Here is a 57,671-nt window from a genome sequence, read left to right as displayed (position 1 = left end):
AGCGGTGCAGTAAACCTACGGGCAGGCTCATTTGCCGCCAGTATGCAAGCCATAGCCATGCAGGAGCTGAAGGCCGACAGCCAACTGATTGCATTGGCAGCGGGCATTCAGCAGGGCATTGCCACAGAAGCAACAGCCATTGCCGCCAGCAGCGACTGGACAAAAAAATACCGTTCGTTGCAAACCATCAGCGATCAGTTTTTTGATATGCTCCGCACCGTACAATACAAAGGCGGCAAAGTGTATCAGCAGCATTGCCCCATGGCTTTCGACAATGCCGGTGCCAACTGGCTGAGCCAGCAACCCGCCATTCGCAACCCCTATTTTGGCGACGACATGCTGGACTGTGGTGAAAACCGCGACTCTGTAAATTTTGTACAGTAAACAGCAGCGGGCTTTTTGCTGTTATGTACCCACACCATGAAAAATAAGCTTTACTGGCTGGCCAATTGCCAGCTTTGCACATACCGATTCTTACTGATTACCTTCTTTGTAAGCCTCAGCGTTTTTGGAAAGGCGCAGCGCATTACCATTAGTGGATTTGTGAAAGACTCGCTGACGGGCGAAAGCCTGCAGGGGGCCAATATTTACCTGAAAGGAGCCAGCCGTGGCGTATCGAGCAACGCATATGGCTTTTATTCGCTGACCATTACCGCCGGGGCTACCGAGCTACAAGCTTCATTTGTAGGCTACGAACCCAAAAGCTTTCCCATCAACAGCAGCAAAGATGTGCAGCAAGACATTTTACTGGTGCCTGCCTCGTATGCCAATACTCAGGTAACGGTGGTGGGCCGAAAAAAAGAGAACAACGTGCAAACAGCCCAAATGGGTAAAGTTGATTTGAGTATTGAACGCATTAAACAAATCCCCGCTTTTTTGGGTGAGGTAGATGTGCTGAAAGCCTTGCAACTACTGCCCGGCGTTCGCAATGCCGGCGAAGGCAATGCCGGATTCTATGTACGTGGTGGTGGTGCCGATCAAAACCTGATTGTGCTGGATGATGCTGTAGTGTACAACACCGGTCACCTGTTTGGTTTCTTTTCCATTTTTAATGGTGATGCCATCAAAAACGTAAGTCTTATAAAAGGAGGCATGCCGGCGCAATATGGTGGCAGGCTGAGCAGCGTGGTAGATGTAACTATGAAGGATGGCAACAACCGGGAGTATGAATTTGAAGGTGGCGTGGGCAATATTGCTTCCCGCTTTTCTGCACAAGGCCCTATAGAAAAAGGTAAGTCATCTTTTATTGTAGCAGGCAGACGGACTTATATTGATGCATTGGTAAAACCATTCATCAGCAAGGATGCCAACCTGTATGGCAGCGGTTATTATTTCTACGACCTTAATACCAAAATGAACTTTCGGCTGGGGGCAAAAGACCGTTTGTATTTGAGTGGTTATTTCGGCAGAGATGTATTTACATTCCGCAATAAGGAGAGGGCTTTCAATACCGATATTCCCTGGGGAAACAGTACGGCTACCGTTCGTTGGAACCACATTTTCAGCAAAAAGATTTTTGCCAACACTACACTGGTGTACAACGATTACAAATTCAAATTTGATGCCCTGCAAAATGATTTCCGTATTACACTAAGCAGCGGCATACAAGACCTGAATGCAAAAATTGATTTCGATTATTATCCATTGCCCGAACACAAAGTGAAGTTTGGCGCACAATACACGTACCATACTTTTTTACCCAACCAGGTAAGTGGCAGCCAAGGGGCTACCGTGTTCAACCCCGATAATACAGGCAAAAAATTTGCCCGTGAATATGCCTTTTACATACAAGACGACTGGGAAGTAACCAGCAAGCTGAAACTCGGTGCCGGCATGCGTTTGAGCGGCTTCAATCAGGTTGGCCCGTACTTTTTGTATAATAAAGATGCGCAGGGCAACCCACTTGACAGTACCTTTTTTGGCAAAGGAAAAACAGTGAAAAACTATGGTGGATTAGAGCCTCGTTTTACGCTGCGTTATACCACGGGTGCCAATAGCAGCATTAAAGCAGCGGTAACCCGCAACCTGCAATACATACACCTGGCTACAAACAGCGGCACTACCCTGCCAACCGATTTGTGGGTGCCCAGCACCTACCGTGTTCGGCCGCAAGACGGCTGGCAATATGCTGCGGGCTATTTCCAGAATTTCAAGAACAACATGTTTGAAACTTCGATAGAAGTATATTATAAAAACATGTTGAATCAAATTGAATACAAGGAAGGATTTACCCCATCACTCAACGACCCGGAAGAAGATTTTACATTTGGTAAAGGATGGAGCTACGGCGTAGAATTGTTTGTGAACAAAACCCGCGGCCGTCTTACCGGTTGGGTGGGCTACACCCTTAGCTGGACATGGCGGCAATTTGATAGCCTGAATGCAGGTATAAAATATCCGGCAAAATATGACCGCCGCCACGATATGAGTGTGGTGCTCAACTACAACCTCAACCCCAAATGGAAAATTGGCGGCGTGTTTGTGTATGGCACCGGCAATGCGGCCACTTTTCCCGAAAGGTTTTATGTAGTGGGCGGTATTCTCACACAAGAATTCAGTCGCATCAATGCATACAGGTTACCTTCTTACCATCGGGCCGATGTGAGTGCTACGTATACGCCCAAACCCAACAGCCAGAAGAAGTTTAAGAGCAACTGGGTCTTCAGCATTTACAATTTGTACAGCAGGCTCAACCCCTACTTTATTTACTTCGATCAGGAAGGCGACCCGCAGCAAGGTACTCAACAGGTAAAAGCCTACCAGGTATCGTTGTTTCCCATCATACCCAGTGTTACCTGGAATTTTAAGTTCTGATGATTGGCTGATTGAAGGCTTGATAAAAACTTGAAAATTGGTCATTACCGGCAAAACCAGTAATTATGCTGCATGCAGTATATCGCCCTCATTCAAAACGATGCCGTGGTATTGGGTTTGCTTATGAGCACCCTTGGTTTAGTGTTTTATACCTCTTCATCTAACAACGCTTTTTGGCAGAAATTTTATAAGGTAGTACCCAGCGTATTGCTTTGCTATTTCATTCCATCGTTGTATAACAGCTTTGGTTTGATTGATGGCGAAGAAAGCAAGTTATACCCCATTATCAGCCGGTATATTTTGCCTGTGAGTCTGGTACTACTCACCATCAGCATTGATTTTCCTGCTTTAAAAAGATTAGGCGGCAAAGCATTGATTATGTTTTTAGCCGGCACTGTAGGTATTGTATTGGGCGGGCCACTTGCGGTAGCAGTTTTTAGTGTTGTATCTCCAGAAACGGTTGGAGGTGAAGGCCCCGATGCGGTATGGCGAGGATTAAGCACCATAGCAGGTAGTTGGATTGGGGGCAGTGCCAACCAAACGGCTATGAAAGAAGTGTTTGGAGCCAGCGATAAATTATTCAGCGCCATGATAACTATGGATGTGATTGTGGCGAATATCTGGATGGCATTTTTATTGTACGGTGCTGGTATTTCAAAAAAGCTGGACGCTAAACTCAAAGCAGATGCCAGTGCCATTACTGCACTACAAACAAAACTGGCCAACTATCAATCCAACAATGCAAAAATCCCCAGCACAGGCAATCTGATGATTATTTGTGCTATTGGTTTTGGGGTAATGGGATTGAGCCATTTGCTGGCCGACTGGATTGCACCCGCTATAAAAGAGCATGCGCCTTTCTTAGAAGAGTTTAGCTTAACCTCTGTTTATTTCTGGATTATTGTACTGGCTACTACCGGAGGCTTGTTACTGTCGCTTACTTCAGCCAAAAACCTGGAAGGTGTGGGAGCATCAAAAGTGGGCACACTATTGTTATATGTGCTGGTAGCTAGCGTAGGCATGAAAATGGATGTGCTGGCTATTTTCGACAACCCATTACTGTTTGGCGTGGGAATACTGTGGATGGCTTTTCACGTACTGATTATGCTGGTGGTGGCAAAACTGATAAAAGCACCTTTCTTCTTTGTGGCAGTAGGTAGCCAGGCCAATGTTGGTGGGGCTGCCAGTGCTCCTATTGTGGCTTCGGCTTTTGCACCATCACTTGCACCGGTAGGCGTGTTACTGGCAGTATTGGGTTATGCCCTCGGCACCTACGGCGCCTACCTCAGCGGATTGATGATGAAGTGGATTGTTGGCGGATAATTTCTCAATATACAATGGCGGCGAATGATTATAGAACCATTGATTTTATGACCAACTAACAGCCCGCCTAAGTCAATTTTTATCTGTGTTTTTTTAGCAGTATTATTCTTTTTCAGCCTTTAGTTTACACCACCATGTTTATCCTGTGTTTGCATCGGCAGTAAGAAATATTTATCGTTCAGAGGTCAGCATTGTCCATGACTGTACAAGAGCCACCGAAATACATTTTGCCAGTGATTGTGCTGGCACAATTTCTCTGTACATCCTTATGGTTTGCAGGCAATGCAGTGATGCGCCCCCTTAGCCAAGAGCTACACCTCGATGCTGATTTTGTAGCACACCTTACCAGCAGTGTACAATTGGGTTTCATTACGGGTACATTGCTGTTTGCCATACTGGCTATTGCCGACCGCTTTTCGCCCTCCACAGTTTTTATGCTGAGTGCAGTATGTGCAGGAATGTTCAACTTAGGCATGAGCATTACAGATTTGCACCCCATGCATGTATTGTTGTTTCGATTTTTCACCGGCTTTTTTCTCGCAGGCATTTATCCTGTAGGCATGAAAATAGCTGCCGATTATTTTCAGCAGGGCTTGGGAAAATCGTTGGGCTTTTTGGTGGGTGCATTAGTTGTGGGCACAGCTTTTCCGCATTTACTTAGCAACATGTTGCAAGGCGTTCCATGGCGATATGTATTGTATTGTACCACTACCCTTGCCATCATTGGCGGAGTAGGCATGTGGCTGTTGGTACCCGATGGACCGCACCGCAGTAAGCCGCAACAATTTTCGTTCGGTGCTTTTGCAGCAGGCTTTCGCCAACCGCATTTCCGGCAGGCAGCACTCGGCTATTTTGGCCATATGTGGGAGCTGTATGCATTTTGGGCTTTTGTACCAGTGATGTTGCAGTATTACAACAGCACTCATCCGCAAAGCAAGATAGATATACCGCTGTTAGCATTTGTGATTATTGCTTCTGGCGGATTGGCTTGTGTAGTGGCAGGATACTTATCTCAATCATTTGGCACTGCCAACATTGCCCGCAAGGCATTGTTACTTTCCTGTTGCTGCTGCTTAGTTTCTCCGCTGCTGTTGCAACAACCTTCAACAATTGCATTACTGATTTTTCTATGGTTATGGGGCTTGTTTGTGATTGCTGATTCGCCGTTGTTTTCATCACTGGTAGCAAAGCATGCACCAGCACAATCAAAAGGTTCGGCACTCACCATTGTCAACAGCATCGGCTTTGCCATCACCATTGTGAGCATTCAATGTATTCACTTTTTTTCGGGTAAATTACCACTGCCATTTGTGTACATGCTACTGGCCATTGGGCCGTTGCTCGGTTTAATAGCACTGCGTAAAAGAATAACTGCATAAAAAAACGCCTCCACATCAGAAGCGTTTTTATCAAGAATGAATCTCTTTCCCTAATCTCAAATTAACCAGTTAACTAATCAACCAATCAACTCGTTAACTGATGTTACCTCGGCACTTCCACTTTCTCCAACAACTGCTGTACCATATCATCTGCGGTAAAGCCTTCCATTTCTTTTTCTGGTGAAAGGATGATGCGATGCCGCAACACATGCGGCACGATGCCCAAAATATCTTCTGGCAATACAAAGTCACGGGCACGTATTGCTGCCATGGCTTTAGCGGCTTTTAAAATGGCCAATGAAGCACGGGGCGATGCGCCGAGATACAAAGAAGGATTGTTGCGGGTGCTGGCAATAATGCTGGCAATAAACTCCAGCAACTTAGGCTGCACCACCATTTGTCGTACCAGCAAACGGAAGTAAGCGATATCGCCGGCGTTCAACACGGGTTGAACTTCTTGCAACAATTCAGCAGCACTTTGGTGTTGTTGCTGTTGCAAAATCTGCACTTCTTCCTGCACCGTAGGATAGCCCACATTTATTTTAAACAAGAAACGGTCAAGTTGCGCTTCGGGCAAACGATAAGTACCTTCTTGCTCCACAGGGTTTTGCGTAGCCACTACAATAAATGGCTCTTGCATGGGATAGGTTTGTCCATCTACTGTTACTTGCCTTTCTTCCATCACCTCAAACAACGCCGATTGCGTTTTAGCCGGGGCACGGTTGATTTCATCAATCAGTACAATATTTGAAAACACAGGGCCGGGCTTAAACTGAAACTGCATGTTTTGCGGATTGAAAACCGAAGTACCCAACACATCACTCGGCATCAGGTCGGGAGTAAACTGCAGGCGACTGAATGGCACTGCAATGCTGCGGGACAGCAACTTGGCCGATAACGTTTTCGCCACACCTGGCACGCCTTCAATCAGCAGGTGTCCATCGCACAGCAAACCGGCAATCATGAGGTCAACCATTTCGGTTTGCCCCACAACTACCCTGCCGATAGCACCCCGCATCTGTGATACTGCTTCGCTGAGTTTGCTCAAATCCGTTCTGTTCTCAAACATTTCTTCCATAGTCAGGTTGGCTTTGTTCGCCGTGGCTAAAATATTCTATTAATCAATATCAATAATGGACACTCAACAGCTTACTGCACAATTTTGATGGTGCCGCCACTGTGATAGGAATGGTAGTCACCGTTGTACATGGCATCGGCACTGGCGGGGCCAATGGTAAATGTGCCCGGAGATACCGCTCTTACGGTGTAGTAAAATGTTTGGCGGCCGTTGAGGTTGGTAAAGAAATGAATACGGTCGTCACGAATGTCGGTATGCAGCGGATTGCTGGCATCTTTAATCCACTCGTTGCCTGGCAATTCTTTAATGCGACTGTTTTCAATTTCGAAACCGGCAGGCAAAATATCTGTCAACACAACGTTGTCAATAGTGCCGCTGTACGTTTTTTCCAACGTTAGTTTCACCACAATCAAATCGTTTTGTTTGAAGCTGTTGCCACTCACCGGCCTGCCAAAACGGTCGTAAAAACTACGACGCACTTTCAAGTAACTGTCTTCCTCTTTGTAAGCACCACTGGCACTGATGCCTTGTGTTTGCCACCACGCATAAATATTGCCACTGCCCTTGGTGTTGATTTGAATATTGGTGCCATTCAATTGCGCCTTGGTGAGTTGCAATGGAGCACCACTCATCATACCTACTTGCTTACCGCCTACGGTCACTACTGCAGTTGCGTTAGTAGCGCCAGATTTACGGGCTATTTTACCCAAGGCCACAAAGCCAAACGCACATTCCTGCGTAGTGTACCAGCTGCGGCCTTTGAGTTTGGCTGCTACATGACGGGCCATTACACCCACTTGCGTGTTGGTTGGCTCTGCATCAATCAATGCATTCAGCGCCACGGCTTCATCACGTATATCACTGTAAAAACTGCCGCCAGTGCTGGCTACTGCTTCTTCTCCGGAAAAGCTTCCGGGTAGCAATGCTTTAGCGGAAGCCTTATCGCCAGCCAGCGTGTATGCCGCCGACAATAAATAGCGGCTATCCAACGCTAAATCTTTTTGATTGGTTTTGTAATAGTTCATAGCGGCCACGGCAGGTCTTCCTGCCAATGACAAAACGTACAAGCTGTACGCTACTTCTTTGGGCGCAATTTTCTTTTGCAAATTGCGGTTGTAGAAATAAGCCACCAACTCTTTGTTGCGCAACTTATTGTTGAGATAATTGAGCATGGTTTCCAGCAAGCTTCTGTCTCCTTCGTAGCCGGCTTTTTTTGCTTCTACTAAAAAATGAGCGGCGTATGCAGTTGTCCACCAACTTTCCTGACTTTCATTATCCCACAGTGTAACGCCGCCGTTGTACAGCTGGCGCATTTTTATTTTCCGAATGGCTTCCGCAACATTTTCTGTAGCGCTTTTCTGAAAACCTTTTTGTGCATGCACCATATCCGACAAGTCGGTAAAGTACAGTTGCGGAAATGCCACCGACACAGCTTGCTCTGTACACCCGTATGGATATTGAACGAGGTATTGCAACTGTCCGCCCAATTCCAGTAAAGGATTTCGACTCACCGTCAGTGTATAGTTCAAACTCTGTGGAATAAAATCCAATGTATTCATACGCAACACTTGTGCAGTGTTGGCAGGAATGGTTTGTGCACCATTCAGCTTTTGCAAAGTAGAAGCCGGACGAATACTGATGTCGGTTTCATCTAAGAAAGTTTCGCCCAATCCCTTCACTTCTACTTTGATATTGGCTGTACCAATAGTTGGTGGTGCAAACAATTTAAACAACACACGACCTTCCCGTTTGCCTTCAATACTCGTAGTGGCTGTATTGCTGCCTGCAACTTGTACTCCGGCTGAAGTTAACAACCTTGCATTGATGCTGGCCAATTTGTTGGTAGTGTTGGTAATGGTAACAGGAACCAGCACCGTATCACCGGGACTCATAAACCGGGGTAATGCCGTGCTTACCACCAGCGGATCGGCCACTATCATTTTGCTTTCTGCAGCACCAAACTGGTTGTCTTTGCAAGCCACCGCCATCAATCGCACTTCTCCACTAAACTGTGGAATATCAAATTCGAAAGTGGCTTCTCCATTGCTGCCGGTTTGGCGAATACCACTCCAGAAGCTCACCAACTTCACCCGTTTGTCGGGCATGGGGTTTTGGCGCTGGCTCAATTGCAAGTCAGCATCGCCACCACTGCTGCTGATGGTGCGGCGCAGCTCCGGAAACAGCAACGGATACAAATCATACCCATTTACACTCAAGGCTCTGGTAGCAAAAAAATGTGCAAACGGATCGGGTGTTTTGAAATTGGAAACGGCCAGCACACCATTGTCAACAGCAGCCAGTGTTACCATGCTGTTGGGTGCTGCTTTCACGGTTACTTTTTGATGCGTTCGACTTCGTGTTTCTTTTTTCGCATCAATACTTACCGTCATGCGTTTGCTCTTGTCTTCCACTTTGATGTTGGCGTAACCATGCGCCACCGTCAACGGCATATCGGTTACCGTATGTGGCTTAAACAACGTCGCACTGATGTAGGCATTCGGCAAATACTGGTCATCAATTTTGAGGTTGAGGCTGGCATTTCTATTGTTGACATCAACATACTGATAGCTCACTACTTTATCTGTTTCAACCGTCACCAACATGCGGCCGTTAAATGGCGTTTTAAATAAAGCCTTTACGGTTTCGCCATTGTTGTAGCTGTTTTTATCCAACGAAATATCTACGTTGCCTTCGCGGTTTACTTCAAACGCAGCATCGGCATTGCCCCATGCACCATAGCTGTAAAACCGCTGACTAACGTAGTTGCTTACGCCGGGTGCAGCTATGCGTATTTCATACTCACCCGGTGTAGCAGGTGTAAATGGAAATACTGATTGCTCACCACTCACTTGCATGGTGCGTGATGCTATCACTTTACTTTCCTTTTGCGATTCGTAGCGGAAGTAGGAGCCGCTCTTCGACAACACCGTGCGGTACTCATGCTTAATCACTTGTATTTGTGCAGTGGCATTCATCACCTGCTCTTTGCTGTTGATGGCAATCACCGGAAAATTGATGTTTTGCCGTAACGGAAAATAATTCCAGCCGGTATTGCCCAAACCAAACAGCACAGGTTGAGTGTAAATGGTGGCCCTCGACACACGGTTTACCGGCCGCCCGGTTTCATCGAAAACAGTACTGAAAAAACTGGCTTCCAACACACCAAGGTTGGCATACATAGCAGGCACATCAAAAGCAGTATTGGCAATGCCTTGCTCGTTGGTTAATCCTTCCCGCAATACCTTATCAAAAATGGTGCGTTCGTTGCTGAGGTCGAAGTCGAACTTGTTGTATTTGGCAGGTGCAATGTGCTTTTGTTTTACCTGTATTTCGCATTCATATTTTCTGCCAGCTGCCGGCGGGCCAAAATAGTTGCTGGCCTGCAGGTTCAATTGAATGGATTGTCCGGGCATCGCTGATTCCTTATCCAAATTAGCATTCACCTTTATTCTATCAGGCATAAAGGTTTCTACTTTCAGATTTTTGCTGGCCAGCAACACATCGTTGCCGTTGTACACTTCCAACACATAAGTGCCAGTAATGGCCGATGCACTGAGTGGCACATTCACTTCTGCCCCACCTTGTGCATTCAGGTTTTTGCGCAGGCTGGTGAGCTCTTTGCCATTCGGCATCAGCACTTTCATTTTGATGGGAATAGTTCCCGGACTTTTCCAGTTGCGGTCTCGCAGTACCACCGCCGCATTCATTTTTTCGCCGGGGCGATAAATATCTCTTTCAGGATATACAAATGCATCGAGGCCGGTGCTGTTGATGCGTTTGCCCCCTACTTCAAAACGGGAAGTATTCACGGCCGTGTTGTGAAATGGCAGGTAGTTGAAATCATCACCGGTTTTGGCAATGACCATCGCCGGTTTAAAGCCGCTGAATTCTTGCCGGGCAAAAGGCACTTCGGCCACGCCATCGGCATTGGTATTGGCAGTACCCAACAATTGATTGTTGGCGCCGTACACACTTACAGCTACGCCACTCATGGCTTTGGCGGTTTGTATGCTATTGGCAAATACCAGCATTTTATCAACGCCCTGCTTGGCTATGAGGCCCACATCACTCAACGCCACAAAACGGCTATCACTAATCCAGTAATCTTCGGTAGAACGAATTTTTACATGGTAAATGCCTTTTACATCAGACAGTTTATCGGTGAGGTTGAATTGAAACAAGCGACCACTGCCGTACTTTGGCAACGACCTTGTATCTATGACAGACTCATACACCACATCGCCGAGTACTGCATCGCCATCTTCTTCGTAATAATAATAATCTTCTTCGTCTTCATTGCCCCTTTGCTCTTTGGGATAATAGCCATAGCGATGCGCCATCAGCAAATTGCTTTCGTACACTTTCGAAACAATCACTTTTATCTTGGGCACATTGGCAATGCGTACTTCAATATTCTTTGCGCCATTCTTTCCTAAATAAACAGCTTTGCTACTAGCAAAACTCAGCGAAGGTTCGAGGCTGCCAAACGCCACGCTGGTGCTGTAGTTTTCTTTCAGCACCCCGCCTACTTTTCCTCGCAGGCCTTTCTTAAAAGTCAGCGTGTAGCTATTGTCTACACTAAACTGCTCACTGGTAATGAGCAATCCATCTTCGGTAAGTTGGGAGCTATAAGCAGCCGTTGGCGATAGCTCTATGAAAGAAGCAAACTGGCCCGCCACCAACTGCTGACTGGTTTTAATCAAGATGCTTCCCTGCACACCATCATGCTCAGCCGTTACATCGTTTATACTCAATACAAATGGCGATGGCAATACCGCTTCTATCTTTTCTTCTTTCGCCGTACCGTTTTTGCCTTTATCGGGCACCAGGCCTTTAGCAATGCTGAGTTGCAATGCCAAATCTTTGTCTTCCGGTTTTACATTGCGCAGCCGTACACTCACTTTCGATTCGTTGCTAACGGTTATGAGTTCTACTTCTACATTATTGCCATCCAACTCCGCGGTCAGTTTATCCATCAATGCTTTGGGATCAACATTGTAGTTGAAGTACAAATCAATTTGCGGAATAGCAGCGGCAGCACCATCGGGCAAGGTCCAAAATGCATGGGTGTTTTCCAGTTTTAAATCTGCCGTTTTAAAGGTCAGTTCATCGTCTTCTTCGATGCTGGTAAAATCGGTTCGCTTCAGCAATACCTTATTGAGGCTGGCCGTAAAACTGCTGGCCGGCGGCAAGGGTTCTGCGGGTGAAAACACCAGCTGGTCGCGGCTTTCCCAACGGAAGCGGCCCCTGATTTTGGGAGAAAAACTGACATACTCGGTACTGTCCCATTGGTTGAGCATACTATCGGTAGCCAATGGCGCCGAAAACCGAAATGTGAGGTTGCCCAACTGTGGTACTTCATCACGGGCATTGGTGTAGCTCAAACTCACTGCATTTCGGTTGCAACTCCAAATAGCAGCAGATACAAAAAGCAGCGCCATCATCCAGCGCAGGCTGGCAGCAGAAAACCTGTTCATACAATAATTGGTTGTGTAGCGTAGGGAAATATAGCACAAAGCCGTGGGTAAAAACGGCACTGCAGCAAGGCAGTTGATAAATGTGTAGCAAGGGCAGCAAAACTGCCAACGAGGTTGGTCATGTGAAGGCAAGCTTGCCGCAGAATGTAGCGGTGCATTGCCATTTTGAAAGTACAACGGAAAAAGATGCACACACAAGTCTGCAATCGTTAATCATTCATTAATTGCCGAGCATGTATGCAAAGCATAGCATGAAGCCCTACTTTTAAACAGCATTTCAGCAACCTGTCACTTTTATATGCTGCATCGTTTTTTCTCTTCCTTTTTTTCTGCCAAAGCCGATGCAGCAGCATTACCGGCATGGCTGCGGCGTGGTTGGAAAATGCTTCGCTGGATAGCAGCTTTGTTTTTATTGTTCATGAGCATCATTGTACTGTTTCCACCACCCGATTTGCCTGCCTACAGCACTATCATTACCGACAACAAAGGCCAGGTGATTCATGCCTACCTCACCCCCGATGAAAAGTGGCGCATGAAAACAGAGTTGCACGAAATTTCGCCCTTGCTGCAACAAACCATTGTACACAAAGAAGATCGCTGGTTTTATTATCACCCGGGCATTAATCCCGTAGCCGTTGGTCGTGCTATCGTAAATAATGTATTGCGTGGTCGTGTTACCTCCGGTGCATCCACCATTACCATGCAGGTGGTACGCCTGCTCGAACCAAGGCCCCGCAATCTGTGGAGCAAAGCCATAGAAACCATCCGGGCATTGCAACTGGAATGGCGGTACAGCAAAGCAGAAATTTTGCAGCTGTACCTCAATCTGGTGCCAATGGGTGGCAATATTGAAGGCATCAAATCGGCATCGTGGTTGTACTTCAACAAAAACCCTGACCACCTGAGTTTGGCAGAAATAACGGCACTGAGCATCATTCCTAACCGGCCCACCAGCTTACGGATGGGGCGCAACAATGCATTGATTGTAAGCGAACGCAACCGCTGGCTGCAGCAGTTTGAAAAAGATGGTTTGTACCCCCACAACGATATTGCTGATGCCATAGCAGAACCGCTCACGGCTACCCGGCTACCTGTACCCCGCATGGCACCACACTTATCGCAGCGGTTGCGCAACAGCAGACAGGCCATGGTACAATCTACCATCAACAGTGAGCTGCAACTAAAAACAGAAAAGCTGGTGGCAGATTATGTTAGGCCATTGCGGATTTACAACATTCATCATGCAGCTGTAGTCATCATAAACAATCAAACCCATGCAGTTGAAGCCTATGTTGGCTCAGCTGATTTTACAGACACCATTGATGGTGGTCAGGTAAATGGTGCTGCAGCCGTTCGCCAGCCGGGCAGCACCCTCAAACCACTACTCTACGGACTTTGTATTGATGCAGGCATGCTGACACCTAAAATGCGCATCAACGATGTTGCCAGCAACTTTGGTGGCTACGTCCCCGAAAACTATGATCAGCAATTCAATGGTGCAGTGAGTATGGAATATGCGTTGTCGCATTCGCTGAACATACCTGCCGTAAAAATGCTGCACCGGTTGGGCAAAGAAAAAATGGTTGCTGCATTGGTAAAAGCCCGTTTCAATCAGATAGCCAAAGACGAAAAAAAACTCGGACTGAGCATGATATTGGGTGGTTGTGGCACCACGCTGGAAGAACTCACCGGTTTGTTTAGCGCCTTTGCGACTGAGGGTTTGTATTATGCACCACGCTACCATATACAAGACAGCAGCAAGAAGCCAAGCCGCATCCTCAGCAGTGGTGCCAGCTACATGCTGCACGAAATACTCAGCAATATCGAACGTCCCGATTTTCCGGTACACTGGCAAGCCACCGGCGCCCTGCCCCGCATAGCCTGGAAAACCGGCACCAGCTATGGCCGCCGCGATGCTTGGAGCATTGGCTACAACACAAAGTATACAGTGGGTGTATGGGTGGGCAATTTTAGCGGACAAGGCATTCCCGAACTCAGTGGCGCCAGCATTGCCACGCCTTTGTTGTTTCGCATTTTCAACAGCATTGATTACGACAATGATAAAAACTGGTTTCGCATGCCGGCCAGCATGGACAGCCGCATGGTTTGCTCCGACAGCGGACTGCCTCCGGCAGAACATTGCCAGCATGTAACCACCGATTTTTTTCTGCCGCTCATTTCACCAGCAGCAGTGTGCAATGCTGAAAAAGAAGTGATGATATCGGCCGATGAGAGAATAAGCTACTGTGTGAATTGTGTTCCCGCCAATGGTTTTAAAAAGAAATGGTACAAGGAAGCAGCACCAGAATTGCAAGCCTATTTCGACCAAAGGCAAATAGCATATGAAAGAATACCGCCGCACAATCCGCAGTGCCAGCGGGTATTTAGCGGCAACGGGCCCAGCATTGTATCGCCCGACAACAGAGCAGAGTATTTCATTGAAAAATCGCAGCCCGAACCCATTATGCTGCGCTGCCAGGCAGAGGCTGATGTAGCAAGGGTTTACTGGTACATCAACAATCGTTTTTACAAAGCCGCCTTGCCCGGCGAAGCTGTTTTTTTTGCCCCCGAAGCGGGGCAGGTAAAAATTTCTTGCACCGATGACAAAGGCCGCAACCGCGACATTAGCATACTGGTAACGGTTGTAGATTGATGTCGTTTATTCTTCCATCTTTTTGATATCGCCACTACCCGCAATGCTTTGCTTGATGGAAGGATTGCCACGGTAGTAAATATCGCCGCTGCCGGCTACGCTTACATCCAGTTTTATGCTGGCGTATACCCATGCATTGCCACTACCCGCAATGCTGATGTTCACTTCTTCTGCCAATAGTTTTTCGCATTTGCAATCGCCGGCTCCGGCTACATCCAGTTTGAGTTTGCGGGTGGTGCCACTGAGGGTGATGCTGCCTGCGCCAGCAATATCAGCCTCTACTTCCGGGCAATCGAGTGCTGCTACAATATCGCCACTACCTGCTACTGACAATTCCAGTTTTTTTATGTCTCTGATGGTGCCTTTCACCTTCACATTACCACTGCCTGCAAAAGCAATGCTTTCAACCTTAGGCAGGCTCACCCGTATTTGAATATCTTTTCGGGTACGCAAATTGACACCATTCATTACTTTCACTTCGAGCCTGCTACCATCCTTATCAATATTGATGTACTGCAGCAGATTTTCTTCTGCTTCAATAGAAACCGCAAAGTCTTCGCCGGGAATTACCTCGACCTCAAATGGTCCTTCAAAGGATAGCTTTGTAAAACCAGCCACCGATCTTTTTTCGGTGGTTACATGTCCATTGCCGGTTACAGTATCCATCCAAAAATGACAACTGCTTAATACCGGCAGCAATGCCAGCAGGATATATAGGAAGTATTGCTTTTTCATCTCTTTAGATTTCATTAACAAAATTTCTGATTTGATGCCAAAGTGCCAAACTTGAATGGGCAGACGGTTGGCATCTTTTGTTGAATGGTATTATACCAATGGCTTTTGACGATGGATAAGACGACATGCCCGGTTTTCCCCTGCCCTATCTAAATTTTCCCGAGCCTTGCGGGGCGTGTCTCAATGCTGCCTCATGGCCGTTATCTTTGCGCCCATCATGACCGAAAAAATTCTCATCCTCGATTTTGGCAGCCAATACACCCAACTCATTGCCCGTGCTGTGCGGGAAGCCAACGTGTATTGCGAAATTCAACCGTACCACAAGCCAGTAAATTATGAAGCTGGCCTTAAAGGCATCATTTTGAGTGGCAGCCCATTTAGTGTAAACGACGAAAAAGCGCCAGTGGTAGATGTAGCTGCCATGAATGCCCAACTGCCCGTGTTGGGTGTGTGCTACGGTGCACAGCTTACCGCCAAACTGTACGGTGGCCGGGTAGAAAAAAGCGACAAGCGGGAATACGGTCGTGCTTACATGGTGAAGCAACAAGACGATAGCCTGCTGGCCGGCATCAGCGACCGCAGCCAGGTATGGATGAGCCACAGCGACAGCATTAAAGAACTGCCCGAGGGTTTTGAAATTTTGGCCATAACAGATAGCATTCCGGTGGCGGCGTTTAGAAAAAGTCAGCAAGTCGGAAAGTCGGAAAGTCAGAAAGAAAATTCAGAGCTTTCGGACTTCCCTCTCTACGGCTTTCAATTTCACCCAGAAGTATACCACAGCACCGAGGGTAAAACACTCATCAAAAACTTTTTGTACAACACCTGCGGATGCAGCGGCGATTGGACACCGGCTCACTTCATCAGCGAAACGGTGGCCAACCTGAAACAACAGATTGGCGATAAAAAAGTGATTATGGCGCTGAGCGGTGGTGTAGATTCTACCGTGGCGGCAGTGCTCATCAGCAAGGCCGTGGGCAAAAACCTCTTCGGCATTTTTGTAGACAACGGTGTGTTGCGCAAAGATGAATTTGCACAGGTGATAGAAACCTACAAAGTGCTCGACCTGAATGTGAAGGGTGTAGATGCACGGGAGCATTTTTACACTAAACTGGCTGGCAAAACCGACCCCGAAGAAAAACGCAAAATCATTGGCAACACTTTTATTGAAGTGTTTGATCAGGAGGCACACAAACTCACCGACATCAGCTTTTTAGGTCAGGGTACCATTTACCCCGATGTGATTGAAAGTGTAAGCGTACACGGCCCCAGTCAAACTATCAAGAGCCATCACAACGTAGGCGGCCTGCCCGATACCATGAAGCTGGATTTGGTGGAACCGCTCCGCTTTTTGTTTAAAGATGAAGTACGCCGTGTAGGTGTAGAGCTGGGTATACCGCATGATTTGCTGTTCCGTCATCCCTTCCCTGGTCCTGGTTTGGCCATTCGCATTTTGGGCGAAGTAACCGAAGAGAAAGTGACATTGCTGCAAAACGCTGATGCCATTTATATCAACGGATTGAAGCAACACGGGCTGTATGATAAAGTATGGCAGGCAGGTACCATTTTACTACCTGTAAAAAGTGTGGGTGTAATGGGCGATGAACGTACCTATGAATTTACCGTGGCCCTCAGGGCTGTAACCAGTGTAGACGGTATGACGGCAGACTGGGCACACTTGCCCTATGAGTTTCTGGCGCATATCAGCAATGAAATCATCAACAATGTAAAAGGCATTAACAGGGTGGTATACGACATCAGTAGTAAGCCGCCGGCTACTATTGAATGGGAATAAAAACAGAACTAGAAATCAACTGGCAGAACAAATTCTAAGTAGTTATTTTCTTACCAGACTTTGATTAAAAAGCTACCCTTTTGCAAAAGCAGAGGGTAGCTTTTTAATTAATTCATTTTCTTATTTTTAAATCTCATTTATAAACCCTTTATGAGATTTATTACCCTTGCCCATTGCATTGTAGTATTACTTTTTGTCACACCTCTAAACGGTCAATCTTGCTTCTTGCTTCCAGTGAATGTGACAAAGACCGATGTTAGTTGTGAAGGAGCGAATAATGGCTCGATACTTATTTCAAACTTGCCAACCAACTTCACAAACGATTACTTTATCATAGAAATAAAAAACCTTAGCGGTGTCGTTATTTACTCCTTTGCGCAGGTTGGATTTGGTGCATCATCTATCAACATTCCTAATTTAGGACCTGGCTTATACGACATAAAAATTGACCAATACAAAAGAGAATTCATTAACGGAAAATTCGAACTGACAGAATTGATTTGCAGAAAAACAGGATCGCCGCAAATTTTGTCACCGGGCTGCGATGTTACCTTTCAAAATCTTTCCTTCAATCTGAATCCCTGCGATCCGAATTTTGGGAATGCGTCTGCAAAAATCAGAGGTACATTTTGCGCAACATGGCCCCGAACATACCGCATCATCAACGGGGTAAGAGACATGACTCAGCATGTCTTTACTGTTGGTAGTAATTATCATCCCGACACTACTTATACCAATAACCAACTGAATGGCTTAAAACCCGGCGATACAGTAAGATTTCAGTTATACAGTGGAGACTATTTATCCTGGCCCGGTGAAAACATAGACAGCAGTATTTGTACCTATTCATCGCCAACTTATGTGATGCCTTGTGACATTGCATTCGACACCATTCAGGTACTGCCCAATAGCCCTACTATACATTCCGTTGCAGGAAAAGTAAGTTCCGATTACCTGTGCAGATACGGTTCGGCTTACAATTTTTCACTTGAAGTAAGAAATGAAAGCAACGAAATACTCACAAGTGCAGCTATTCGGCAAGATGGTAGTTTTAATTTCAATATCGCCGCATCATATAGCCAGATTAGAGTAATCTGGAAGTTGAGCGATAGGTGCAAAATTGAACAGCAGCTCAATATGCCCAATAGCTGGATAGGTGGCGCAAGCAATGCATGGGAAACCCCTGCCAATTGGAGTCAAAATGAGGTGCCGAGTGCCAACAAAATGGTCTTCATTAGTAACCCTTCTGGAGTTCCAAAGAGTATCAATATCAATTCGAATGTGCAGGTAAAAAGTTTACAATTGGATGCAGGTGTAACGCTTGTGCTGACACCTGGTAAGAATTTAGTAATATCACAGTAAATAGTCCGACAACAGAAAATAAATATGAGTCTAGAATTAACGTGCAATTCTAGACTCATATCATCAGCAGCAAGCCCCCGGCTACTATTGAATGGGAATAAATCGCCATTGTTGGTGCAGACCAACAATGAATCGGTCGTTTAATTTTTTATCCTGCAGCAAAGCGGCATTCCAACAGGATGCCGCTTTTGTTTTTAGCAAACAAGCTGATTCAATTCAACCATCGCATTGGATGAATGACATACAACATATTTGGCCCCGGCCGTTTCCCTTACCTTGTCAAAAAAATACGCCATGCCACTCCCCGATATTTTCGATGCCACGGTGAGCAATGCTTTGATACAACGCATTGAACAATTACAGCCCGACATGAAACCCATTTGGGGTAGTATGAACGTGGCACAAATGCTGGCGCATTGCAATGTTTCTTACGAGTATGTGTTTGAGCCCAGCAAGTACAAACCCACGCCGGCGTTCATCAAATTCATGCTGCGGTTATTCCTGAAAAACACAGTGGTGGGCGAAAAGCCTTTCAAGAAAAACAGCGGTACAGCCCCTGATTTTAAAGTGGCAGCAGAGCAAGATTTTCAGGTAGAAAAAAGTAAAATCATCAATTACATCAAACTGGTGCAGCAAATGGGTCGCCATGCTTTTGAAGGGCGGTCATCGCATTCCTTTGGCGTACTTACCGCACAAGAATGGAACAATATGTTTTACAAACACCTCGATCATCACCTGCGGCAATTTGGCGTATAAAAAATCAATACATGTACAACAAAAAAGCTGACGATGATTCGCCAGCTTTTTTTATTTCAGTGTAGCATTCATTTAAATGCTAAATGCTTTTTCGATGATTTCTGATTGCTCTTTGGCATGTACTTTTCCATAGCCGGTGGCAGTGGCAGCACTGGCTTTGCGGCTAATGATACCAAAGTTGATGTGATGCAAATTCATCTTTAAAAAGCTGGCGGCACCCATGTTCATTGGCTCTTCCTGCACCCAGTACCAGGTAGCATTCTTATACTTTTTATGCAACGCATCGAGTTGCTTGTGTGGCAGCGGGTAAATCTGTTCGAGGCGAACAACGGCTACATCGTTACGGCCTTCAGCCTGTTGTTTCTCCAACAGTTCAAAATAGATTTTACCGCTGCAGAACAATACCTTTTTCACATCAGTAGCATTGCTGATGAATGCATCATCTATCACTTCCTGAAAACCACCTTGTGTAAATGCATCAACATGGCTGTAAGTGCCGGGGTAACGCAGGTTGGCCTTAGGGCTAAAGTTTACCAGCGGCTTGCGGAACGACCAGGTAATTTGGCGGCGCAATGCATGGAATAAATTGGCGGCTGTGGTAATGTTGGTTACTACCATATTGTACTCGGCACAAGCTTGCAGGAAACGCTCCATCCGGGCACTGCTGTGCTCGGGGCCCTGACCTTCGTAGCCATGCGGCAGCAGCAATGTAACGCCGTTCATACGATGCCATTTTTGCTCTGCGCCGCTAATGAACTGATCAATCATGGTTTGAGCTCCATTTACAAAGTCGCCAAACTGTGCTTCCCACAGCACCAATGCATGAGGGTTTGCCATAGCATATCCATATTCAAAACCCAACACGGCATACTCACTCAGCAGCGAGTTGTAAATACGGAACTTTCCCTGATTGTCGCTGATGTGTTCCAGGCGATTGTAATAAGCATCCGTTTGCTCGTCACGCAATACGGCATGCCGGTGGCTGAATGTTCCTCTGCGTACATCCTGCCCACTCATTCTTACGTCGTAGCCCTGCTGGCAAATGCTTGCATAGGCCAGCAATTCGCCGGTGGCCCAATCTATTTTTTGCTCAGTATCAAAAAGCTTTGTTTTATCAGCCAGTAATTTTTCAACTTTCTTAATGGCTTTGAAACCCTCTGGCAGGTTCATGATTTTTGTAAACAACGATTGAAGTAATTCCCTGCTGATGGCTGTTTCAGGGCTTTGCTCAAAATCGGCCTCCGTTGCTTTGTGCAACTCTCTCCACCACTCTTCCGGCTTTTGGTAAGTGTAAGGCAACGGATTTTGCTTTATGTTATCTAATCGCTCCTGCAAATCGTTCCAAAACTTTTTCTCCATATCCTTAGCCAGTGCCTGTGCTTCGGTATCACCTGTTTGCAACAGGTACTGCGTATACACCTCCCGTGGGTTGGGGTGCTTATCAATTTTGGCATACAGGCCCGGCTGAGTAAACTTCGGATCATCGCCTTCGTTGTGGCCATGGCGGCGGTAGCACACCATGTCTACAAATACATCACAGTTAAACTCCTGACGATAGCGGGTAGCAATGTCTACCGCTTTTACCACGGCTTCGGCATCATCGCCATTTACATGAAAAACCGGTGCCTGCACAGCTGCAGCCAGCGATGTACAGTAATCACTGCTTCGGGCATCAGTAAAGTCCGTCGTAAATCCAATTTGGTTATTGATAACAAAGTGAATGGTGCCACCTGTTTCGTAACCATCGAGCTTGCTCATTTGCAACACTTCGTACACTATACCCTGGCCGGCAATGCTGGCATCGCCATGTATTAAAATGGGCAGCACATGGTCGTACTGGCTGTTGTACACGGCGTCGGCCTTGGCCCGGCAAAAACCTTCCACCACAGGGTTTACCGCTTCAAGGTGGCTGGGGTTGGGTGCCAGTTTCAGGTTGATGGTTTTGCCATTGGCCGTGGTAGGCTGGCTACCAAAACCAAGGTGGTATTTCACATCGCCGCTACCCATGGTGGTATCGGGTATTGCTGTGCCTTCAAACTCACTAAAAATTTGCTCATAGGTTTTGCCCATGATGTTGGCCAGCACATTCAGGCGTCCGCGGTGCGCCATACCAATCACTACTTCATCCACACCATGGTCGGCGGCTGTTGTAATAATTTGGTCTAGGGCAGCTATACTTGTTTCGCCACCTTCGAGGCTAAAGCGTTTTTGTCCAATGTATTTGGTATGCAAAAACTTTTCGAACAGCACGGCTTGGTTTAGCTTTTCGAGAATGCGGCGCTTTTGAGGCGTAGGCAGTTCCCGATGAAAAGCAATTTCAATTTCATTGGTAAGCCAATCTACTTTTTTCTGATCACTGATGTATTTAAACTCCCAGCCTACGTGGTTGGCGTAGCATTTTTCGAGGTGGTTGTAAATATTGCGCAGCGAAGTGGCGCCGAGGCCAATAAACTGGCCAGCCTGAAAAGTTGTTTCCAAGTCGGCTTCGGAAAAGCCGTAGAAAGACAGTTCGATATTGGCCCCACGATTAATACGGTCGCGGATGGGGTTGGTTCTGGCCAGCAGATGCCCTTTGTTGCGATATCCCAAAATCATGCGGTAGGCCATGATCTCCCGTTTCCAATCTGCAGATGAACCATTGTTGCTAGCAGGAGCTGTTTTGCCGGCATTGCGGGAACTCATGGCAAAATCAAAGCCTTCAAAAAACTTCCTGAGTTCGGGATCCACACTGCCAGGATTGGCAACAAAATCGTTGTACTGGTTTTCAATAAATTGTGGATGCTGGCTCGTGATGTAAGAAAAATCTTTCATTGGATGCTACTGATGAATAGTTTATGCAGGCATTGCCTGTAGTATTGCTTCTGAAAAGGATGGCAAAAGTAGGCCAAAAGCAGACGCCATCCCTTGTGAAAGGCAACCTAAAAAACAAGGGAAATGTTCGGACAGAGACGCCATTTCTTGGCCTTTTTTAAAAGATTGAGGGTGAAAACAGAAAAAAAGAGAGATTTTGTTTGGCTGGTGTAGCAGCTATCCCTACTTTTGCGTCCCAATTTTAGAACACATGGCTAATCATAAGGCAACCAAAAAGGATGTACGTCAGGCTTCAAAGCGCCGCGAACGCAATCGTTACTATGGCAAAACAACCCGTAACGCTATCCGTGACCTCCGTTCACTCACTGATGCTGCTGCAAAAGAAGAAAATCTTCCTACTGTAGCAAGCATGATTGACAAACTGGCTAAGCGTGGTGTAATCCATAAGAACAAAGCTGCAAACCTGAAGAGCAAGCTGGCCAAGCACATCAATGCTGCCAAAGCTCCTGCGGCTGCTTAATTGCTGATAGATTTTTAATCATATTTGTCCCGATCGGATGTCCGGTCGGGATTTTTTGCTTTGTACCTACCCCCCTCAATGGGCTGCGGCATGTTCACCGTCAAATACCCATTCAATCATTTTTATGCGATTCATTTTCTCGTTGAGCTTCTTGTTCATTTCCATTTCCTTGTTTTGCCAAACCACGCCTTTTGAAATAAGCAATGGCACAGAAAGTGCCACCTACTTCGAAACCATTGCTCTGTATCAGCAGCTCGACAAACAAAGCCCGATGGTATCTGTGAAAACAATGGGCACCACCGATGCAGGCTATCCCCTGCACCTGGTGTTAGTGAGCAAAGACGGCAGTGCCGACCCCGCCAGCTGGCGCAAGCAGCAAAAAGTGGTGATTATGGTAAACAATGGCATTCACCCCGGCGAACCAGATGGCATTGATGCCAGCCTCATGCTGGTGAGGGATGTCATCACTAAAAAAACAACTTTGCCTGATAATGTAGTATTGGCCATTGTACCGGTGTACAATATTGGTGGCAGCATCAACCGAGGCAGCTACAGCCGGGCCAATCAAAACGGTCCGCTGGAATATGGCTTTCGGGGCAATGCACAAAACCTCGATCTGAACCGGGATTTTACCAAGGCCGACAGCTACAATGCGCAGTCGTTTGCCAAAGCTTTTCATTGGGTACAACCTGATATACTGATAGACAATCACGTAAGTGACGGCGCCGATTTTCAGCATGTATTTACCCTACTTACCAGCCAGTACAATAAGCTGGGCGAACCACTCGGCAGCTGGCTGCGCCAATCGTTTGAGCCGGCACTGTACCAGCAAATGGATAAGAAAGGCTGGAAACTTTTTCCTTATGTAAACTTCGACAGCTACGACCTGAGCCGCGGCATGACGCAGTTTTACGATCCGCCCCGCTACAGCAGCGGTTATGCGGCTTTGTTTCAAACCATTGGCTTTGTGCCCGAAACACACATGCTAAAGCCCTACCCCGAACGAGTACAAAGCACTTACGATTTTATGGTGACAGTGATGCAGCAGGCTGCGGCCATGGCGAAAGAATTGAAGGCCACCAAAAAAGCTACGCAAAACGCATTGATGCAAACTCAACAATGGCCACTGGCATGGACGCCCAACCGCAACAAAAACGACAACCTGACTTTTTTGGGTTACCAACGAGATACGGTGATAAGTGAAGTAACCGGCCTGCCGATTATGCAATACAACCGCCAGCGCCCTTTTAGCGGACCGGTAAAATTCTTTAGCTATTTCGACACTAGCAAAACTGTACACATTCCGAAATACTACGTGATACCACAAGGCTGGCACAACGTAACCGACAGGCTGAAAGAAAACAATGTGCAAATGCGGCGGTTAGAAAAAGACACTGTGATAACTGTAAAGGCTTACAAAATAGAATCGTACAAAACCAGCCCCAGAGCTTACGAAAAACATTACCGTCAATCGGAAGTGAAAGTGCAGGCAGTGCAGCAAACCATCACTTTCCGAAAAGGCGATTACCTTGTTGCTACCAATCAGCCAGCCCGCAGGTATTTAGTAGAAATGCTGGAACCCACCGGCGACGACAGCTTCTTCTCCTGGAATTATTTCGATGCCATTTTGCAACAAAAAGAAGGCTACAGCGATTACCGCTGGGAGCAAGTGGCTGCACAATATTTAAAAGATCATCCGGAGCTGCGCCAACAACTGGAGGCGAAGAAAAAAGCAGACCCGGAGTTTGCCAAAAACAGCAGCGCCATCCTGAATTGGGTGTATAAAAACTCGCCTTACTACGAACCGGCCCACATGCGGTATCCTGTTTTCAGTATTGAATAAACGCATGCTGAATATGAAAAAGCCGGTTATGAAACATAACCGGCTTTTTCATATCCTGACCTAGGTTATTGTTGGGTAACTTCGGGAATAGTATGTTGCTGAATATTCTTGCGAACGCCGCAAAATTGCAGACCATGAAAAAAAAGTTTAGCCTTTTCCTATCCATTGTTTTTGCCTGCACAGGGGCACAAATATTTGCACAACAATGGACGCTTACACCTTACCCCCAACAAGCACTGCTTATTGAATGGCAACATCCAAACATGCAGCGCAACGAACGCATTGGCGATGCTTTGATTGCAAAACCCGTTGGCCAACCGCAACACTTAACTGGCATTGGTAGCGTTATGATCAGCAATCGTGGAAAAGCAACCGCTACTGCAAACAAATCCTTGAGCATACAAACGAGTACGGCCAGGTTACAAATACTGGCAGCCTTCGATAGTGGCCATATCCGTGGCTTTCGCATAGCCATGCCCGATAGCATGCAGTGGTACGGTGGCGGCGAAAGAACACTCCCCATGAACCGACGTGGGCAGCGCATTCCATTATACAACAACGCTCATTATGGCTATGAACTCAACGCCGATGAGCTGAATTATTCCGTGCCCTTTATTCTCAGCTTAAATGGCTATGCGTTACTTTTTAATAACCCCGCCAAAGGGTACATGGATTTTGGCAAAACAACGCCTGGCGTGTTGGAAGTAGCGTTTGAAAGCGGCAACCTCAACATGCTCATCATTCCCGGCAACACAGCAGAGCAGTTGCTGGAACGCTACGCACAATTGACCGGCAAACAGCCGCTGCCGCCACGTTGGGCACTGGGCAATTTTGTAAGCCGCTTTGGCTACCGCAGCCAGCAGCAGGTACAAGATGTAGTGGCCAAAATGAAAGCCGACAACTTCCCCATGGATGCATTGGTGATTGATATTTTTTGGTTTGGCGACAGCATCAAAGGCACACTCGGCAATCTGGACTGGATGAACCGTAGCAAATGGCCTACACCCGATAGTTTGCTGCAATCATTACGCCGACAAAACATCCATCCGATATTGGTTACAGAACCTTTCTTTCTGAAAGGCACGAAGCAATTTGCCAATAGTCAACCGCACTTAGCCACTACCAAAAGCGGTGAACCATATATGCTCACCAAATTTTATTTTGGTTATGGCGGCCTGCTCGACTTGTTTACACCAACGGCAAGGCAGTGGTTTTGGCAGTTTTACAAACAACAAACCGACAAAGGCGTAGCCGGTTGGTGGGGCGATTTGGGTGAACCCGAAAATCATCCGGAAGATTTGTACCACAACCTGCAATCTTTCGGTATTAACAGAAAAGTGAGTGCCAATGAAGTGCATAATATCTATGGCCACATGTGGAGCAAAATGCTGTACGAAAACTGGCGCAAACAGTATCCAGAACAACGCTTGTTTTTTCTGAACAGAGCAGGATATGCGGGCAGCCAGCGCTACAGCATTTTTCCCTGGACGGGCGATGTAAGCCGCAGCTGGGGCGGGTTTCAGGCACAACTGCCCAATCTGCAAAGTATGAGCCTGAGCGGTATTCCGTACATCCACAGCGATGCAGGAGGGTTTAGCAACACACCGGAAAATGATCAGGAATTGTATGTGCGTTGGGTGCAGATGGCCGCCTTCTCTCCCATCTTTCGGCCACACGGCACTGCCTTCGGCGATTTGGAAGCTGGCGTAAACGATTTGCCGAGTGAGCCAACTTTTAAAGATGAGCCCTATAAATCCATTGCCAGAAATTATATCCGGTTGCGGTATCAACTGCATCCTTACCTGTACACACTGGCATGGGAAGCCAGCACCAAAGGCAAGCCTTTTATCCGGCCCATGTTTTTCAGCAACCACAACGACACTGTATTGATGCAAGCCACACAGCAGTATATGTTTGGCAATGCATTCTTAGTGAGCCCGGTGACAGAACGATATAAAGAAACGCAACGGATATACTTACCCAAAGGCGGCTGGTATAATTTTCATACAGATGAATTTGCAACAGGCCAGCAATGGATAGATGTAGCTGCGCCACTGGCACAAATGCCCTTGTTTATAAAAGCCGGAAGCCTTATACCCATGTGGCATGCCGGAGCAACTGCACCAAACCTTACAGCTTACAATCCGAAAGGACTACTTGATTTGAAGTTGTATCCGGGAGAGGTTACCAACAACGGGTACATATATGATGATGACGGCCAAAACCCATTGGCACTCCAACAAAAAGAAGCACACCAACTGTTGCAGTGGCAATACAGCGCAACGGACAACAGCATTACACTTCACATAAAAGCTGTCAACTGGCCAACTCATTTTACCCGCAATCTATTGTTGCATTTCCCCGGCAATGCAAGCCATCCATTTGCCATGCAAAATGCTGTTTGTACCGTCAACGGAAAAAGCATGCCCTTATTCGCAAACCGAACAACGAAAGGATGGCTGGAACTACCTCTTTCGTTTACAGGAAAACCAATCACCATTGTATTTACTAAAAAGCCATAGCACATGCCCGCCGATTACGCATACGACGAAAACTTTACCCCCGATAATCTCGATGCCAACCAAATGCTGCGGGAGTATGAGCAATGCAGCTTTTCAGGTTTTGCTTTTACAGGCTATCAATTACAGGGCAAGCAATTCAGTGATTGCAGCTTTACCGATTGCGATTTGAGCATGGCCAACATCGAAGGCACAGCATTCCGCGAAGTACGGTTCATTCGCTGCAAGCTGGTAGGCTTACAATTTGATGGCTGCAATCCGTTTTTATTTGAGATACAACCAGAAGGCTGCCAGTTGCAACTGGCATCTTTTGCCAACATGAAACTGAAGCAGGCAAGGTTTGTGCAATGCCACATGCACGAAGTAGATTTCAGCAATGCCGACCTGAGCAAGGCCAGCTTTACCGATTGCGATTTAGCAGGCGCCATATTCGACAATACCAATCTGGAGCAGGCCGATTTTCGCACCGCCATTCATTACGCCATCGACCCTGCAGCCAACCGCATGAAGAAAGCGAAGTTTTCGATAGACGGTTTGCCAGGCCTACTGCATAAATACCAGTTAGATATATCGTAAGCGGATTGCCTGCATGCACTACTGCTGCTCATAGCCCCGATGGTAGCGGATACCCCACAGCCACGCCTCAAGCGTGGCGAGGAGTAGCAGCGGACAGCGGGTGACGGAAGCCCGGGCTTGCATGGTTGCTGATGCTACTTATCATTCCTGCTATGCTGCGTGACTCTCATCACCGTGGCGTATGTCGGCTATCATTTCAGGCTACAACGGTTGCGTACACCTTTACACCCGTAACCAAAACCTTTTAGTCGTCATTATGGGTAAAGGCCCAAACAAATGCTTGTCATCCAAACGGTACTGATACCGTCGGGCTCCTACCCAACAATTCCATTCATATGAAAAAATCATCATTGAGTCTGGCACTGATAGTGCTGGCAGGAGGAGCATTTGCCCAGGCGGGCCACATTATGCAAGGCATGGGTGCTGTGAACATGAGCATGGGCGGCGCCAGCACGGCACAACCAATTGATATCAACGGTGCAATACACTGGAACAGCGCCAGCATTGCAGCATTTAAAAACAAACAGTTTTCTATTAATGCCGGTACGTTTTTTTCGGCACCACAGGTAACTGCAGCTGTGCCTACACAACAAGGCACATTTAGCGGTACTACTAAAGATGACCGCGGCGTAAGTATCATGCCGGCGCTGAGCATGGTGTGGGGCAAAAAAGACAGTAAACACCATTGGGGCGTGAGTGCTTTTGGCGTAAGTGGCTTTGGTGTTACGTTTCCGCAAAACAGCAGCAACCCCATCAACATGCCCCAAAGCCAGGGTGGCTTTGGGCAAATAAAAAGTGATTACATGATGATGCAGGTAGGCGTGACGTATGCTTACGAAATCAGCGATAAAGTGAGCATTGGCATTCAACCCACATTCAACTGGGGAGCGTTGCAGCTGGAGCCCAATCCGCTGGCATCGCCCAGCCAAACACTGGGATACCCCAAAAGCAATAAGGCAACTGCGTTTGGTGCCGGTGCACAGGTTGGCATTTACTACAACAGTGGCAAGGGCATTAAGCTGGGCGCATCGTACAAAACACAACAATACTTTGGTGATTTCAAATTTGAAAACACGTATCTCAATGGCACTCCTGCACCAGCCGTCAATTTCAAAATGAATTATCCCGCCATCTTATCTGCTGGTTTCGGATACAGCAACAAGGCTATCGATTTTGCACTCGATTATCGTTTTGTAAACTATGAAAAAACAGATGGCTTCGAAGCCAAAGGCTGGACCAGCACCGCATCGGTAAAAGGTTTTGGCTGGAAAAACATTTCCATCGTCAGCGCTGGCATGCAATACAAACTTACCGACAAAGTACCATTTCGAGTGGGCTATACTTTCAGCAGCAATCCTATCAATAGCGAGTTAGCATTCTTTAGTGCACCTGCACCGGCCATCATCAAACATGGTTTTCAAATTGGCACTGGCTTGCAGCTGGGCAAGCATGGCAGCATCAATGCCACGTATCACCACGGCAGCAGTGGCGCCAGTGTAAGCGGCCCCATACTTAGCCCAATGATGATTAGCGGTGCAAACCCATACGGCGCCATCCCCGGCAGTAGTGTGAGCTACAAAATGACCACCGATTTATTCATGCTTGGTTACACTTATCATTTCTAAAAATTCACTTTACTTACAACAACCAGAAAGCATGCATCACCATGTAGTGATGCATGCTTTTTTTAAACGCAGTACATAATGGAATCGTACAGGGGGCTATCATCATTCGTACAAACAGCAACTGCTGTTCGGTGCCCTTTGGCTCCGCTCCGCTGCGGCCCCGCTTATGGCGGGGCTACCCGCCGGTCATCCGCAGCCCTTCGGCTATGTGCATGTGGCAGCCTTGCCCAACTCTATTGCATTCCTGAAATTTTGCTACTACCTTACCACTTACATCTCATTCTCTCACCCGCAACACAACAGTGATGCACAAACCAATCTTCCATGAAAATTAACGGACAGATTTTTGAAGTCACCGACATGGCAAAGTTTGCCATGGCTTATTTAGCTAACTCCAGCAATCCCGGCACGGCCCACACCAAAACAGCTGCCAACATTCGGGTACATCTGGCATCAGTTATTCCGGCCATGCCATTTGGTTTTTTCCCAAGCCTCTCACTAAAAACCTACAGCGGCAGCGATGGCAAGTTTAGTTTCAATGTGAGTGCTGCACAACTCAAACAACTTAAGGCCAACAAAATGGCGTACATACTGGCCTACCGAAAAACGGGCAGTATGCAAGCTATGGGACAAACCATCGAGATTTTTGAACCCGTGTACCGCAGCGAGGCATTTGATATTAGGAAGTACAAGCCACCTACCCTCACCAAATTGTACTTTGTGCCTTACAATGTACCTGATAGTGCAGGCATTTCTCAAACCATGGTGGATGAGCAAATTAAAGCTGCTAAAAAGAAGTTTAAAGACATCGACAAGCTCAGTGCAGGTATTCAAAATGGTTACATCAATGTAACCGGCAGTGGCCGCGGCGCCACCATCAAATTCAAAATTGATTTGAGCGTTAGTACATCTTCGAACCTTAGCAGCTACATCAAAGGAAAAGTAGACGACCTCGATATTGATTTACCCGGTCCCGATTTTATTGTGGGCATTTGCGTAAGCAAAGATGACATTGCGAAAGATGTGGACAAGGGCATTGCGGAGATTATGAAAGAAGCCAACAAAACTGTGGAAACTGAGCTCATCAATCAAGTGGCTGCGCAAACGGGACAAAGCAAAGCCATTATCAGTAGCCTTATGAAGACAATGGCTACCGTTACTTTCCGCTCATTAAGCTATCCGGTGGTGGGCAGCAAAACCGTAAAAGTACCCGGCATTCCTGCTATGAAAATTGATATACGTGCCGTGGTGCCAAGACTCTCCATTGGCTTGCCCAGAAAGTTGTAACTGATTAAATTATGTTTGGATACGAAAGAGCTGTTACCAATTAGTAACAGCTCTTTCGTATTTTATTGCAACACCACACCCTGCAACGGAGGTACTGTAACAGCGCCACCTGGCTGCTTTACACCAGTCAACAAGTTGGTATAATCACCAGTAGGTATTTGTGCAGTGGCTTCTGTATTGCCGGCATTCAGCAATACCCAAATGGTTTGTTTGCCATCGAAGCGTTTGTACACCAAAAGCTTGTTGTTGGTTTCTGTAAAAGCAATATCACCCCGGCGCAGCACACTGTGCTTGTTGCGCAAGGCAATGAGTTGTTTGTACCAATCAAAATGTTGCTGATTGAAACCTACGGAATCGTAGCTCTTTGGCCCGGGCTGATAGTTGGTACGGGTTTCCGGTGCAAAGCTCATCTCCTTCCACCACAGCGGTTTGCGAGGGTCAGGATCGTCGCCTCCCCACATGCCCATTTCTTCACCATTCCAAATTTGAGGTCCACCAACGGATGTAAACAAATGCAGTAAATACAACCGCACCCGCTGATAGGTTTCTGCATCGGGTTTGCCGGTTTTGTATTGCGGGTCATCTTTAGGCAAAGCACGGAATTTATATTTACCGGGATTGTAAAAGCAAGTGAGCAAACGGGGAGCATCATGCGTACTGCTCACATTCATCATGGCATAGCGATTAGCTTTTTGCAAGCGGTTCCACTCAAACTGCAAACTATCGGCCAGTTGTTTGGCATCAATCGAAAAATCACTCTTGCTGAAGAAATATTTTGCCGACCGGTAGGCGTGGTAAAACATCACCGCATCAAACACATCGCCGCTGGTGTAGGGCACAGGATTCATAAATGGATCGGGCCATTGCTCCCACCACACTTCGCCTACCAAATACGCATCGCCTTTCGTTTGTCTTACTACTTTGCGCCACTCCCGCCAAAAGCCAAGCCCTACATGATCGGCCACATCCAACCGGTAGCCATCAATTCCTTTGCTGGTATCACCATTGGGTGCCAGCCATCTTTTGGTTACGGCAAAAATGTGCTCCTTGGCTCCTTTGTTGATGTTGCCTTCGTAGGGATGACCAATTTTTCTTTCAGTAGTGATGTCTACTTTTTTTAACTCAGGCAAGCTGGGAATGTTTAACCAGCCTGCGTATTGCATTTCATTGGTTGGCGTAGCCGGGTCATCAAATTGCGAAATGTTATACCAGTCTTTGTACGCACTGTTAGCGCCATTTTTCAGCACATCTTGCCAGGCCCAAAAAAGCGTACCCGTATGGTTCCAGCTGTAATCGAGCACCACACGAATATTGCGCTGGTGAGCTTGCTCTATCAATTGTAAAAACAGTTTATCCGCTGCTGTCCACTGCCAGGTAGCAGGGTCGTTCGGATTTTCTTTGGCAATGATGGCCCTGTCGCCTTCGGGGTCGGGGCCAAAATGTACATCTACATGATGATAGTAACTGGCATCGTATTTATGCAAAGAAGGTGCATCGTTAATCGGGTTGATGTACAAGGCATTGATGCCAAGGTCTTTCAAATAATCTAACTTATTGATAAGCCCTTGCAGGTCGCCACCATAGCGGCGAAACTGCAGCCAGCTGTTGAAATCTCGTGTCGTATCAGTAGCGTAATCATCTTTCTGATACCAATTTTGCCCCCAAGGTGTAATATGCCAACCCACAGGTGCCTGCACTTGCAGTGGCGGAATGGCTATGCTGGCCGCAGTAGGATCATTGCTGCTATCGCCGTTGCTAAACCGTTCTACAAAAACTTGATACCAAATGGCATCTTGTGCCCAATCGGGCGGTTGGTTGAAGGGCGTTGACGCCACTTGTTGCTGAGTGTTGGTTTGGCAGCCCATCGATAAAATGGCCGCCAACAAAACGACGTTACGCATAACTGAAATTTTGGCAAAGGTATTTGAGAGAAGATAGCTGAAAAGTAAGCGATATCATTTTTGAAAAAGCTGCAACATCTCATCCCTACAAGTATTGACCAAACCGGAAATTCACCTACTGCCACTCAATCGCAATACATTTGTGCATATCATGCCAATTGCCACTCCACCATTGTTTCAAATTTATCAGCTGGATGCTGAGGAGGCACTGCGCATTCAACAGTCTGACAATCCGCCGCACAAACATTTGTACGAAGAACTCATTATTGGCGAATATGGCACTCTCGAACACTTTATTGATTTTGAAACGATGCAATGCAGTGCCCCGCTGGCCAGCTTTGTAACCAAGGGCAAGCTGCATCGTGTGGTGCCCGGCCTGCAAAATGGCCACTGCCGCATGTGGGTCATCCGATTTCAAAGCGACCTTATTCCGGAAACCACTTTTCAATTGTATGCCTGGTATCATCACCATGCTACCCTTTCATTACAGCACAGCGATTGCTTTCCACGCATGTTGCAGTTATGCCAAATAATGGCCGATGAAATGACACGGCCCGAACCAGAGTTGTCCATCATCCGCCACTTGCTGAGTGCCTTGTTTAGCATGTTGGAATCTGAAAGAAAAAAGCTGCAGCCCGAAACAGCAGCCATTGCCAACAAATCGGTAAACCAAAGTTTCCGCAATTTGCTCGACCTGCTGGAGCAGCATTATCAAAAACCCGAGGGCGTGGATTTTTATGCGGAAAAATTATTCATGTCGGCCCGCAACCTCAATCTTATTTGCCAGCAGGTGCTGAGCATGAGTGTGTCGGAAATGATTGAAACCCGCAAACTCACCGAAGCCAAAAACCAACTCATCTACAGCAGCAAAACCATTGCCGAAATTGGCTTCGATTTGGGCTACAAGGAAAAAGCCTATTTCAGTGCTGTATTCAAAAAGAAAACGGGGCAAACACCCGGTGAGTTTCGGGAAGAAATGCAAGAACGGTTATCCTGATTTTATCATCCTTTTTCCGAAAACTGATACCGGCAAACGGGCATCTTGTTGGAACTTTGCAAATCCATCATCTGTAGCCTACCCGCATGCATCGAAAACAATTTATTCAATCACTGGCAGCCATACTGCCTGTATCCGCTATAGCTATGCAACTACAATCACTCAACCGCATTGCACAAACTTTTACCAGCACGGCCACCATGCCCGTATTGTTTTTAGGGCATGGCAGCCCCATGAATGCTATTGAAGAAAATGAGTTTGTAGCAAGTTTTAGAAAAATGGGACAGGCACTGCCCAAACCGCAGGCCATCCTGTGTATTTCCGCACACTGGGAAACCCGTGGCACTATGGTGACTGCAATGGAGCAACCCCGCACCATTCACGATTTTGGCGGTTTTCCCAAAGAATTGTTTGCCGTGCAATACCCTGCCCCCGGCAGCCCCGATCTGGCCCGTATTACACAGGAAATCATCACCCAAACAACGGTTGGGTTAGATGAAAAATGGGGCCTCGACCACGGTGCTTGGAGTGTAATTAAACACCTTTACCCCAATGCCGATGTGCCCGTGATACAAATGAGTATTGATTACACGCAGGGGCCTGCTTACCACTACGAATTGGGCAAGCAATTGGCGGCTTTGCGCAACAAAGGCGTACTCATTGTGGGAAGTGGCAACATGGTGCACAACTTGCGCATGGTAGCCTGGGATAAATTGGATACCCCCGGCTTTGGCTACGATTGGGCACTGGAAGCACGTGAAAAAATGAACACAGCCATTCTTAATGGCAACCATCAGGCACTTGTAAACTTCAAGCAGCAGGGCCGGGCTTTTGATTTGGCTATTCCTTCGCCGGAGCATTTTTTGCCCTTGCTGTACACGTTGGGTTTGCAACAAAAAGGCGAAGCCATTTCGCTGTTTAACGATCAGGCCTTGGGTGGTTCGCTAACCATGACCTCGGTACAAATTGGATAGAAAATATACATGGGTGCTGAAAACCAGCGCTTTAGCTTGAGGTAAATGGGTAAGAGGCATCAAGAGGTGCCTCTTTTTTTACCACAGAAAAAGCAGTGAAAAATGTGGCTAAAACCCTTGCTGCATCGGCATTTTACCCTACTTTTGCCGCCCCGAATATTAAACCATCGGGGTTTTATCATGAATTTCTTTTTGAAACAACTAAACGCAGATGCACAGGAGACCGCTGGCGCCGCTGAGGAAGCTGCTGCCGAGCCTACTGCGACAACAAATGTACCTGTGGAGGCTCCCGTAGCCGAAACTGTTGCTACTGCTCACGATGACTTCGACTGGAGCATTGACAAGCGCAACGTAGCCATTTACAACGACAGCGAAAGAGAGAAGTACGACAAAGTGTACGACGCTACTTTCCGCACTTTCAATGATGGCGAACTGGTTAACGGTATTGTAGTTGGTTTAACCAAAACTGATGCCGTAATCAACATCGGCTTCAAGAGTGATGGCTTAATCAGCCTGAACGAATTCCGCGACGCTCCCATTCAAATTGGCGACGAAGTGGAAATTATGGTGGTAGAAAAAGAAGACCGCAACGGTCACCTCAACCTCAGCCGCCGTCAGGCCCGCATTAGCCGTGCCTGGGAAAAAATTGTGGAAAGCCACAAATCCGGCGAAGTGGTTACTGGTACCGTTACCAGCAAAACCAAGGGCGGCCTGATTGTAGACGTATTTGGTATGGAAACATTCCTGCCAGGCTCACAAATAGACGTGAAGCCGGTAACCGACTACGATCAGTTTGTAGGAAAGACTATGGAATTCAAAGTGGTGAAGGTGAACGAAACCATCAAGAATGCTGTAGTGAGCCACAAAGCCCTCATCGAAAGCGATATCGAAGCACAACGTGCCGAAATTATTGCCAAGCTCGAAAAAGGTCAGGTACTGGAAGGTACTATCAAGAACATCACCGATTTCGGTGCGTTCATGGACCTCGGCGGTTTGGATGGCTTGTTGTACATCACCGACATCAGCTGGGGCCGCATCAACCACCCTTCAGAGGTGTTGAAGCTCGACCAGAAGCTGAACGTGGTAGTACTCGACTTCGACGACGACAAAAAGCGTATCAGCCTCGGTCTGAAGCAACTGACGCCACATCCTTGGGATGTACTGGCTGAAAACATTCAGGAAGGCAACACCGTAAAAGGTAAAGTAGTAAACATTGAAGACTACGGTGCATTCCTCGAAATTATGCCTGGCGTAGAAGGTCTGGTACACGTAAGTGAAATTACCTGGGCCAACACACCAGTAAACGCTAAGGAATTCTTCCAACTGGGCAATGAGCACGAAGCGAAGATTGTGACGCTGGATAAAGACAGCCGCAAGATGAGCCTCAGCATCAAGCAACTGAGCGACGACCCATGGAGCACTATCGAAGACAAATACCCTGTTGACAGCCGTCATTCAGGTGTTGTAAAAAACATCACTCCTTACGGTGTGTTTGTAGAAATGGCTCCCGGCATTGGCGGTATGATTCACATCAGCGACCTCAGCTGGTTGAAGCGTTTGAACCACCCAAGTGAGTACACTAAGGTTGGCGAAAACATCGACGTAATCATCCTCAACATCGACAAAGACGGTCGCAAATTGCAACTGGGCCACAAGCAGCTGGAAGAAGATCCCTGGAACAGCCTGGGTGAAACTTTCCCTGTAGGTTCTGTACACGAAGGCACCGTGATTAAGAAAGATGACAAGGGTGCTGTAGTAAGCCTGCCTTACGGCCTCGAAGGCTTCGCTCCTGCCCGTCACCTGGCTAAAGAAGATGGCACTACCATCGCTGCTGAAGAAACGAACCAGTTCGTGGTTATAGAGTTCGACCGCAATGAGAAGCGCATCGTACTGAGCCATGCCCGCATCTGGGAACGTGCTAAGCAGGAAGAGTTTGAAACTGAGAAGAAAGAGAAGAAGGCTGAAGCCGAGAAAACTCAGAAAGCAGTGAAGACTATCCAGAGCAAGGTAGAAAAAGCAACCCTGGGCGACCTGGGTGTGCTGGCCGACCTGAAGAAAAAACTGGAAAGCGGCGAAGGCAACTAAGCTTTTGCAACACGCACTTGCCCCGCAAGTGTAGCTTCCACACATATAAAACCGCCCTGTTGAAAAATGGGGCGGTTTTTATTTTACCAAGCCGGTGTCGCAGATACCTTTGCGTTCATTCATTTATTGATACAAAACTTTGTAGCGTATGCCACGTGAGCAACACACAGACCAAGAGCACAAACACGACCGTCATCACCGCAACAGCGATGAAAAATTTGAAGCAGAAGTAAAGCAGTTTACAGAAGACCCGGCCAAACTGGCCCGTGAAATTCTCAGTCTGAAAAAAGAACTGAACCGACTGCACTATAAAGTAAAAACCTATCAGGAATCGAATCGCAGCCTGCAAATAATATCTGCAGTTATCACATTCATCTTACTGGGTGTAATTGTAGCCAAATTGTACAGTGGCAAATAATCACGTGCTTTTATTGTAGCTGCCGCAGCAACAAATCGTTGAAGTTTTGCATAGAAGAAATTTTCAGGTCGGCAGCGCCCCAACGGGCCTGTTGTAACTGAGCAGCAGCAGGCACCACCACGCATTTCATTTTGGCAGCCTTGGCCGCAATCATACCATTAAAAGAATCTTCGAAGCAAATGCAGCGGAGCGGATTTGCTTGCAAGGCAGCGGCACAAACCATATATACTTGTGGGTGAGGCTTGCCAAAAGGCATGTGTTCTGCACTGGTGATAACTTCAAAGTAAGAACGAATCTGCAGCAAGTCGAGCACTACATCTGCCAATCGCATGGGCGACGATGTAGCCAGCCCTATACGAATGCCTTTTTGCTGAAAATATTGCAATATGTAGGGTACGCCGGGCAACATTTTTCCCTGTGCTTTCACCAGCTCAATTACCGCATCAATAATATCAGTTTCAGCCTGCTCAATATCGGCGTGTTGCAGGTTGAAATGAGTGAACCAATACTGTAACCACTCCTTGGTTCGAAGCCCTGTACTAGTGGCATACTGTGCATGCGTAAGCGTAACCCCGAATTTGCGCAATAATGCTGCACCCGCCAGCTCCCACAAGGGTTCGCTATCGATGAGCAATCCATCCATATCAAAAATTACTGCTTCGGTAGAGTAGGCATTCATGCCGCGAAGTTGCAGGAAGATGCCCATTCGTTTCACCTTGCAACAGAAATGATGAACAGAAAAAAAGTTCGCTGTTAATTTTCCTACATTAGCCGCCGAACTACAACGTGATTGCATGCCAGGTATTGGAGAAAAATTAGCCAAATTATCATTGATAAAGGCACCTGTGTACACACTGGTGGGCCTGGCCAGTTGGCCCGGCCTGAATGTGGTAAACAAAACGCAGATCAGCGGCATGGAGCACATCAAAGATTTGCCGCATCAGAATGTATTATTTGTGAGCAATCACCAAACCTATTTTGCCGACGTCATTACTTTCCTGCATATTTTTTGTGCCCGCCGCTGGGGCAAAATGAACCGGCTTGGCTTGCCTTATTATTTACTATTCCCATTTACCCGTGTAAAGTTTATAGCAGCAGAAGAAACCATGCGCAGCAGCCTGCTCAGCCGCTTGTTTGCATTGGCTGGCGCCATCAGCATTAAGCGGACCTGGCGGGCCAAGGGTGAAGATGTACAACGCCAACGCGACGAAACAGACACGCAAAAAATTGATGAAGCATTGCAACGCAACTGGGTGATTACTTTTCCGCAGGGTACCACCAAGCCTTTTGCACCCGGCCGCAAAGGCACGGCACACATCATTAAAAACAACCGCCCTATTGTGGTACCGGTTGTTATCAATGGCTTTTGGCGGGCTTTCGACAAAAAAGGATTGCAGTTTAAAAAGCGGGGCTCTACGCTCAACATTAGCATTAAACCGCCTCTGCAAATTGATTACGATGCACCTGCCGATGCTATTTTAGAGCAGGTGATGGATGCCATTGAACAAAGCAAAAAATACATGCTCAAAGGCAAGCACCACGTTATGAATTTATTGGATAAATAAATTCGAAGACGGTTATACGGTAATCTTCAGGTGTTTGATGATTTTCTCCGGATCAAAATCACGATCTACACTGGGCAGGTATATTTCAAACGCTTCGTGGCGCAGTTTCTTCGCATACTCGGGGCTAAAAAAGTGATTGCCATCTTTCACCACATAATTCAAAATAAAAAAGCGATATGCTTCCCGCAAAAAACGAATTTCATCGGCCTTCAATGGAAACACTTTGTGATACTCTGTGAGGAACGTTAGAAACCGAGGTTCCATCATGGTATCTATCACATAGCTGAATACGGTTCTATCGCCCACATCACTTACTACCCTGCTCAGGAAATAAAAATCGAGCATGCGATAGCTAATGCGAAACCAATCATAATCCCAGCGACTAAATAACTCATGTTTATTGATGACAGAAAAGTTGCCAATGTTCCAATCAATAAACACAGGAATTAATTCAAAGGAACCCACATTGCATTTGAGCCGGTTTTTCAAAAACTGCTCGCAGTGATATTTGATTAAATCGGCATGCATGCGGCTGCCAAATGTGCGTGGATTTTTTTCGACAGTCTGCAGCAGCGCATTGATATCCGTACGCAATGTTTTGCCCGACTTAGGTATCACATTTTTGATACGGGTACAGGCCAAATGAAATTTCGCCATTTGCCTTGCCAGGCTTTTAATGTGTGCATCATCTAAGCGGCGGGGCAGGCGCTCCATCACCCTCGTTGGATTGTAAAATACCACCCATACATCATGCTTCGCTTTTTTATGGCGGTAGATGTACACCCTGTTGTTTTTCTGCAAGCTTTTGGCCAGCAGGTTTTCAAAGGGGTACAACAGATTATTGCTCAGCGTTTGAATTATACGATGGTCCTCTTTGAAAAACTCATACTTGCCATAGCTGGATGCTTTAGCAATGATGAAATCACCATCAGTAAAAATGACTTTGCACACCCGGTTGGTACTTACGTACACACTCAGGTCTTCTATACGGGCAATGGTACGGCTGGCATCGTAACCTTCCCATGCTTTATGGATGATTTGATTGTAATCGATGTTCATAGTGGCGGATAAACCTGACTGTACTTTGTATCGAAAGTCATTTTAAATGATTTCAAAATAACGGCGTAACTCCCAATCCGTTACAGCGTCGCTATACTGTTTCCATTCATGAATACGGGTAGCTGTGAAGTGTTGCACAAATGCTTCGCCCAGCAGTTCATTAGCAAAAGCAGATTGCTGCATGGCATAAGTAGCATCGGCCAAATTGCTGTGCAACGGCAGGTTGCTTTCTTGTGCATATGCATTACCTGAAGTAGCGGCCAACCGCAAGGGTATTTGGTGTTTGATACCATACAAACCCGACGCCAACGCGGCAGCCATGGCGAGGTACGGATTGCTGTCGGAACCTGGGATGCGTGTTTCAACCCTTGTGGCCTTTGCATACGGATGCAACACACGAATAGCCGCTGTGCGATTGTCATAACCCCAGCTTACGGTAGTAGGTGCCCATGCACCCTCTACCAATCGTTTATAGCTATTGATGGTGGGTGCATACATGGGCATAATATGTGGGAGGCACAACAGTTGACCAGCCACATAATGCTCCAGCATTTTGCTGATGCCCCGCTCCTGCGCCGCATCGGCAAACAGGTTTTCCCCATTCGCATTCCACAAGCTTTGATGCAGGTGGCCACTGCAACCCGGCAACTGCTGATTCCATTTGGCCATGAAGGATGCCATGATACCAAAACGATTCGCAATTTCTTTTACGCCTGCTTTAAAGAGCACGGCTTTATCTGCAGCCGCCAACACTTCATCATGTGCAATGGCAGCTTCGTACACACCGGGGCCAGTTTCCGTATGCAAGCCTTCGATGGGAATATTGAAAGCGGTGAGTTCATCAAACAAGGCATTGTTGTACTCTATTAACTGCGAAGGCCGCAACACAGAGTAGCCAAACATACCAGGTGTAACGGGCTTGGGTTGCTGATGATTTTTATCGGCCAGCGATTGTGGCGTTTCTGCAAAATTGAACCATTCAAATTCTTGTGCAAAACGGGCAGTGAAACCCATTTCGGTTGCTTGCTTCGCCACTCGCTTCAGCAGGGTGCGGGGGCATGCAGCTACTGTTGGAAATTCGGCCAGCAACAAAGGCATGTTGTCTTGCCATGGAATTTCCCTGAGTGTAGATGCATCCAACCGGCACAGCGCATCCGGAAAGCCCGTATGCCAGCCCGTTACCTTTATATCGGTGCTGTACAAAGCATCCTGACTATCCCAGCCAAACACTACATCGCAAAAGCCGGTATCGTGTTGCAGGGCATCTTTCAATTTTTCGGTAGAAATGATTTTGCCCCGCAGCATACCATCGATATCAGTAAAGGCGAATTTTATTTTTTGTGCCCCACGTTGTTCTAACCAAAGTAAAAGTGCTTGTGCTGTCATGCGGATGTGTAAGCTGTTGGAATAATAAAGTTACAGGAATGCCAGCCAACGGCTGTTGGGCCAGCGATGCTTCAGATATTGTACAATGATATACATCACCGGAGGCAAAAGCATAGGCCACAAAATGCTTTTGTACCGGACAATGGCAGTAGCAAATGGAATAGTATAACCAATGAGCATAAGGATGGGTAGTGCTATTACCAAAGCAGCTATGAACCACGATTGTTGTGGTTGAGAAAATGCAACCACTTTTCTTTTGACTATAAAAAAGAAAGCACCCAAAACCGCCAACACGTAAACAATATTTTCTACAGCAAAAGGCAAATCATTCCATGCCCAGCGCAAATTGAGTGGCGGTGTAAGTACGCCTCTCAGCATTGCCGAAGGCCATTGAGAAAGTAAACTCCACCAGCTACCATCGAGTACCAACGCAGCCATTTGTGAGCCACCTTGCAATTGCGCAAATGCCTGCTGCCGCTGTGCAATGGCTTGCGGAATGGCATTGCCACTCAGCACGGCAAATGCGGTAAAGCCTGCCACAAATGCCAACAGCATTAACCAACGTTTAGCGGGCCATTTGGCCCATAGCCAAAAGCATATTGCAGCCAACACCGCAAACACCGCTACATAATTGCGCAAGAAAAAAACCAAGGCAATAGCGATGAGCATCCAGATTTTATTGGTCAGTTTCGGATGCTGTGTTTCCTGCCATGCCTTCCATGCAAACACACCCAAACCCAGTAAAATAAGCCCATCTCTGTGAAAGCCGCTGCACCAAAACAAGGTAGACGGCCAGCATACAATGAGGATGAGCAACCAGGCGGCATTTTTTTGCTGCAATACATTTTTCCAGCACAAAGCCAGTGCAGCCTGCCCCATAAAAACGGCGTAGTTATAAAACAAAAGGTTGCTGTTGTAGCTATCGTTGGTAAGCAGATTGAGTAATGAAATGAGCTTGATAAGTACCACATCTTTCACATCATTCAGCAGGCTGTTTTCGGTACCCAGTAAGCCAGTATCGGCGGCGTAGCGGGGCGTGTACACATCGGCCAGCCAGGCGGTGGGGTCTTGCAGCAACCATTGTTTTTCGGCTACGCCGGCAAAAAACATGCGCCAGGTATCAGCATTTTGAGTGTAGTTGGGCAGGCGGGTAAAAAAATATCCGTAGGCAATGCCCGCAGCTACTTTCAGCAGGTATAGCCCTATAAGCCGCACAGGTGTTAACCCTATTTGGCGAAGCCAATGGCTACGGCGAATGAACCACAAAAAAAGGAACAGGTATAATATGAATAAGAAGCTGGTCAATGCCTGACTGATTTTTATGACGGGTGAAAGTTAGCGGAACAACAGCACATGCTGTTGCGGCTACCTGGCACAAGTTGTTGTATGTCATTAAGGCTATGGCCGCAAGGCGTTTCAATTTATCTCGTCGTATGTTGCATTATTCTCTATTTTTCCGCCTTAAAGTATTTTTCTACTAAAACTAATCAGATAGCTTATGAGTTTGTTTGCGAAGAAGCCTTTAGCCCAAATTTTGGCTCAGGCTGCCGATTCTGAAAAAGGGCTGAAACGGACCCTTGGAGCTGGCAACCTGGTGGCATTGGGTATTGGTGCTATTATTGGTGCAGGTTTGTTTGTACGTACGGCTGCTGCCTCTGCCGAAGCTGCCGGCCCTGCGGTAACCATTTCATTTTTGATTGCGGCTGTGGGTTGTGCTTTTGCTGGTTTGTGCTATGCCGAATTTGCCAGTATGATTCCTATTGCCGGTAGTGCGTATGCTTACAGCTATGTAACCCTTGGCGAAATTGTAGCCTGGATAATTGGTTGGGCCCTTATTATGGAATATGCGTTGGGTGCTGCTACTGTAAGCATTGCCTGGAGCGAATATCTGAATAAACTGCTCGGAGGTGCGGTCCCGTATGAATGGTGCCACTCGCCGTTTGAAGCACTGCACAGTGTAACCGGCGACGCTATTGCACAAATCACTGCATTTATTCCGGAAGCCACTAAGTCGGTAGCCAACGGTGTACTCGTATTGAGCGATGCTCAGTTTGAGAGCCTGCCAGCTAATTTGGCCAGCATGGTTACGGTAACTAATGGTATCGTGAATGCTCCGGCCCTCATTATTTTGCTGGCTATTACATTGCTGCTCATCAAAGGCACTCAGGAATCTGCGATTGTGAATGCCATCATTGTATTTATAAAAGTGGCAATCGTGGTGTTGTTCATTGCCCTTGGCTGGCAGTTTATTAAGCCTGAAAACCATGTGCCATACATGATTCCGGAAGGCACTCCCGGCCACGATGGCATCTTCAAACACGGCTGGGGCGGTGTACTCGGTGGTGCGGCCATTGTGTTCTTTGCCTTCATTGGTTTTGATGCCGTAAGTACCGCTGCCCAGGAAGCCAAAAATCCCAAGCGAGACATGCCCATTGGTATTTTGGGCTCGCTGGTGGTGTGTACCATTTTGTACATCCTGTTTGGCCATGTACTCACAGGTGTAGCCAACTATACCGAGTTTAAAACGGCCGGTAAAGAAGCTTCAGTTGCCTATGCCATCAGCACCTACATGACAGGCTATGGCTGGCTGGCTACTGCTGTTACAGTGGCTATCCTCGCCGGTTTCTCCTCTGTAATTCTGGTAATGCTGATGGGGCAGAGCCGTATTTTCTACACCATGAGTAACGACGGTCTCATTCCCAAAGCCTTTGGCGATTTGCACCCCAAGTATAAAACGCCCTATAAAGCCAACTGGATACTGTTTGTATTTGTAGGCCTGTTTGCGGCATTTGTGCCAGGGCACGTTGCCGGCGACCTAACCAGCTTCGGCACCCTCTTTGCCTTTGTACTGGTAAGTGTAGGTGTATGGGTAATGCGTATGAAGAGCCCCGAAATTGAGCGTCCCTTCAAAACACCGCTTGTACCATTGGTACCCATTTTGGGTGCTGTTATTTGCACCGGTATGATTGTAGCCATCGATCAGCGTACACTGAAGTTTGCTGCCTTGTGGATGATACTTGGCTTGGTGGTATACTTTGTATACAGCAAAAAACACAGCAAGCTCCGTATTCCTAACAAAGATATTTTGCCTACTGCAGATGACTTTGAACCAATGAAATAGTAGCTTGATACACTTAAGAAAAACCGTCCGGAAGGGCGGTTTTTTTTTCGTTGCATTGGCCTTTACATTTGCAACCCAAAGCCGAAGGCTGGAGTTAAGGTTGAGGTCAAGGGTAAGATTGAGGTTGAGCAGGAAGTCTGTTTCATTCCAATCATCCTCCCCAACCAACATCCTGTATCAGCAATCCGAATTCAGAAATCAGAAATAGTATTGTATGGGTCGCATATTTGAAGTACGTAAAAGCGCCATGTTTGCCCGCTGGGATAAAATGGCCAAAAACTTTACCCGTATTGGTAAAGAAATTGTGATTGCTGTAAAAGCCGGTGGCCCCGACCCCAACAGCAACGCAGCCCTTCGCCGCTGCTTTCAGAATGCCCGCAGCGTAGGCATGCCCAAAGACCGTGTAGAAGCGGCCATCAAAAGGGCTCAGGGTAAAGACCTGGTGAACTACGACGAAATTTTGTATGAAGGATATGCCCCACACGGCGTGGCCATTTTGGTAGAAACCGCTACCGACAACCACGTTCGTACCGTGGCCAACGTGAAAGCCATCTTCAACAAAGGTGGCGGCGCCATGGGCAACAGTGGTAGTGTGGCATTTCAGTTTAAAAAAATGGGTGTGTTCAAACTGAAGCCCGAAGGACTGGATGCCGACGAGCTGGAGCTGGAACTGATTGATGCCGGCCTCGAAGAACTGGGTGAAGGCACATCGGACCCCGACAACGCTGGCAATACCACCGAAGTATTGGTGCTACGCTGCGCCTTTGCCGACTTTGGCAGCCTGCAAAAAGCCCTCGAAGAAAAAGGCCTCAGCCCCATCAGCGCCGAACTGGAATGGATACCTACCACTACCGTAAGCCTCAACGATGAGCAATCGGAAGAAGTGCTGAAACTGGTAGACAAACTGGAACAAGACGAAGACGTGCAGAAAGTGTTTCACAACCTGGCGTAACACGCTGGCACTTTTTATAACCGAACAGCCCTTTCAAAATTTGAAAGGGCTGTTTGCTTTTTTGACATGAATGGGGATTCGTTGACGATGCTCAATCAGCAATTTTATATCCTGAAATAATACCCGTCATACTGCGGGATAATAAGACAGCGCCATTGGTTGGCGAGGCATTAAATGCATAGCCATAGGTAATATTAAGTGGCACCTGCGCCGCCGTAAAGTACAAGTCTTTTTCCCAGGTAAACACTTCCTGACCCCGCCAATTGCTGCCCGTTCCTGTTTTTTTAAAACTGGTGATGTAGTGGGTATCAAAAATTTGGGATAGCCCAACTACCAAACGGCCGGTTGCATTGGTATTATCGCCCACGGTTTGCCCGCTGTATTCAACTGCTACGGTAAAATTGCCTTCAAAATGATAGAGCCCTTCTTCAGTAATGGTGATGGCGCCGTTGGTAGGCGTACCTACAGATACAGTATTAGTATTGTACAAAACAGACCGTGAGCTGCTGGTAGAGCCTCCTGTAGTAGTCTGGTTGGTTTGTACGGCAAAACGGATATCATTTTCATACGCCGTACTCAAAGTTTGCCAGCTGGGTGAGGCCCCCGCACCGCCCGAAGTAAGCACTTGCCCGGTGGTGCCGCTATTGGCATTTACATAAAAAGTACCGTTCACATTCATGTCGCCATTTACATCCAAATGGCGGTTGGGGCTGGTGAGGTTGATGCCTACATAACCGTTTTCACGAACAGTAAGGCGGGGTGTAGCCTGAGTAGTAAGGTGAACCCTGCCGGTTGTGTTGCCCGCTCCGGTGCCAAAATCTACATCGGGTGCTGCACCCGAAAAAGAACCGAGATAGCCCACGTAACCGCCATTCTCAAACAGGGCAATGTACATGGGAGCTGCAGCATCAAACCGGGCCGGGCTGTTGGCGGTAGACAATACATCGAGCCGGAAAATGGGATTGGGTTTACCAATGCCAATGTTTTGGGTATTGGCATGAAATGTAAGCACAGCAAACACCAAGACTAATAAAGAATTTTTCATACAATAATGATGTTGGATAACTAATTAAAGGCGATAAACAATAAAATGCACATCCTGATTGGCCAGCGTACCGCTATCATTTTTTACAACTAGTGCCAATCGTCCTCCGGTTGCTACATCTGAGTATACAAAAGATGGATTGTTGAAAACCTGCGAAACAGTAGCTATAGTTACAAATCCGGTTTCCGTATAAGTGATGCCGTTGAGTGTTATATAAAAAATTCCAGTACCTACCTTTTCTACTGAAAAATTTCCCGAACCGCCATTCACCACTCCATCCCACCGTATATTACCGATGGCGATAGGTAGTAAATCTGTTCCGCCTGTGGCTGGCCGGTTTACTTTTCCTGATTGCTGAATGGTAAGAAATGCACTTCGGGAGCTGTTTGTATTGTAACCCGCAAATTCAATAGCCTTGTCAGAAAGATTGGGGACGCCCAACACCAGCCGGTTGGGTTCCATAAACATGCCCCACCTGCCAATGCCCGTGTAGGTGCCAGATATAAATGGATCGAACCACCGGGTAATCATGGGCCTGTCGGCACCGTTTAGGATGATGCCTTTGTCGGCATTGCTCAGCAAAATATTGCCCGATTGTATGGTTAGTTTTTCTGCAGGCGCAGTTAAACTACCAATACCCACATTGCCACCGGCAGTTACAATCATGCGTTGTGTACCGCTGGTAAGCAAGGTTACAGGCTCCAGTGCTATAGCAGCTACTTCAAGGGTATTGTTGTAAGCTCCAACATATCCTTTCAACCCATCCGCTGTATAAAAGGCAATTTCTGAAGCATTACTGTTGGTACTTACCAATCGCAACATCACATTTGTACTTCCCACCACATGCAAAGGATTAAGCGGGTTTGAAGTGCCAATGCCTACATTTTGGGTAACCCCGAACACATAGTTCAGCAGAAACAGCAACAAAACGAGTGGCTTTAGAAGTTGATTTACTTTCATAGGTAAGGATATAAATGGGGAAAATAGTACATCCTGTCGGAGGATACAAGCCTATGACAAGATTATCCATCCCGCACAGGTTTCCCTGGGCAACGTCGCATTCTTACGTATAAATGCCCAACGGCATTACAACCATTTTTTCGGCAAACCTTATCTTCGCCTCCAATTATGAGCCAAAAAATTACCGCAGCTATTACCGCCGTTGGCGGCTATGTGCCAGAAGATAAACTCACCAATTTCGATTTGGAGAAAATGGTGGACACTAATGACGAGTGGATTCGAAGCCGCACCGGCATTGAAGAACGCCGTATTTTAAAGGGAGAAGGCAAAGGCACCAGTCACCTGGGCACACCTGCCGTGCAACAAATTATTGAGAAAAAAGGCCTCGATCCGTTAGAGATTGACTGTATTATTTGCGCCACCGTAACCCCCGACATGGTGTTTCCGGCCACGGCCAACCTCATAGCCGACCGTGTAGGTGCCAAAAATGCCTGGAGTTTCGATATCAACGCTGCCTGCAGTGGTTTTTTATACGCCCTTACCACCGGTGCCACCCTCATAGAAAGTGGCCGCTACAAAAAAGTAATTGTTGTTGGTGCCGATAAAATGAGTGCCATCATCGACTATACCGACCGTGCTACCTGCATCATTTTTGGTGATGGCGGCGGCGCTGTTTTACTGGAGCCCAACAACGAAGGCCTTGGCGTACTCGACAGCATTTTGCGTAGCGATGGCAGTGGCTGTACCCATCTGCACATGAAGGCTGGCGGCAGTGCCAAACCAGCCACCATTGAAACCGTCATGGCCAAAGAACACTTTGTGTATCAGGAAGGTCAGGCAGTGTTCAAATTTGCCGTAAAAGGCATGGCCGATGTAAGCGCCGAACTGCTGGAACGAAACAACCTGACGGCCGATGATATTGCCTGGCTGGTACCGCATCAGGCAAACCTCCGCATCATCGATGCTACGGCCAACCGCATGGGCCTGCCTACGGAAAAAGTGATGATCAACATCCAGAAATATGGCAATACTACGGCGGGTACGCTGCCGCTGTGCCTCAACGATTGGGAAAGCCAACTGAAGAAAGGCGACAACATTGTACTGGCAGCCTTTGGCGGCGGCTTTACCTGGGGCGCCACCTGGATTAAGTGGGCCTACGACGGACAATAATATCTTTTGACAACCGACCGTTATGAATGCGAACATCATGTTCGCATTTTTTATTTCTTGCAGTGTATAAAATTGATACGTGATGAAAACAATACTTGCCTTCGTGTTTTGCCTCACCAGCCTGTTGGCCGTAGCGCAAAAGCACCCCATAGAACGTACCTGGTACAATGCCGAAAAAACATCGAAGATTAAAATTTACAAAGCCGTAGATGGTAAATATTACGGCAAAATAGTTTGGTTAAAAGTGCCCAACGATCCCAACGGCAAGCCCCGCACCGACAAAGAAAATCCGGATGAAAACCGACAGCAAAAGCCGCTGATGGACCTGTTGATTCTTACCGGCTTTGCCCTCACCAACGACAACAATGTGCTGGAAGGCGGCAAAGTGTACGACCCCAACAATGGCAAAACCTATTGCGGCAAACTCACCCTCAAAGGCAATGTGATAGACCTGCGTGGCTTTTTGTGCAGCATGACTTTTCTGGGCCGCACTTCGCAATGGACGCTGGCGGAGTAAGTTTAAAACAACCCCGAAATAACGCCATCATCGCTGAGATCCATTTGCTCTGCAGCGGGCTCTGCCGGCAGGCCGGGCATCCGCATCATATCGCCTAAAATGGGTATTACAAAACCCGCACCGATGGCCAGCTCAAATTCACGTACCGTTATAGCAAAATTCTCGGGGCGACCGAGTTTGCGTTCGTCATCACTCAGGCTCTTCGGTGTTTTGGCCATACATACCGGCAAGGCCTGCAAGCCCAGTGTGTGTATGGTTTTCAGATTGGCTTTCGCTTTAACCGAATAGTCTACACTACTGGCTCCATACACTTCTTTGGCTATGCGTTCAATCTTTATTTCAATAGGTTCATCCCAACTGTACAAAGGCTTAAAATTGTTTTGTTTACGCTCAATCATTTGCACCACGGCGTTGGCCAAATCAGCAGCACCTTTTCCGCCTTCGGCAAATGCCTTGCTCACCAAGGCCTGCACACCCAACGCAGCGCAATAGTCTTGCACGGCTGCAATTTCCGCCGCATCATCCGTTGGAAGATGATTGATGCACACAATGGGCCGGATGCCAAACTTCATGATGTTTTCAATGTGCTTGCCGAGATTGGGCAAGCCAGCTAATACCTTGGGCACATCGGCCGTTTGCAGCTCCGCTTTTTTTGCACCACCATGGTGCCGCAATGCCTTGATAGTAGCCACCAGTACCACCGCTTCTGGTTGCAACCCACCTGCCACACATTTAATATCGAAGAATTTTTCGGCACCGAGGTCTGCCGCAAATCCAGCTTCCGTTACAACATAATCTGCAAGGCTCAATCCCATTTTAGTAGCCACAATGCTGTTGGTACCTTGGGCAATACTTGCAAATGGCCCGCCATGTAAAATAGCAGGATTGCCTTCCAGTGTTTGCACCAGATTAGGTTTAATGGCTTCTTTCAGCAAAGCCGCCATGGCACCTACCGCATGAAGGTCACGGGCATACACAGGCTGCCCGTCAAAAGTGAAGCCAATAAAAATATTGCCTAGTCTTTCTTTCAGGTCGGCGATGCTTTGGCTCATGCACAAAATGGCCATGATTTCAGAGGCAGGCGTAATGTTGAAACCATCCTCCCGTGGAATACCATTGTTGGTACCGCCCAGGCCAACCATAATGTGGCGCAGTGCACGGTCATTCATGTCCATCACCCGTTTCCACACAATGGTGCGGGGATCTATGTGCAGGCTGTGTTTTTTGTTTTGCAAATTGTTGTCGATAAGTGCCGACAACAGGTTGTTCGCTTTTTCAATAGCACTAAAATCGCCGGTGAAATGCAGGTTGATATCTTCCATCGGAATGACCTGTGCATAGCCACCACCGGCAGCACCACCTTTAATGCCAAACACCGGACCAAGTGATGGTTCCCGCAACACAGCCATCGCTTTTTTTCCAATAGTATTCAGGCCATCCGTAAGGCCTACACTCATGGTGGTTTTGCCTTCGCCATAGGGCGTGGGTGTCATGGCTGTTACCAATATCAAATGATGCTCTGGCCAAACGGCATCGTTGATGAGTTTGTGCGGCAACTTGGCTTTGTATTTGCCGTAGTATTCCAGATCATCGTTGCTAATGCCGAGTTTGGCAGCAATTTCTTTGATATGTCGAATGGGTGCAGCTTGAGCTATCTGCAAATCGTTGGGGAAGGCAGTCATGCAATCTTTGTTTAGTAACAGCAATTTCTGTGGAAGCCACAACGTAGCCTATGACGGCCGTCATTAACCCGCCAAAGGCTTGCGGGCAAAGGCAATAAAATCGGTAGCCGGAATATTGGTTTCGCCCAAATGCCGCATCATAGTCACCAACTGACCCCGGTGAAAAGTGGAGTGATTAAACACATGCAGCAGCACTTCCCGAACAGGCTGAGCAAATTCTTCGCCCCTCGAATTTTTATACATGAGCAAACTGTTGATGGCATCTTCATTGAGCGACTGCTGAATGAAGGGCTCCCACTGCATGCTTTGCTGCATCAGGCCGTTACAGGCATCTTTTAATGATGGATCGAAACTGGCCGAAGGAATCACCAGGTGTTCATGCAGCCGCATCCGTTGCCACCAGCCACTTTCGGCATCCCACATGTGCAAAATGGTTTTGTACAAACTATCGAAACTGGATGGCACTTGTTGGTACCATTTGTGCTCTTCCATTTGCTGAATGTGAAACAACAATTTGTGATTGGCCCATACATTGTGAGCAGCATATTGACAAAGAAGCTCTTTCATAGAAATGTCGGGGAAATGATTGCTTTTTAAATGATAGTTTTGAACAGATTGAAAGCAACTAAATGTATTTAAGAAATCATCATGGCAGATAAAAATTTTCCGTTGAGTGGCTGGAGCAGTACCGCCATTCATGGCGGTCACGAACAAGACCCCAACAGTTCGCACATTACTCCCATCTACGCTACGTCCACCTTTGTGTTTGACACAGCGGAGGAAGGCATGGAACGCTTTGCCAGCCTCGATAAAGAGAAAGTGTACAGCCGCTGGGGCAACCCTACTTTTAAAGAATGCGAACAAAAAATTGCCGCACTGGAAGCCTTTGGATTGAGTGATGAAAACGGACAACCACTCGAACTGAAAGCACTGCTGCATGCCAGCGGACAAGCGGCCATGGCTACTTTGTTTTTCAGTACGCTGAAAGCAGGCGATAAAGTATTGAGCCATCACTCACTATACGGCGGCACGTTTGAGCTGCTGCACAAAGTGCTGGCCAATAGCGGCATTGAACCCATTATTGAAGACCTGCATGATTTGGAGAAAGCAGAAGAATGGTTGCAAAAAGATGACAGCATCAAGCTCATTCATATTGAAACACCCGCCAACCCAACCATCCGTTGTGTAGATATAGAAGCATTAACACAACTTGCCAAGCGTTATGGAAAAATGGTATCCGTAGACAACACATTTGCTACGCCATACTTGCAACAACCATTTGCGTATGGAGTTGATTTTGTGTTTCATTCTACCACCAAGTTTTTGAACGGACATGGCTCTGCCATAGGCGGTGTGCTTATAGGAAAAGACATTCATTTCATGAAGACCACAGCATGGAAATGGCATGCCCTGTTGGGTGGCAATGCCAATCCTTTTGATGCCTATTTGTTGACGCAAGGCATCAAAACGTTAGAACTACGCATGGAACGCCATTGCCACAACGCCATGGAAGTAGCGCAGTTTTTGGATAGCCATCCCAACATTGAACATGTGAATTATACCGGCTTGCATCAGCACCCGGATTTCTACATCAGTGCCAGGCAAATGCGGCACCCCGGCCCCATGATGAGCTTTGAATTGAAAGGCGGATTGGAAGCTGGCAAGCAATTTATCAACCGTTTAAAAATGTGTACCAGAGCGGTTTCACTGGGCACGGTAGACACATTGCTCAGCCATCCAGCCAGCATGAGCCACGCAGGCCTCAGCCGCGAAAACCGATTGTTGTTCGGCATTACTGATGGCCTCATTCGTATGAGTGTAGGCATCGAAAATGTACAGGATATTATTGCCGATCTCGATCAGGCATTGCAGGGTTAAGTCTTTGTGTTTATCATTCAGAAAATAGTTAACTCATGAGAAACTACTTTGTATTTGTGCTGCTTTGCTTAACTGCAAGTACTTGGGCACAAAAGAAAAAACCAGCCACGAACGTTGACAAATATGCCGGCGTGGAAGCCCAACTGCAACAGGTGTTGAAGGACTGGCATGCTGCGGGCTTTGCCGTAGCTGTGGTGGAGAAAAACAAAGTAGTATTTGCCCAAGGCTTTGGTGTACGTGACCTCGACACGAAACAACCCGTTACACCAAACACGTTGTTTGCTATCGGTTCTTGCACCAAGGCTTTCACATCAACGCTGGTAGGTCAATTGGTAGCCGATGGAAAATTTACCTACGATGAACCTGTAGGCAACTACCTGCCAGAGTTGAAGTTTTTCAACAACGACATGAACAACAGCATTACCATGCGGGACATGATGAGCCATCGCACTGGTTTACCCCGTCATGATTTGTCGTGGTACCTCAACCCCAGCGACAACCGCGATAGTTTGCTACAGCGCATTCAATTCATGGAGCCTACCTATCGCTCAAAAGAAAAATATCAGTACAACAACTTCATGTTTTTTGCGCAGGGCTATGTGGTAGAAAAATTTAGTCGCCAGAGTTGGGAGAAAAACATGCTCGATAAAATTTTCAAACCACTTGGCATGACACGCAGCAACATGCCTTACAGTGCCGTAAAAGCCGACAGTAATCTGGCTTCGCCTTATAGTTATTCTACCGATAGTACGATTAAAAAAGTACCACATTACAATATTGGCGGCATGGGTCCTGCAGGCGCAGTGTACAGTTCTGTACTCGACATGAGCAAGTGGGTACAAGCCTGGATATATGGCGGCAAATACAACGGACAGGCAGTTGTGCCTGCTGTTCATTTCAAAGAAGCCACCAGTGGCCAAATGACCACCGGCGCTGGCATTCCAGAGCAAGATGTTGCTTTTATGAGCGGTGGCGATTATGGCTTTGGCTGGACGCTCAGCAGCTATCGGGGACATTATCAGGTGGAGCATGGCGGTGCAATAGATGGCTTTATTGCTACCACCGCTTTCTTTCCCAATGATAGCATTGGCATAGTAGTCTTGTCGAATCAGGATAGCCGCACAGTGCCTGCCATTGTACGTCGAATATTGACCGACCGTGCTTTGGGACTATCGTCCATCGACTGGAACAAACGCAATCTCGATGCAGTGGCAAAAGCCAAAGCAACAAACGCAGCTGCTGGTGCCAACACTAAGCCGGTAACGGTGCGGAGTGCACAACGCATGAGCCATCCGCTGGCAGCTTACGAGGGTTTGTATACACATCCCGCCTATGGTACGTATGATGTATTTGTGCAACACGACAGCCTTTGGTTGCGTACCAGCCGCAATACTTACTGGCTCAACAACTGGCATTACGATTTCTTTTATCCTGTTGAAATAATTGCAGGCGAGAAAATTGACACATCGGCTCAGGGCGGACAATCATTTCGCTTTAATACCAACATCAGCGGCGATATAGAATCGCTGCAGGCATTTGGTTTTGAAGCGCCCAATATTCAATTGGTATTTGCAAAAACAGCCAAAGCCAAAGCATTGAGCAAAGCCGATTTGGAACAATACACCGGCAGCTATCAGCTCGGCAATATGCTGGCCAAAGTGTACATCAAAAACGAGAACACATTGTATGTAGAAGTGCCCGGCCAGCCGCCATACGAACTGGCATTTACCGGAGAGCACAAATTTGTGTTTAAAGCAGTAGCGGGTTTCGCCCTGCAGTTTGAAGCCCCTGTAGCAGGCAAAGCCCCTGCCGTTACTTTTTTACAACCTCATGGCAACTACAAAGCCAATCGTCAATAACCATTACAGATTTATGTTTATCACAGTTAGAAGAGCTACCAAAGAAGATTGCCCCCGCCTGATGGAGTTGGTGCGGGAATTGGCACTGTATGAAAAAGCACCACAGGAAGTGACTGTAACGCTGCAGCATTTTGAAGAAAGCGGCTTCGGCCCCAACCCTGTGTGGTGGGCTTTTTGCGCCGAAGTAGATGGCGTAGTGCAAGGCTTTGCTTTGTATTACATCCGCTACAGCACCTGGAAGGGGCAAGCCATGTATCTCGAAGATATTTTAGTAACAGAAAGCATGCGTGGCAAAAGTTTGGGCAAATTGTTGTTTGATGCACTCATTGCAGAAGCCAAAGAGAAACAATACAAACGCATGGTATGGCAGGTGTTGGAATGGAACGAACCCGCCATCAACTTTTACAAAAAATACAAGGCCAGTTTCGATGGCGAATGGGTGAATTGTAGTTTGGATTTATAATTAAATGTTTTAAAATGAAAGTGCAAGTATCCCTGAATCTGAGTCAGATTGCAAATACATTGCTATCTGCCCAAGCAAGCTTGCATCAGATTGGTATCACAAGCTAGAAATTACATCCTTAGATGTAATACTTATTTATTTCAGTATGCATTCAAAGAATTGACCATGGCAGAAAACAACAATTCCAGTGAGTTATTTGAGCTGATCAAAACAATTGAAGAAGCCATGACAAAGGCGATTGCTATAGCCACTAAAGCGAAGACGAAAGCTATCAAGGGTGCTCGATTCGCTGAAGCTGCCACAGCCCGGGATATTGAAAAAACGCTGCTGGACGCCCAGCAGATATTATTCCCCAAAAAGGATTGACCTGTACTATTAACAGCCCGTCTAAAGTTTTTTTGATTTCAAATATTTTGGAATAATCCTTTTCATTCCTTGAGTGCTGCTGATAAACCCTTATCTCAAGTATTTAATTTTCACCTAAAGAAGGAAGGACCGGTTATTAGCCGGTCCGTTCCAGTGTGGGTTTAGGGGTTTCTACTATGATGCGTGATGAGAAACTGGTTGCAACTTATCTGGCCACATCGCAATCTATTTGCAACCTTCCATTTTTATTCCGAAAATCTCATTTTCAAACTTGCCAAATGCCCTAACTTCAACCACCTACTAAAGCCATTTTCATGCCTGCTAATAAGTCAGCACTTTCCCGCTATCGCATCATTGACCGCTGTTTGCGAAACAATATGCACCCCTTCCCCGATAAAGACTATATCAGGAACAAGTGCGAAATGGAAATTTTTGGAGAGTTGTCTGGCAAAATTTCTATTTCTCAGATTGAGAAGGACTTTGAAGCTATGCGCAACGACAAGGGGCTCGGCTATTACGCACCCATTAAATACCATAAAGTCAGAAAAGGGTATTACTATGACGAACACAACTATTCGATAGAAAAGCTTCCTCTGAATCCTCAGGAAGAAGATGCTCTCAAATTTGCCTCCCTCACCCTGTACCAGTATCGCAACATCAGCATCTTCGAGCATTTCAAAGAAGCCATCGACAAGATCTACACCCGGCTCTCCCTTTCTCGTCAGCCCGGCGATCCAATGGTTGATCAGTTTGTACAATTTGAACGTACACTTGGCAGTGATGGCAACGATTGGCTGCAACCGATTTACCATGCCATTGCCAACAATCATCCTATCAGTTTTGAGTACGACAACATTTACAAGCAAGAGCACAAAACCTTCTCGCTGGTTCCTCATTTACTAAAGGAAAACCGAAATAAATGGTATGTGATTGGCTGGTATGAAAAACATGCCGCTTATCTCACGTTTGCACTCGACAGAATGACCAATGTAATATTGGAGCCCAAAATAGTAGTGAAGCGTAGTGATTTTAATCCAGAGTCATTATTCAAAAACGCTGTGGGTATTATGGGCGGCAGTAATCATCCCATAGACTTGGTGATTGAAGTAAAGGAGCCCATCAGTGTGTTGTTGGAGAAACATCCCATGCATCATTCACAAGAAGTTACCAAGCGATTGAAAGATGGCATACAGGTGAGCATGCAGGTGATTGATAGTCCTGAACTATTGAGTCAATTGCTCAGCTTTGGAAAGCATCTTACAATAATTAAGCCGCTGGAATTAAGGCAACAATTACAGGAAACACTACAGGAAATGCTGGCGCAAAATCGATGATGCTTAAGCCGCCAGCAATGCTTTAAGACTCAAAGTACCTTTTGGCTGGCTGCTGAAATGCCAAATTTTCATGGATGCAGTAACTGGCATCTCGTGTCCATCCACATGAAGCTTTGGAAAACGTGGTGACGACATCAAAGCAGCATGATCGCATTGAAACAATGGGGCGTCTATATCAGCGATATAGAAGAAATACTGGCTATTCACAGAGAGCAAATACATGTCCATGTTCCTGGAAATCTTTCCATCAAGCTTGCCTCTTTTTCCCAGCAGTTTCACCCCGTTCCTATCATTTATTTCTGCGATTTGCCAAACGCCACTTGATAATTGCAACACACATCGTAAGCTGAGCTCCGACGATAATTTTTCCGTCTGTTGTATTACCAAACCAATCTCTCCTTCCGAAACATTTTCGAGATTAAAACAAGTATGAACTAAAAAGTCGCCTGCTAATGATGGAGGGTTCCCAATGTGGTTACAATCACTGTAGCTATGTTCAACTAAACCTTGCTGCCAAAGCATTCTCTGTTCAAAAACAAGGGTACGGTCTGTGATTTCCGCTAAGCAATGCATGAGTAACATGGGTCATTCTTTTGCCAAACTTTGTAGCATTAGATCGCAATGTATTTGAGGAGTGAAAATTCTCAATCAAACAATGGCAAAGAGATTTTTCGAAAAATCATCTCTTCATAGCCCGCCAATCCCAAGGTGCAATGGGATTCGGGGCGGCCCATAAGCCCTTGCGTTGTCGGCGTGCCAGTTGTTCCATAGCAGCCCATCGGGCATCTTGATCATACTTTTTGAAATGCCAGGCCCGGCCAGCCTGCAGCAACAATTCATTTACGTTACGCTTATCCTTCAAGAACACAATGCCGATTGTTCTGCCATACCGATCCTTATTTTTCACCAGAACCAAAACCTGCTTGCCAAAAACAAGTGATGAGGTGTACGCTTTTGCACTGTTGAAATAGGGCTGCTTCTTCTCCGGGCAGTCGATACCATGCAACCTGATCTTCACCTGCTGGTTTTGACCAGTAAGCAATGTGAAGGTATCGCCATCAGTTATTGCAATGACTTTCCCTTTCAATTGTGCTGAAAAAGCCAAACAGGTAGCAAACGTGAAAAATAAAACGAATGAATATTTTTTCATTTTTAGTTTGCAGAGCGGATTATTCCATATGTTTCAAAGTGTCATCAAAAGCTTACATAGCAAAGTGTTGATAAATAATCATCAATCTCCAAAATTTCGTAATAATCCCTACTCGAAACAAGAATTAAGATTACAAATTTTTCAGTCTCAAGCTGTCTGAGAAAAGGGGTACTTACAATTACACGAGACTGTAAAATATTTTGTGTAAACGATTTCAGCTAGCTGTTATTCAGAGTCTG

General features: G+C 46.8%; 44 protein-coding genes (1 of these 44 running past the window's edge). 29 read left to right on the top strand and 15 right to left on the bottom strand.

Going from position 1 to position 57,671, the window contains the following annotated elements:
* The 4 genes from V7Q13_RS09585 to V7Q13_RS09570 all read left to right on the top strand — a co-directional run.
* Window positions 1–384: the 3' portion of a DUF3347 domain-containing protein gene (locus V7Q13_RS09585; RefSeq protein ID WP_333800461.1), read on the top strand. The gene continues 207 nt to the left of window position 1, outside the view; 384 of the gene's 591 nt are visible here — the last part of the coding sequence; its start codon lies off the left edge, out of view; the stop codon is at window positions 382–384.
* A gap of 36 nt (window positions 385–420) precedes the next feature.
* Window positions 421–2,814, top strand: a complete 2,394-nt coding sequence (locus V7Q13_RS09580) for a TonB-dependent receptor (protein WP_333800460.1) — start codon at window positions 421–423, stop codon at window positions 2,812–2,814.
* A gap of 72 nt (window positions 2,815–2,886) precedes the next feature.
* A complete protein-coding gene (locus V7Q13_RS09575; RefSeq protein WP_333800459.1) occupies window positions 2,887–4,137 on the top strand; it encodes a DUF819 family protein in 1,251 nt (416 codons plus the stop codon).
* Between the two features lie 197 nt (window positions 4,138–4,334).
* Entirely contained in the window at window positions 4,335–5,516 is a 1,182-nt protein-coding gene (locus V7Q13_RS09570; RefSeq protein ID WP_333800458.1) for an MFS transporter, read from the top strand.
* A 103-nt stretch (window positions 5,517–5,619) separates the two neighbouring features.
* Here the strand turns inward: V7Q13_RS09570 and V7Q13_RS09565 are convergent, their stop codons facing one another.
* Together V7Q13_RS09565 and V7Q13_RS09560 are read right to left on the bottom strand one after the other, a co-directional pair.
* Window positions 5,620–6,594, bottom strand: coding sequence for an AAA family ATPase (locus V7Q13_RS09565; protein ID WP_333800457.1), 975 nt, complete (start codon window positions 6,592–6,594; stop codon window positions 5,620–5,622).
* A gap of 71 nt (window positions 6,595–6,665) precedes the next feature.
* A complete protein-coding gene (locus V7Q13_RS09560) occupies window positions 6,666–12,071 on the bottom strand; it encodes an alpha-2-macroglobulin family protein (protein ID WP_333800456.1) in 5,406 nt (1,801 codons plus the stop codon).
* A gap of 298 nt (window positions 12,072–12,369) precedes the next feature.
* Here V7Q13_RS09560 and pbpC point away from each other — a divergent pair, with 298 nt between their 5' ends.
* Window positions 12,370–14,724: a penicillin-binding protein 1C gene (gene pbpC / locus V7Q13_RS09555; protein ID WP_333800455.1), complete on the top strand. Its 2,355-nt coding sequence runs from the start codon at window positions 12,370–12,372 to the stop codon at window positions 14,722–14,724.
* 6 nt (window positions 14,725–14,730) lie between these two features.
* On the opposite strand, the gene V7Q13_RS09550 is transcribed toward pbpC, so the two are convergent.
* Window positions 14,731–15,474 carry a head GIN domain-containing protein gene (locus V7Q13_RS09550; RefSeq protein ID WP_333800454.1) on the bottom strand — a complete coding sequence of 248 codons (744 nt, stop codon included), beginning with the start codon at window positions 15,472–15,474 and terminating at the stop codon, window positions 14,731–14,733.
* A 178-nt stretch (window positions 15,475–15,652) separates the two neighbouring features.
* Here V7Q13_RS09550 and guaA point away from each other — a divergent pair, with 178 nt between their 5' ends.
* From guaA to V7Q13_RS09535, 3 genes are all read left to right on the top strand, one after another.
* On the top strand, window positions 15,653–17,251 hold the full coding sequence (gene guaA / locus V7Q13_RS09545; RefSeq protein ID WP_442958254.1) for a glutamine-hydrolyzing GMP synthase: 1,599 nt from the start codon (window positions 15,653–15,655) through the stop codon (window positions 17,249–17,251).
* 150 nt (window positions 17,252–17,401) lie between these two features.
* A complete protein-coding gene (locus V7Q13_RS09540) occupies window positions 17,402–18,613 on the top strand; it encodes a hypothetical protein (RefSeq protein ID WP_333800453.1) in 1,212 nt (403 codons plus the stop codon).
* Between the two features lie 294 nt (window positions 18,614–18,907).
* Window positions 18,908–19,369: a DUF1569 domain-containing protein gene (locus V7Q13_RS09535; protein ID WP_333800452.1), complete on the top strand. Its 462-nt coding sequence runs from the start codon at window positions 18,908–18,910 to the stop codon at window positions 19,367–19,369.
* 72 nt (window positions 19,370–19,441) lie between these two features.
* Here V7Q13_RS09535 and V7Q13_RS09530 read toward each other — a convergent pair whose 3' ends face one another.
* Window positions 19,442–22,180, bottom strand: a complete 2,739-nt coding sequence (locus V7Q13_RS09530) for a 2-oxoglutarate dehydrogenase E1 component (RefSeq protein ID WP_333800451.1) — start codon at window positions 22,178–22,180, stop codon at window positions 19,442–19,444.
* A 250-nt stretch (window positions 22,181–22,430) separates the two neighbouring features.
* Here V7Q13_RS09530 and rpsT point away from each other — a divergent pair, with 250 nt between their 5' ends.
* The 7 genes from rpsT to V7Q13_RS09495 all read left to right on the top strand — a co-directional run bounded on the left by rpsT (window position 22,431) and on the right by V7Q13_RS09495 (window position 30,550).
* On the top strand, window positions 22,431–22,700 hold the full coding sequence (gene rpsT / locus V7Q13_RS09525) for a 30S ribosomal protein S20 (RefSeq protein WP_333800450.1): 270 nt from the start codon (window positions 22,431–22,433) through the stop codon (window positions 22,698–22,700).
* 124 nt (window positions 22,701–22,824) lie between these two features.
* Entirely contained in the window at window positions 22,825–24,543 is a 1,719-nt protein-coding gene (locus V7Q13_RS09520; protein ID WP_333800449.1) for a M14 family metallopeptidase, read from the top strand.
* Between the two features lie 134 nt (window positions 24,544–24,677).
* A complete protein-coding gene (locus V7Q13_RS09515) occupies window positions 24,678–27,065 on the top strand; it encodes a TIM-barrel domain-containing protein (RefSeq protein ID WP_333800448.1) in 2,388 nt (795 codons plus the stop codon).
* A 3-nt stretch (window positions 27,066–27,068) separates the two neighbouring features.
* On the top strand, window positions 27,069–27,638 hold the full coding sequence (locus V7Q13_RS09510) for a pentapeptide repeat-containing protein (RefSeq protein WP_333800447.1): 570 nt from the start codon (window positions 27,069–27,071) through the stop codon (window positions 27,636–27,638).
* 335 nt (window positions 27,639–27,973) lie between these two features.
* Window positions 27,974–29,263 carry an OmpP1/FadL family transporter gene (locus tag V7Q13_RS09505; RefSeq protein ID WP_333800446.1) on the top strand — a complete coding sequence of 430 codons (1,290 nt, stop codon included), beginning with the start codon at window positions 27,974–27,976 and terminating at the stop codon, window positions 29,261–29,263.
* Between the two features lie 166 nt (window positions 29,264–29,429).
* The gene (locus V7Q13_RS09500; protein WP_333800445.1) at window positions 29,430–29,591 is read left to right on the top strand and encodes a hypothetical protein; all 162 of its coding nucleotides are present in this window, start codon (window positions 29,430–29,432) and stop codon (window positions 29,589–29,591) included.
* On the top strand, window positions 29,588–30,550 hold the full coding sequence (locus V7Q13_RS09495) for a hypothetical protein (protein WP_333800444.1): 963 nt from the start codon (window positions 29,588–29,590) through the stop codon (window positions 30,548–30,550). The genes V7Q13_RS09500 and V7Q13_RS09495 overlap by 4 nt, the downstream gene beginning before the upstream one ends.
* A 62-nt stretch (window positions 30,551–30,612) precedes the next feature.
* On the opposite strand, the gene V7Q13_RS09490 is transcribed toward V7Q13_RS09495, so the two are convergent.
* The gene (locus tag V7Q13_RS09490) at window positions 30,613–32,451 is read right to left on the bottom strand and encodes an alpha-amylase family glycosyl hydrolase (protein ID WP_333800443.1); all 1,839 of its coding nucleotides are present in this window, start codon (window positions 32,449–32,451) and stop codon (window positions 30,613–30,615) included.
* A gap of 151 nt (window positions 32,452–32,602) precedes the next feature.
* Between V7Q13_RS09490 and V7Q13_RS09485 the strand changes: the two genes are divergently transcribed.
* From V7Q13_RS09485 to V7Q13_RS09470, 4 genes are all read left to right on the top strand, one after another.
* Window positions 32,603–33,448: a helix-turn-helix domain-containing protein gene (locus tag V7Q13_RS09485; RefSeq protein WP_333800442.1), complete on the top strand. Its 846-nt coding sequence runs from the start codon at window positions 32,603–32,605 to the stop codon at window positions 33,446–33,448.
* An 86-nt stretch (window positions 33,449–33,534) separates the two neighbouring features.
* Complete coding sequence (gene ygiD, locus V7Q13_RS09480) at window positions 33,535–34,422, top strand: 4,5-DOPA dioxygenase extradiol (RefSeq protein ID WP_333800441.1); 888 nt, start codon at window positions 33,535–33,537, stop codon at window positions 34,420–34,422.
* Window positions 34,423–34,602: 180 nt separating this feature from the next.
* Window positions 34,603–36,507, top strand: coding sequence for a 30S ribosomal protein S1 (gene rpsA / locus V7Q13_RS09475; RefSeq protein ID WP_333800440.1), 1,905 nt, complete (start codon window positions 34,603–34,605; stop codon window positions 36,505–36,507).
* A gap of 148 nt (window positions 36,508–36,655) precedes the next feature.
* Complete coding sequence (locus tag V7Q13_RS09470; protein WP_333800439.1) at window positions 36,656–36,925, top strand: hypothetical protein; 270 nt, start codon at window positions 36,656–36,658, stop codon at window positions 36,923–36,925.
* Between the two features lie 10 nt (window positions 36,926–36,935).
* Here V7Q13_RS09470 and hxpB read toward each other — a convergent pair whose 3' ends face one another.
* Window positions 36,936–37,631, bottom strand: coding sequence for a hexitol phosphatase HxpB (gene hxpB, locus V7Q13_RS09465; protein WP_333800438.1), 696 nt, complete (start codon window positions 37,629–37,631; stop codon window positions 36,936–36,938).
* 88 nt (window positions 37,632–37,719) lie between these two features.
* On the opposite strand from hxpB, the gene V7Q13_RS09460 reads away from it, so the two are divergent.
* Entirely contained in the window at window positions 37,720–38,490 is a 771-nt protein-coding gene (locus V7Q13_RS09460) for a lysophospholipid acyltransferase family protein (protein WP_333800437.1), read from the top strand.
* Window positions 38,491–38,502: 12 nt separating this feature from the next.
* On the opposite strand, the gene V7Q13_RS09455 is transcribed toward V7Q13_RS09460, so the two are convergent.
* The 3 genes from V7Q13_RS09455 to V7Q13_RS09445 are packed head-to-tail and all read right to left on the bottom strand — an operon-like array spanning window position 38,503 to window position 42,150.
* Window positions 38,503–39,549 (bottom strand): hypothetical protein, encoded by a 1,047-nt coding sequence (locus V7Q13_RS09455; protein ID WP_333800436.1) that lies wholly within the window; start codon window positions 39,547–39,549, stop codon window positions 38,503–38,505.
* Window positions 39,550–39,591: 42 nt separating this feature from the next.
* The gene (locus tag V7Q13_RS09450) at window positions 39,592–40,935 is read right to left on the bottom strand and encodes a glutamine synthetase family protein (protein WP_333800435.1); all 1,344 of its coding nucleotides are present in this window, start codon (window positions 40,933–40,935) and stop codon (window positions 39,592–39,594) included.
* A 30-nt stretch (window positions 40,936–40,965) separates the two neighbouring features.
* Window positions 40,966–42,150, bottom strand: coding sequence for a hypothetical protein (locus V7Q13_RS09445; protein WP_333800434.1), 1,185 nt, complete (start codon window positions 42,148–42,150; stop codon window positions 40,966–40,968).
* A 283-nt stretch (window positions 42,151–42,433) separates the two neighbouring features.
* On the opposite strand from V7Q13_RS09445, the gene V7Q13_RS09440 reads away from it, so the two are divergent.
* On the top strand, window positions 42,434–44,056 hold the full coding sequence (locus tag V7Q13_RS09440) for an amino acid permease (protein ID WP_333800433.1): 1,623 nt from the start codon (window positions 42,434–42,436) through the stop codon (window positions 44,054–44,056).
* A gap of 214 nt (window positions 44,057–44,270) precedes the next feature.
* Entirely contained in the window at window positions 44,271–45,008 is a 738-nt protein-coding gene (locus V7Q13_RS09435) for a YebC/PmpR family DNA-binding transcriptional regulator (protein WP_333800432.1), read from the top strand.
* 91 nt (window positions 45,009–45,099) lie between these two features.
* Here V7Q13_RS09435 and V7Q13_RS09430 read toward each other — a convergent pair whose 3' ends face one another.
* Window positions 45,100–46,053: a hypothetical protein gene (locus tag V7Q13_RS09430; RefSeq protein WP_333800431.1), complete on the bottom strand. Its 954-nt coding sequence runs from the start codon at window positions 46,051–46,053 to the stop codon at window positions 45,100–45,102.
* A gap of 24 nt (window positions 46,054–46,077) precedes the next feature.
* Window positions 46,078–47,013, bottom strand: coding sequence for a hypothetical protein (locus V7Q13_RS09425; RefSeq protein WP_333800430.1), 936 nt, complete (start codon window positions 47,011–47,013; stop codon window positions 46,078–46,080).
* A 168-nt stretch (window positions 47,014–47,181) separates the two neighbouring features.
* On the opposite strand from V7Q13_RS09425, the gene V7Q13_RS09420 reads away from it, so the two are divergent.
* Entirely contained in the window at window positions 47,182–48,183 is a 1,002-nt protein-coding gene (locus tag V7Q13_RS09420) for a beta-ketoacyl-ACP synthase III (protein ID WP_333800429.1), read from the top strand.
* 82 nt (window positions 48,184–48,265) lie between these two features.
* Entirely contained in the window at window positions 48,266–48,700 is a 435-nt protein-coding gene (locus V7Q13_RS09415; protein WP_333800428.1) for a DUF2147 domain-containing protein, read from the top strand.
* A gap of 2 nt (window positions 48,701–48,702) precedes the next feature.
* On the opposite strand, the gene V7Q13_RS09410 is transcribed toward V7Q13_RS09415, so the two are convergent.
* Both V7Q13_RS09410 and V7Q13_RS09405 read right to left on the bottom strand, forming a co-directional pair.
* The gene (locus V7Q13_RS09410; RefSeq protein ID WP_333800427.1) at window positions 48,703–50,382 is read right to left on the bottom strand and encodes a formate--tetrahydrofolate ligase; all 1,680 of its coding nucleotides are present in this window, start codon (window positions 50,380–50,382) and stop codon (window positions 48,703–48,705) included.
* A 63-nt stretch (window positions 50,383–50,445) separates the two neighbouring features.
* Window positions 50,446–50,949: a DinB family protein gene (locus tag V7Q13_RS09405; RefSeq protein ID WP_333800426.1), complete on the bottom strand. Its 504-nt coding sequence runs from the start codon at window positions 50,947–50,949 to the stop codon at window positions 50,446–50,448.
* Window positions 50,950–51,030: 81 nt separating this feature from the next.
* Here V7Q13_RS09405 and V7Q13_RS09400 point away from each other — a divergent pair, with 81 nt between their 5' ends.
* The 5 genes from V7Q13_RS09400 (at window position 51,031) to V7Q13_RS09380 (ending at window position 56,282) form a co-directional block, all read left to right on the top strand.
* On the top strand, window positions 51,031–52,260 hold the full coding sequence (locus tag V7Q13_RS09400) for a trans-sulfuration enzyme family protein (RefSeq protein WP_333800425.1): 1,230 nt from the start codon (window positions 51,031–51,033) through the stop codon (window positions 52,258–52,260).
* A 35-nt stretch (window positions 52,261–52,295) separates the two neighbouring features.
* The gene (locus V7Q13_RS09395; RefSeq protein ID WP_333800424.1) at window positions 52,296–54,119 is read left to right on the top strand and encodes a serine hydrolase; all 1,824 of its coding nucleotides are present in this window, start codon (window positions 52,296–52,298) and stop codon (window positions 54,117–54,119) included.
* Between the two features lie 13 nt (window positions 54,120–54,132).
* A complete protein-coding gene (locus V7Q13_RS09390) occupies window positions 54,133–54,582 on the top strand; it encodes a GNAT family N-acetyltransferase (RefSeq protein ID WP_333800423.1) in 450 nt (149 codons plus the stop codon).
* 165 nt (window positions 54,583–54,747) lie between these two features.
* Window positions 54,748–54,948, top strand: coding sequence for a hypothetical protein (locus V7Q13_RS09385; RefSeq protein WP_333800422.1), 201 nt, complete (start codon window positions 54,748–54,750; stop codon window positions 54,946–54,948).
* A gap of 314 nt (window positions 54,949–55,262) precedes the next feature.
* Window positions 55,263–56,282, top strand: a complete 1,020-nt coding sequence (locus V7Q13_RS09380) for a helix-turn-helix transcriptional regulator (RefSeq protein ID WP_333800421.1) — start codon at window positions 55,263–55,265, stop codon at window positions 56,280–56,282.
* A gap of 3 nt (window positions 56,283–56,285) precedes the next feature.
* Here the strand turns inward: V7Q13_RS09380 and V7Q13_RS09375 are convergent, their stop codons facing one another.
* Both V7Q13_RS09375 and V7Q13_RS09370 read right to left on the bottom strand, forming a co-directional pair.
* The gene (locus V7Q13_RS09375) at window positions 56,286–56,864 is read right to left on the bottom strand and encodes a hypothetical protein (protein WP_333800420.1); all 579 of its coding nucleotides are present in this window, start codon (window positions 56,862–56,864) and stop codon (window positions 56,286–56,288) included.
* 97 nt (window positions 56,865–56,961) lie between these two features.
* Window positions 56,962–57,432: a thermonuclease family protein gene (locus tag V7Q13_RS09370; RefSeq protein ID WP_333800419.1), complete on the bottom strand. Its 471-nt coding sequence runs from the start codon at window positions 57,430–57,432 to the stop codon at window positions 56,962–56,964.
* Window positions 57,433–57,671: the final 239 nt, after the last annotated feature.

Origin of the sequence: Phnomibacter sp. (assembly GCF_036803085.1) — a bacterium.
In the GTDB taxonomy this organism is placed as follows: domain Bacteria; phylum Bacteroidota; class Bacteroidia; order Chitinophagales; family Chitinophagaceae; genus Phnomibacter.
The sequence above is the reverse complement of the archived record's forward strand: the minus strand, read 5'-3'. Positions and strand labels throughout refer to the sequence as shown.

What these genes read in the sequence shown, in the direction of transcription:
- V7Q13_RS09455 (WP_333800436.1), bottom strand. Translation starts at nt 39,549, where the DNA reads ATGAACATCGATTACAATCAAATCATCCATAAAGCATGGGAAGGTTAC.
- V7Q13_RS09580 (WP_333800460.1), top strand. Translation starts at nt 421, where the DNA reads ATGAAAAATAAGCTTTACTGGCTGGCCAATTGCCAGCTTTGCACATAC.
- pbpC (WP_333800455.1), top strand. Translation starts at nt 12,370, where the DNA reads ATGCTGCATCGTTTTTTCTCTTCCTTTTTTTCTGCCAAAGCCGATGCA.
- V7Q13_RS09540 (WP_333800453.1), top strand. Translation starts at nt 17,402, where the DNA reads ATGAGATTTATTACCCTTGCCCATTGCATTGTAGTATTACTTTTTGTC.
- V7Q13_RS09420 (WP_333800429.1), top strand. Translation starts at nt 47,182, where the DNA reads ATGAGCCAAAAAATTACCGCAGCTATTACCGCCGTTGGCGGCTATGTG.
- V7Q13_RS09485 (WP_333800442.1), top strand. Translation starts at nt 32,603, where the DNA reads ATGCCAATTGCCACTCCACCATTGTTTCAAATTTATCAGCTGGATGCT.
- V7Q13_RS09565 (WP_333800457.1), bottom strand. Translation starts at nt 6,594, where the DNA reads ATGGAAGAAATGTTTGAGAACAGAACGGATTTGAGCAAACTCAGCGAA.
- V7Q13_RS09435 (WP_333800432.1), top strand. Translation starts at nt 44,271, where the DNA reads ATGGGTCGCATATTTGAAGTACGTAAAAGCGCCATGTTTGCCCGCTGG.
- V7Q13_RS09395 (WP_333800424.1), top strand. Translation starts at nt 52,296, where the DNA reads ATGAGAAACTACTTTGTATTTGTGCTGCTTTGCTTAACTGCAAGTACT.
- V7Q13_RS09375 (WP_333800420.1), bottom strand. Translation starts at nt 56,864, where the DNA reads ATGTTACTCATGCATTGCTTAGCGGAAATCACAGACCGTACCCTTGTT.
- V7Q13_RS09490 (WP_333800443.1), bottom strand. Translation starts at nt 32,451, where the DNA reads ATGCGTAACGTCGTTTTGTTGGCGGCCATTTTATCGATGGGCTGCCAA.
- V7Q13_RS09535 (WP_333800452.1), top strand. Translation starts at nt 18,908, where the DNA reads ATGCCACTCCCCGATATTTTCGATGCCACGGTGAGCAATGCTTTGATA.
- V7Q13_RS09575 (WP_333800459.1), top strand. Translation starts at nt 2,887, where the DNA reads ATGCAGTATATCGCCCTCATTCAAAACGATGCCGTGGTATTGGGTTTG.
- V7Q13_RS09495 (WP_333800444.1), top strand. Translation starts at nt 29,588, where the DNA reads ATGAAAATTAACGGACAGATTTTTGAAGTCACCGACATGGCAAAGTTT.
- V7Q13_RS09460 (WP_333800437.1), top strand. Translation starts at nt 37,720, where the DNA reads ATGCCAGGTATTGGAGAAAAATTAGCCAAATTATCATTGATAAAGGCA.
- V7Q13_RS09530 (WP_333800451.1), bottom strand. Translation starts at nt 22,180, where the DNA reads ATGAAAGATTTTTCTTACATCACGAGCCAGCATCCACAATTTATTGAA.
- V7Q13_RS09550 (WP_333800454.1), bottom strand. Translation starts at nt 15,474, where the DNA reads ATGAAATCTAAAGAGATGAAAAAGCAATACTTCCTATATATCCTGCTG.
- V7Q13_RS09450 (WP_333800435.1), bottom strand. Translation starts at nt 40,935, where the DNA reads ATGACAGCACAAGCACTTTTACTTTGGTTAGAACAACGTGGGGCACAA.
- V7Q13_RS09570 (WP_333800458.1), top strand. Translation starts at nt 4,335, where the DNA reads ATGACTGTACAAGAGCCACCGAAATACATTTTGCCAGTGATTGTGCTG.
- V7Q13_RS09470 (WP_333800439.1), top strand. Translation starts at nt 36,656, where the DNA reads ATGCCACGTGAGCAACACACAGACCAAGAGCACAAACACGACCGTCAT.
- V7Q13_RS09515 (WP_333800448.1), top strand. Translation starts at nt 24,678, where the DNA reads ATGAAAAAAAAGTTTAGCCTTTTCCTATCCATTGTTTTTGCCTGCACA.
- hxpB (WP_333800438.1), bottom strand. Translation starts at nt 37,631, where the DNA reads ATGGGCATCTTCCTGCAACTTCGCGGCATGAATGCCTACTCTACCGAA.
- V7Q13_RS09500 (WP_333800445.1), top strand. Translation starts at nt 29,430, where the DNA reads ATGGCGGGGCTACCCGCCGGTCATCCGCAGCCCTTCGGCTATGTGCAT.
- V7Q13_RS09440 (WP_333800433.1), top strand. Translation starts at nt 42,434, where the DNA reads ATGAGTTTGTTTGCGAAGAAGCCTTTAGCCCAAATTTTGGCTCAGGCT.
- V7Q13_RS09410 (WP_333800427.1), bottom strand. Translation starts at nt 50,382, where the DNA reads ATGACTGCCTTCCCCAACGATTTGCAGATAGCTCAAGCTGCACCCATT.
- V7Q13_RS09425 (WP_333800430.1), bottom strand. Translation starts at nt 47,013, where the DNA reads ATGAAAGTAAATCAACTTCTAAAGCCACTCGTTTTGTTGCTGTTTCTG.
- V7Q13_RS09505 (WP_333800446.1), top strand. Translation starts at nt 27,974, where the DNA reads ATGAAAAAATCATCATTGAGTCTGGCACTGATAGTGCTGGCAGGAGGA.
- V7Q13_RS09560 (WP_333800456.1), bottom strand. Translation starts at nt 12,071, where the DNA reads ATGAACAGGTTTTCTGCTGCCAGCCTGCGCTGGATGATGGCGCTGCTT.
- V7Q13_RS09405 (WP_333800426.1), bottom strand. Translation starts at nt 50,949, where the DNA reads ATGAAAGAGCTTCTTTGTCAATATGCTGCTCACAATGTATGGGCCAAT.
- V7Q13_RS09415 (WP_333800428.1), top strand. Translation starts at nt 48,266, where the DNA reads ATGAAAACAATACTTGCCTTCGTGTTTTGCCTCACCAGCCTGTTGGCC.
- V7Q13_RS09510 (WP_333800447.1), top strand. Translation starts at nt 27,069, where the DNA reads ATGCCCGCCGATTACGCATACGACGAAAACTTTACCCCCGATAATCTC.
- V7Q13_RS09430 (WP_333800431.1), bottom strand. Translation starts at nt 46,053, where the DNA reads ATGAAAAATTCTTTATTAGTCTTGGTGTTTGCTGTGCTTACATTTCAT.
- V7Q13_RS09400 (WP_333800425.1), top strand. Translation starts at nt 51,031, where the DNA reads ATGGCAGATAAAAATTTTCCGTTGAGTGGCTGGAGCAGTACCGCCATT.
- rpsT (WP_333800450.1), top strand. Translation starts at nt 22,431, where the DNA reads ATGGCTAATCATAAGGCAACCAAAAAGGATGTACGTCAGGCTTCAAAG.
- ygiD (WP_333800441.1), top strand. Translation starts at nt 33,535, where the DNA reads ATGCATCGAAAACAATTTATTCAATCACTGGCAGCCATACTGCCTGTA.
- V7Q13_RS09520 (WP_333800449.1), top strand. Translation starts at nt 22,825, where the DNA reads ATGCGATTCATTTTCTCGTTGAGCTTCTTGTTCATTTCCATTTCCTTG.
- V7Q13_RS09370 (WP_333800419.1), bottom strand. Translation starts at nt 57,432, where the DNA reads ATGAAAAAATATTCATTCGTTTTATTTTTCACGTTTGCTACCTGTTTG.
- V7Q13_RS09385 (WP_333800422.1), top strand. Translation starts at nt 54,748, where the DNA reads ATGGCAGAAAACAACAATTCCAGTGAGTTATTTGAGCTGATCAAAACA.
- rpsA (WP_333800440.1), top strand. Translation starts at nt 34,603, where the DNA reads ATGAATTTCTTTTTGAAACAACTAAACGCAGATGCACAGGAGACCGCT.
- V7Q13_RS09380 (WP_333800421.1), top strand. Translation starts at nt 55,263, where the DNA reads ATGCCTGCTAATAAGTCAGCACTTTCCCGCTATCGCATCATTGACCGC.
- guaA (WP_442958254.1), top strand. Translation starts at nt 15,653, where the DNA reads ATGGCCGTTATCTTTGCGCCCATCATGACCGAAAAAATTCTCATCCTC.
- V7Q13_RS09390 (WP_333800423.1), top strand. Translation starts at nt 54,133, where the DNA reads ATGTTTATCACAGTTAGAAGAGCTACCAAAGAAGATTGCCCCCGCCTG.